General features: G+C 73.2%; 38 protein-coding genes. 23 read left to right on the top strand and 15 right to left on the bottom strand.

The window, feature by feature from the left end; genetic code table 11:
• The first annotated feature begins 480 nt into the window (after positions 1-480).
• Entirely contained in the window at positions 481-3777 is a 3297-nt protein-coding gene (locus ACFC1T_RS15660) for a sacsin N-terminal ATP-binding-like domain-containing protein (RefSeq protein ID WP_375888582.1), read from the top strand.
• Between the two features lie 2 nt (positions 3778-3779).
• Here the strand turns inward: ACFC1T_RS15660 and ACFC1T_RS15655 are convergent, their stop codons facing one another.
• Genes ACFC1T_RS15655 through ACFC1T_RS15645 form a run of 3 tightly spaced genes read right to left on the bottom strand, consistent with a single transcriptional unit; the run spans position 3780 to position 6881 of the window.
• The gene (locus ACFC1T_RS15655) at positions 3780-3989 is read right to left on the bottom strand and encodes a hypothetical protein (RefSeq protein WP_375888579.1); all 210 of its coding nucleotides are present in this window, start codon (positions 3987-3989) and stop codon (positions 3780-3782) included.
• 56 nt (positions 3990-4045) lie between these two features.
• On the bottom strand, positions 4046-6505 hold the full coding sequence (locus ACFC1T_RS15650; RefSeq protein ID WP_375888576.1) for an HAD-IC family P-type ATPase: 2460 nt from the start codon (positions 6503-6505) through the stop codon (positions 4046-4048).
• A 52-nt stretch (positions 6506-6557) separates the two neighbouring features.
• On the bottom strand, positions 6558-6881 hold the full coding sequence (locus tag ACFC1T_RS15645; protein ID WP_375888574.1) for a DUF2530 domain-containing protein: 324 nt from the start codon (positions 6879-6881) through the stop codon (positions 6558-6560).
• A 203-nt stretch (positions 6882-7084) separates the two neighbouring features.
• Between ACFC1T_RS15645 and ACFC1T_RS15640 the strand changes: the two genes are divergently transcribed.
• Positions 7085-8539: an NCS2 family permease gene (locus tag ACFC1T_RS15640; RefSeq protein WP_375888571.1), complete on the top strand. Its 1455-nt coding sequence runs from the start codon at positions 7085-7087 to the stop codon at positions 8537-8539.
• A 58-nt stretch (positions 8540-8597) separates the two neighbouring features.
• Here the strand turns inward: ACFC1T_RS15640 and ACFC1T_RS15635 are convergent, their stop codons facing one another.
• Positions 8598-9047, bottom strand: a complete 450-nt coding sequence (locus ACFC1T_RS15635; protein WP_375888569.1) for a VOC family protein — start codon at positions 9045-9047, stop codon at positions 8598-8600.
• Between the two features lie 131 nt (positions 9048-9178).
• On the opposite strand from ACFC1T_RS15635, the gene ACFC1T_RS15630 reads away from it, so the two are divergent.
• Together ACFC1T_RS15630 and ACFC1T_RS15625 are read left to right on the top strand one after the other, a co-directional pair.
• On the top strand, positions 9179-10102 hold the full coding sequence (locus ACFC1T_RS15630; RefSeq protein ID WP_375888566.1) for a DUF4231 domain-containing protein: 924 nt from the start codon (positions 9179-9181) through the stop codon (positions 10100-10102).
• 194 nt (positions 10103-10296) lie between these two features.
• Positions 10297-12006 carry a hydrogenase maturation protein gene (locus ACFC1T_RS15625; protein ID WP_375888564.1) on the top strand — a complete coding sequence of 570 codons (1710 nt, stop codon included), beginning with the start codon at positions 10297-10299 and terminating at the stop codon, positions 12004-12006.
• 153 nt (positions 12007-12159) lie between these two features.
• On the opposite strand, the gene ACFC1T_RS15620 is transcribed toward ACFC1T_RS15625, so the two are convergent.
• Together ACFC1T_RS15620 and ACFC1T_RS15615 are read right to left on the bottom strand one after the other, a co-directional pair.
• The gene (locus tag ACFC1T_RS15620; protein ID WP_375888562.1) at positions 12160-12990 is read right to left on the bottom strand and encodes an MHYT domain-containing protein; all 831 of its coding nucleotides are present in this window, start codon (positions 12988-12990) and stop codon (positions 12160-12162) included.
• A gap of 293 nt (positions 12991-13283) precedes the next feature.
• Positions 13284-13751: a VOC family protein gene (locus ACFC1T_RS15615; protein ID WP_375888559.1), complete on the bottom strand. Its 468-nt coding sequence runs from the start codon at positions 13749-13751 to the stop codon at positions 13284-13286.
• Between the two features lie 122 nt (positions 13752-13873).
• Here ACFC1T_RS15615 and ACFC1T_RS15610 point away from each other — a divergent pair, with 122 nt between their 5' ends.
• Together ACFC1T_RS15610 and ACFC1T_RS15605 are read left to right on the top strand one after the other, a co-directional pair.
• Positions 13874-14308: a MarR family winged helix-turn-helix transcriptional regulator gene (locus tag ACFC1T_RS15610; protein WP_375888556.1), complete on the top strand. Its 435-nt coding sequence runs from the start codon at positions 13874-13876 to the stop codon at positions 14306-14308.
• A gap of 136 nt (positions 14309-14444) precedes the next feature.
• Positions 14445-15962: an MFS transporter gene (locus tag ACFC1T_RS15605; RefSeq protein ID WP_375888553.1), complete on the top strand. Its 1518-nt coding sequence runs from the start codon at positions 14445-14447 to the stop codon at positions 15960-15962.
• 63 nt (positions 15963-16025) lie between these two features.
• On the opposite strand, the gene ACFC1T_RS15600 is transcribed toward ACFC1T_RS15605, so the two are convergent.
• Positions 16026-16544, bottom strand: a complete 519-nt coding sequence (locus tag ACFC1T_RS15600) for a GNAT family N-acetyltransferase (protein ID WP_375888550.1) — start codon at positions 16542-16544, stop codon at positions 16026-16028.
• A 46-nt stretch (positions 16545-16590) separates the two neighbouring features.
• Here ACFC1T_RS15600 and thpR point away from each other — a divergent pair, with 46 nt between their 5' ends.
• Entirely contained in the window at positions 16591-17178 is a 588-nt protein-coding gene (gene thpR / locus ACFC1T_RS15595) for an RNA 2',3'-cyclic phosphodiesterase (protein ID WP_375888548.1), read from the top strand.
• A 325-nt stretch (positions 17179-17503) separates the two neighbouring features.
• On the opposite strand, the gene serC is transcribed toward thpR, so the two are convergent.
• Both serC and ACFC1T_RS15585 read right to left on the bottom strand, forming a co-directional pair.
• Entirely contained in the window at positions 17504-18628 is a 1125-nt protein-coding gene (serC, locus tag ACFC1T_RS15590; protein WP_375888545.1) for a phosphoserine transaminase, read from the bottom strand.
• Positions 18629-18779: 151 nt separating this feature from the next.
• Positions 18780-19880: a citrate synthase 2 gene (locus tag ACFC1T_RS15585; protein ID WP_375888543.1), complete on the bottom strand. Its 1101-nt coding sequence runs from the start codon at positions 19878-19880 to the stop codon at positions 18780-18782.
• 417 nt (positions 19881-20297) lie between these two features.
• Here ACFC1T_RS15585 and pdxH point away from each other — a divergent pair, with 417 nt between their 5' ends.
• The 11 genes from pdxH (at position 20298) to ACFC1T_RS15530 (ending at position 35437) form a co-directional block, all read left to right on the top strand.
• On the top strand, positions 20298-20930 hold the full coding sequence (gene pdxH / locus ACFC1T_RS15580; RefSeq protein ID WP_375888851.1) for a pyridoxamine 5'-phosphate oxidase: 633 nt from the start codon (positions 20298-20300) through the stop codon (positions 20928-20930).
• A 106-nt stretch (positions 20931-21036) separates the two neighbouring features.
• A complete protein-coding gene (locus ACFC1T_RS15575) occupies positions 21037-22395 on the top strand; it encodes a TIR-like protein FxsC (protein ID WP_375888541.1) in 1359 nt (452 codons plus the stop codon).
• Entirely contained in the window at positions 22392-26276 is a 3885-nt protein-coding gene (gene fxsT / locus ACFC1T_RS15570; protein WP_375888538.1) for an FxSxx-COOH system tetratricopeptide repeat protein, read from the top strand. The genes ACFC1T_RS15575 and fxsT overlap by 4 nt, the downstream gene beginning before the upstream one ends.
• 226 nt (positions 26277-26502) lie before the next feature.
• Positions 26503-26691, top strand: coding sequence for a hypothetical protein (locus tag ACFC1T_RS15565; RefSeq protein WP_375888535.1), 189 nt, complete (start codon positions 26503-26505; stop codon positions 26689-26691).
• Between the two features lie 56 nt (positions 26692-26747).
• Positions 26748-29147: an FxsB family cyclophane-forming radical SAM/SPASM peptide maturase gene (locus ACFC1T_RS15560; protein WP_375888848.1), complete on the top strand. Its 2400-nt coding sequence runs from the start codon at positions 26748-26750 to the stop codon at positions 29145-29147.
• Positions 29148-29235: 88 nt separating this feature from the next.
• Positions 29236-30012 carry an aminoglycoside N(3)-acetyltransferase gene (locus ACFC1T_RS15555; protein WP_375888533.1) on the top strand — a complete coding sequence of 259 codons (777 nt, stop codon included), beginning with the start codon at positions 29236-29238 and terminating at the stop codon, positions 30010-30012.
• A gap of 209 nt (positions 30013-30221) precedes the next feature.
• Positions 30222-31436 carry an FG-GAP repeat domain-containing protein gene (locus ACFC1T_RS15550; protein WP_375888530.1) on the top strand — a complete coding sequence of 405 codons (1215 nt, stop codon included), beginning with the start codon at positions 30222-30224 and terminating at the stop codon, positions 31434-31436.
• 260 nt (positions 31437-31696) lie between these two features.
• Positions 31697-32365 carry a DUF4097 family beta strand repeat-containing protein gene (locus ACFC1T_RS15545; RefSeq protein ID WP_375888528.1) on the top strand — a complete coding sequence of 223 codons (669 nt, stop codon included), beginning with the start codon at positions 31697-31699 and terminating at the stop codon, positions 32363-32365.
• A gap of 71 nt (positions 32366-32436) precedes the next feature.
• On the top strand, positions 32437-33525 hold the full coding sequence (locus ACFC1T_RS15540; RefSeq protein ID WP_375888526.1) for a serine hydrolase domain-containing protein: 1089 nt from the start codon (positions 32437-32439) through the stop codon (positions 33523-33525).
• Between the two features lie 240 nt (positions 33526-33765).
• Complete coding sequence (locus ACFC1T_RS15535; RefSeq protein ID WP_375888524.1) at positions 33766-34530, top strand: hypothetical protein; 765 nt, start codon at positions 33766-33768, stop codon at positions 34528-34530.
• A gap of 181 nt (positions 34531-34711) precedes the next feature.
• Positions 34712-35437, top strand: a complete 726-nt coding sequence (locus tag ACFC1T_RS15530) for a hypothetical protein (RefSeq protein WP_375888523.1) — start codon at positions 34712-34714, stop codon at positions 35435-35437.
• Positions 35438-35743: 306 nt separating this feature from the next.
• Here ACFC1T_RS15530 and ACFC1T_RS15525 read toward each other — a convergent pair whose 3' ends face one another.
• Positions 35744-36157: an SRPBCC family protein gene (locus tag ACFC1T_RS15525; RefSeq protein ID WP_375888520.1), complete on the bottom strand. Its 414-nt coding sequence runs from the start codon at positions 36155-36157 to the stop codon at positions 35744-35746.
• A 25-nt stretch (positions 36158-36182) separates the two neighbouring features.
• A complete protein-coding gene (locus ACFC1T_RS15520) occupies positions 36183-36572 on the bottom strand; it encodes a VOC family protein (protein WP_375888518.1) in 390 nt (129 codons plus the stop codon).
• Between the two features lie 128 nt (positions 36573-36700).
• On the opposite strand from ACFC1T_RS15520, the gene ACFC1T_RS15515 reads away from it, so the two are divergent.
• The gene (locus tag ACFC1T_RS15515) at positions 36701-37525 is read left to right on the top strand and encodes a helix-turn-helix domain-containing protein (protein ID WP_375888516.1); all 825 of its coding nucleotides are present in this window, start codon (positions 36701-36703) and stop codon (positions 37523-37525) included.
• On the opposite strand, the gene ACFC1T_RS15510 is transcribed toward ACFC1T_RS15515, so the two are convergent.
• Both ACFC1T_RS15510 and ACFC1T_RS15505 read right to left on the bottom strand, forming a co-directional pair.
• Positions 37522-37716, bottom strand: coding sequence for a DUF397 domain-containing protein (locus ACFC1T_RS15510; RefSeq protein ID WP_375888515.1), 195 nt, complete (start codon positions 37714-37716; stop codon positions 37522-37524). The two genes, ACFC1T_RS15515 and ACFC1T_RS15510, sit on opposite strands and share 4 nt — an antisense overlap.
• 2 nt (positions 37717-37718) lie before the next feature.
• On the bottom strand, positions 37719-38588 hold the full coding sequence (locus ACFC1T_RS15505) for a helix-turn-helix domain-containing protein (protein WP_375888513.1): 870 nt from the start codon (positions 38586-38588) through the stop codon (positions 37719-37721).
• A gap of 165 nt (positions 38589-38753) precedes the next feature.
• Between ACFC1T_RS15505 and ACFC1T_RS15500 the strand changes: the two genes are divergently transcribed.
• From ACFC1T_RS15500 to ACFC1T_RS15485, 4 genes are all read left to right on the top strand, one after another.
• Positions 38754-39131: an ATP-binding protein gene (locus ACFC1T_RS15500; RefSeq protein ID WP_375888510.1), complete on the top strand. Its 378-nt coding sequence runs from the start codon at positions 38754-38756 to the stop codon at positions 39129-39131.
• On the top strand, positions 39128-39373 hold the full coding sequence (locus tag ACFC1T_RS15495; protein WP_375888509.1) for a hypothetical protein: 246 nt from the start codon (positions 39128-39130) through the stop codon (positions 39371-39373). The genes ACFC1T_RS15500 and ACFC1T_RS15495 overlap by 4 nt, the downstream gene beginning before the upstream one ends.
• 103 nt (positions 39374-39476) lie before the next feature.
• Positions 39477-39935, top strand: coding sequence for a MarR family winged helix-turn-helix transcriptional regulator (locus ACFC1T_RS15490; protein WP_375888508.1), 459 nt, complete (start codon positions 39477-39479; stop codon positions 39933-39935).
• A 45-nt stretch (positions 39936-39980) separates the two neighbouring features.
• Complete coding sequence (locus ACFC1T_RS15485; RefSeq protein ID WP_375888505.1) at positions 39981-40508, top strand: hypothetical protein; 528 nt, start codon at positions 39981-39983, stop codon at positions 40506-40508.
• A 56-nt stretch (positions 40509-40564) separates the two neighbouring features.
• Here the strand turns inward: ACFC1T_RS15485 and ACFC1T_RS15480 are convergent, their stop codons facing one another.
• The gene (locus ACFC1T_RS15480) at positions 40565-41179 is read right to left on the bottom strand and encodes a hypothetical protein (protein WP_375888503.1); all 615 of its coding nucleotides are present in this window, start codon (positions 41177-41179) and stop codon (positions 40565-40567) included.
• A 72-nt stretch (positions 41180-41251) separates the two neighbouring features.
• A complete protein-coding gene (locus tag ACFC1T_RS15475; RefSeq protein WP_375888500.1) occupies positions 41252-41812 on the bottom strand; it encodes a GNAT family N-acetyltransferase in 561 nt (186 codons plus the stop codon).
• Positions 41813-41981 lie beyond the last annotated feature (169 nt).

Raw genomic sequence — 41981 nt, 5'->3', positions numbered from 1 at the left:
CCGCGTCCTTTGTGTATCCGCCCCCGCTCCTGCGGGCCCCGGGCGGCGGCCCGCCCCACTCCCCGGGGGGGGCGGGCCGCGACGTTGTTGCCGGTAGGGGCGCCCGCCGGTGGCGGGGCCCCGCCCGCCTGCCGTCCGTGGGGACTCCCCCCAGCCCACGGGCGGCAGCAGGGCGGGCCGTCGGGCCCCGGCAGTGGGGTGCCGGCCCGGCGGTTCCGCCCCCTCCGACCCCCTCGGCCTTTCTCCGCTTCCGCCGGCCCGCTCCGCCCTCCGTCGGTTCCCGTGGTGCTCCTGGTCCCCCTGGGACGGGAGTGGCGGACCGTGCGGCCGGACGGTCCGCCGCCGACCGGCCCCCGCCTGCGGATTCCCGCGCCCGGCCGGGCCCCGCGCCGCCGCCGGACCGGGCGGTGGTCGGGAGCAGTCGGTGGGGCAGGGAAGAATGCCCTACGACGTACAGGGCGGCGGAAGGTGGCAGGTCCCGTGGAACCTCGGATCATCGGCAGCGGCACGGACGAGCACCTCGCGGACCCGTTCGGGAGCGCCGCGCTGCGCCGGCGGGTGCTGGACGCCTGGGTCGCCTCCCCGGCCCGGTTCCGGGAGGACGCCAACGCCGAGGAGGAGCTGGCGCTCGGCGGCTACCGCGACCGCCTGGTGGTCGAGTTGGCGCAGAACGCGGCCGACGCCGCGGTCCGGGCCGGGCGCGGCCCCGGGCGGCTGCGGCTGACCCTGGCCGACGGCGTGCTCGCCGCCGCCAACACCGGCGCCCCGCTGGACGCGGCGGCCGTCGAGTCGCTGTCCACCCTGCGCGCCTCCTCCAAGCGCGGCGAGGAGCCCGCCGTCGGCCGGTTCGGGGTCGGCTTCGCCGCCGTCCTCGCCGTCACCGACGAGCCCGCCGTGCTCGGCGCCGCCGGCGGGGTGCGCTGGTCACTGGGCGAGGCCCGCTCGCTCGCCGAGGCGCAGCCCGCGCTGGCCGACGAACTGCGCCGCCGGGACGGCCACGTGCCGCTGCTGCGGCTGCCCTTCGCCGCCGAGGGCCCGGCCCCGGACGGTTACGACACCGTGGTGGTGCTGCCGCTGCGCGACGCCGCCGCCGAGGACCTGACCCGCCGTCTGCTGACCGCCGTCGACGACGCCCTGCTGCTCACCCTGCCCGGCCTGTCCGAGGTCGTGGTGGAGACCCCGGAGGGCACCCGCACGCTCACCCGCAGCGCCGCCGAGCCCCGCCCGGACGGCGTCACCGAGGTGACCGTCACCGACGACGGGGGCGGCCGGCTGCGGCGCACCCTCTGGCAGACCGCCGGCGCCACCGGCCGGCTGGCCGCCGAACTGCTCACCGACCGGCCCACCGAGGAGCGCGCCCGCCCGTACTGGACGGTGACCTGGGCCGTCCCGGTCGAGGAGGACGGCACCCCGCAGCGGCCCGCCATCGCGCCGGTGCTGCACGCGCCCACCCCCAGCGACGAGCCGATCGGCCTGCCCGCGCTGCTGATCGCCTCCTACCCGCTGGACTCCACCCGCCGGCACATCGCCCCCGGCGCGCTCACCGACTTCCTCACCGAGCGCGCCGCCGACAGCTACACCGACCTGCTGCGCGCCCGCGGCGCCGACCTCGGCTCGCTCGGCCTCGTCCCCGGGCCGCTCGGGCAGGGCGCGCTGGACAACGCGCTGCGTGCGGCGGTGCTCTCCCGGCTGCCCGGCACGCCGTTCCTGCCGCACCCCGGCGGCGTCGAGGAGGGCACGCCCGCGCTGCGGCCGCGCGACGCCACGCTGCTGGAGGGCGCGGACGGCTCGGTGGTGGAGGCGCTCGCGCCGATCTTCCCCGGCCTGCTGCCGGCCGGACTGGAGCGCCGCACCGAGCTGCGGGTGCTGAACGTGCGCCGGGTGCCGCTGGCCGACGTGGTCGACCAGCTCGGCGGGCTGGACCGCGACCCGGCCTGGTGGCGCAACCTGTACGCGGCGCTCGGCGCGGCCGACCCGGAGGCGCTCGGCGCGCTGCCCGTGCCGCTCGCCGACGGACGGACCGTCACCGGGCCCCGGCGGGTCCTGCTGCCCTCCGAGGACGCCGACTGGGCGGCCTTCCCCGGCTACCCCGAGTCGCTGGCCGGGGCACTCGCCGCGCTCGACCTGCGGCTGGCCCACCCCGAGGCCGCCCACCCGCTGCTGGCCAAGCTGGGCGCCGGCACCGCCACCCCGGCCGGGGTGCTGGACACCCCCGAGGTGCGGGCCGCCGTCGCCCGCTCCTACGAGCTGGCCGACGACGACCTGGACGCCGCGCTGGAGCTGGCCGACGCCGTCCTGGCCCTGGTGAAGGCCGCCGCCCCGGCCGTCGGCGAGCACCCCTGGCTGGCCCGGCTGGCGCTGCTGGACGACGAGGGCGAGCCCGCCCGGGCGGGCGAACTGGTGCTGCCCGACAGCCCGTTCGCGGCGCTCGCCCGCGAGGAGGACGCCGGCTGGGTGGACGACGAGCTGCTGGAGCGCTGGGGCCCCGAGGTGCTGGCCGCCGTCGGCGTGCTGGCCGACTTCGTGCTGGTGCGCGCCGAGGACGTGGTGCTCGACCCGGACGACCTGGAGCGGCTCGACCCGACCGCGCCCGCCGACCGGGCGGCCGGCGGGCACCCCACCGGGCTGCTGGACGAGGCCCCCGACGGGCTCGCCGAGTGGGCCGAGGACGCCCTGGAGGCGCTGAACGCCGACGAGGTGCTCGGGGTCCCGCCGGTGGCCGCCGAACTGCTGGCCGTGCGCGACCTCGACCTGGTGGACGACGACGCCTGGCCCGAGGCGCTCGCCGCGCTCGCCCGCCCACCGTACCGGGAGGCCGTGGTCAACCCGGTGCGCACCCTGCTGCCCGACGGCAGCTACGCCGACCTCCCGCCGTACACCGCGTGGTGGCTGCGCGACCACCCGGTGCTGGGCGGCCGCGAGCCCGCCGGGCTGCGCGCCGCCGGGGCCGACCCGCTGCTGCGCGGCCTGTACGACGAGGCCCGCACCACCCTGGACGACCAGTTCCTGCACGCGCTCGGGGTGCGCACCACGCTGGCCGCGCTGCTCGCCGAGCCGCACGGCCCGGACGAGGCGCTGGACCGGCTCACCGACCCGGCCGCCGAGGTCGGCCACCGCCAACTGCACGGCATCCACAGCGCGTTGGCCCGGGTCGACCGGGACCGGATCGAACCGCTCGACGTGGTACGGGCGTTGCCGCCGCTGGACCCGGCCACCGGGCGCCGCCCGGACCACACGGTGGTGGTGGACGCCACCGAGGCGGTCGTCGCGGACGCCCCCGACCTGGTCCAACTCCTGCACCCGTACCCGCTGCTGCCGGTCGCCCCGGCGCTCGCCGCGGACCTCGCCGAGCGGCTGAACGTGTCGCTGGCCAGCGAGGTGGCCGGCGGGCGGGTGCTCTCCGAGGGCGTGCTGCACCGGGTCCCCGCCGTGGTGCGGGAACTGCTGCCCGGCTGCCCGGTCGCCTACGAGGAGCACGAGGAGCTGCTGGTGGTCGGCCCGGACGGCGGCGAGGCCTCCGTCGACTGGCGCTGGGACCACGCGGCGGACGCCCCGGAGCCGCCGTACGACCCGGAGCTGGCCGAAGCCGGCGACGAGGACGACGAGTTCGAGGTCCCGCCGGTGCCCGGGCTGCTGCACGCCGCCACCCCGGAGGGCCTGGCGGCCGGGCTCGCCTGGTCGGTCGGCCAGTGGCACCGGCGCTTCGAGGTGCTGGCCGCGCTCAGCGAGCCGGACCGGGCGTACGAGCTGTCCGCGGCCCGGGACTTCGAGGGCTGAGTTCAGCGGTCGCGCGGCTTGAGCCGCAGGTAGACGGTGGTGGTGACGGTCAGCCAGACCGCGCCGAGCGTCACCACCGCCGCCGTCTTCACCGCGGGCGTCGGACGGACCGTCAGGCCGACGCCCGCCATCGCCAGCGCCGCCAGCCCGGCGGCCAGCAGCCCGCCCAGGAAGGCGATGAACGCCTCCAGATCCCCGCCCCTGCGTGCCATCGGGCACCCCCTCTCGGGGAAATGCTAAGGGTGCCGACGGGGGCGGGGCGGGCCGGTCACTCCATGCCGCGGCGCTTCATCCAGGCCCAGGCGCACTCCAGGACGATGCCGCAGACCACCGCGATGGCCACGCCCGTCCACGGGTCGCGCTGCCCGACCAGGGAGAGCTCGAAGAAGTTCGACAGGAACGGCACCAGCAGCACCAGCGCGAAGGCGAGGCCCATGGTGCCGATCAGCAGCAGGCGCCACCAGTTGTACGGGCGGGCGACGATGGCGAGCACCCAGATGGCGATCAGGAAGAGCGTCAGGGTGGCCACGCTGGTGTCGGCCCTGAGGTCGGTGGCGTGGTCGGAGCGGGCCAGCGCGTAGGCGACGAAGGTGCCGGTGCCGGCGATCGCGCCGCCCGGGATCGCCAGCCGCAGCACCCGCTTCACGAAGCCGGTGCGGGCCCGCTCGTTGTTGGGGGCGAGGGCGAGGAAGAAGGCCGGCACGCCGATGGTGAGGGTGGACAGCACGGTGGAGTGCCGGGGCAGGAACGGGTACGGCGAGTGGGTGAAGATCACCAGCAGCGCCAGCAGCACCGAGTAGACCGTCTTCACCAGGAACAGGCCCGCGACCCGCTCGATGTTGCCGATCACCCGGCGGCCCTCGGCGACCACCGAGGGCAGGGTCGCGAAGGAGTCGTTCAGCAGCACGATCTGGGCGACCGCCTTGGTGGCGTCCGAGCCGGTGCCCATCGCCACGCCGATGTCGGCGTCCTTGAGCGCCAGCACGTCGTTGACGCCGTCGCCGGTCATCGCCACGGTGTGGCCGCGGGACTGCAGCGCCCCGACCAGCTCGCGCTTCTGCTGCGGGGTGACCCGGCCGAAGACGCTGGTCCGGTCGGCGGTCTCGGCGAGCTGCTCCGGGTCCTTCGGCAGGGTGCGGGCGTCCACCGGGCGGTCCGCGCCGGGCAGCCCGAGGTGGCCGGCCACCGCGCCGACCGAGACCGCCGCGTCGCCGGAGATCACCTTGGCCCGGACGTTCTGGCCCTCGAAGTAGCGCAGGGTCTCGGCGGCGTCCGCGCGCAGCCGCTGCTGGAGCACCACCAGGGCCAGCGGGGTGAGCCCGGCGGCCGGGTCGGGGGAGTCCAGCGGGACGGGCGTGCGGCCCAGCAGCAGCACCCGCAGGCCCTTGGCGCCCAGCTCGTCCACCTCGGCGAGCGCCGGGTGCCCGGCGGGCAGCAGCACGTCCGGGGCGCCGAGCAGCCAGCTGGCCTCGCCGCCCTGGGGCTCCAGCAGCTGCACGCCGCTCCACTTGCGGGCCGAGGAGAAGGGCATCGCCTCGATCACCCGCCAGCCGTGGCCGCCCGGGCCGGCGCCGTCGCCGCGCCCGTACGCGTCGATCACGGCCTGCATGGACGGGTTGGGGCGCGCGTCGGCCCCGGCCATCACGGCGAGTGCGTGCTGGACGGTGTCCCGCTCGGGCGGGGCGGAGCCGCCGTCGGCGATCAGCCGCAGGTCGACGACGTCCATGCCGCCCTCGGTGAGGGTGCCGGTCTTGTCCAGGCAGACGGTGTCCACCCGGGCCAGGCCCTCGATCGCCGGGAGCTCCTGGACCAGGCACTGCTGGCGGCCCAGCCGGATCACGCCGATCGCGAAGGCCACCGAGGTCAGCAGCACCAAACCCTCGGGGACCATCGGCACGATGCCCGCCACCATCCGGCGCACCGCCTCGCGCCAGTCGCGGCCCTCCACGGCCAGCTGGCTGATGATCAGACCGATCGCGGTGGGGATCAGCAGGTAGGTGATGAACCGCAGGATGCTGTTGATGCCGCTGCGCAGCTCCGACTTCACCAGGGTGAACTTGCTGGCCTCCTCGGCCAGCTGGGCCGCGTAGGCCTCCCGGCCGACCCTGGTGGCGGTGAACGCGCCCGCGCCGGCCACCACGAAGCTGCCGGACATCACCTGGTCGCCGGGCTGCTTGAGGACGGGGTCGGGCTCGCCGGTGAGCAGTGACTCGTCGATCTCCAGGCCGTCCGCCTCGGTCACCTCGCCGTCGACGATCACCTTGTCGCCGATGCCGAGCAGCACGGTGTCGTCCAGGACGATCCCGGAGACGGTGATCTGCTGGACGGCGCCGTCCCGGCGGACCTGCGGTCTGGCCTCGCCGATCAGGGCCAGGCTGTCCAGGGTCTTCTTGGCGCGCAGCTCCTGGAAGATGCCGATCGCCGTGTTGGCGACGATGACCAGCCCGAACAGGCCGTCCTGGATCGGTCCGACGACCAGGATGATCCCGAACATGATGCCGATGATGGCGTTGAAGCGGGTGAAGACATTGGCCCGGACGATCTCCTCGGTCGACCGGCTGGACCGTACCGGGACGTCGTTGACCTGCCCGTTCGCCACCCGTTCGGCCACCTCGGCGGCCGTCAGGCCGCCGCGCCGGCCGGGCAGCAGCCCGAGCGGGTGCGCTCCGTCGGGATGGTCTCCGCCGGTCGGCTGCTGCTCTTCCGCGGGCTGGGCAGGCTGCGTCATGGCACCGACTCTACGGGCGCCTTATGTCCGGTGCGTGCTACTAAAGGACTATTCAGTCCGACTGGGTGGCAGGGCCGGTGCCGTCCCCGGTGCTGCCACCGGCGCCGCCGTCCGCCTGCGGTGCGGCGGCCTCGGCGGCGCGGCTGCGGGCGATCGCGTCCCGGCGGGCGCGGCAGTACCAGAGGCCGATCAGACCGAGCAGGCCGCCGGAGAGGCAGATCCACGGCCAGGTGCCGTGGCCGTGGTCGGAGAGGGTGCCCTGGAAGGGGAGCAGGGCGACGAAGGCGACGAACCACAGCACCGTGCCCGCGCCGACGATGGCGACGTCATTGGCCTCCAGCGGAGGGGGCGAGGGGTGCAGCGGCGTCTTGGGCATGGGGCCTAGCGTACGGTGCGCGGGGGCTCCCGGGGCGGTGGGGGCTCCCGAGGGGTGCGGCGGGGCGCCAGGTCGGCCAGGGGCGGGCTCTACGCGCGAAGATAGCGCGTGTGCGACCGGGAAACCATACTTGAGGGTCCACGCCCGGCCGCCGTCGCCACGGGCGTTCCCCCCTCCTCAGCTCCCCCACAGAGGACGCACGCATGCCTGTGGTCCAGCCGACCACCGAGTCGCCCGAACCCGCGGAACCCGCGCCCCCCACCAGCGCCCTGGACCGCTACTTCAAGATCAGCGAGCGCGGCTCCAGCCTGCCGCGCGAGATCCGCGGCGGTGTCGCCACCTTCTTCACCATGGCGTACATCCTGGTGCTGAACCCGATCATCCTGGCCAGCGCCACGGACATGGCCGGGGCCCACCTGGACAGCGCCCAGCTGGTCACCGCCACCGCCCTCACCGCGGGTCTCACCACCCTGCTGATGGGCGTGATCGGCAACGTGCCGATCGGCCTGGCCGCCGGACTCGGCGTCAACACCATCGTGGCGCTCCAGCTCGCGCCCAGGATGACCTGGCCGGACGCCATGGGCATGGTGGTGCTGGCCGGCTTCGCGATCATGCTGCTGGTCGCCACCGGCCTGCGCGAGCGGGTCATGAACGCCGTGCCGCTCGGCCTGCGCAAGGCCATCGCGATCGGCATCGGCCTGTTCATCAGCCTGGTCGGCCTGGTCGACTCCGGCTTCGTCAGCCGCATCCCGGACGCCGCCCACACCACCGTCCCGCTGCAGCTCGGCGGCAACGGCCACCTGCTCGGCTTCCCCGTGCTGGTCTTCGTCTTCGGCCTGCTGCTGACCCTGGTCCTGGTCATCCGCAAGGTGCCCGGCGCCATCCTGATCAGCATCGCGGCCTCCACCGTGCTCGCCCTGGTGCTCGACAAGGTCGCCGACGTGCCGGCGCTCAAGTGGGGCCTCACCGTCCCCACCTGGCCCGGCAACCCGGTGGCCGCCCCCGACTTCGGGCTGGTGGGCAAGGTCAGCCTGTTCGGCGGGTTCGAGAAGGTCGGCGTGCTCACCGGCGTGCTGTTCGTCTTCACCGTGCTGATGTCCTGCTTCTTCGACGCGATGGGCACCATCCTCGGCGTCGCCGACGAGGCCCACCTGCTGGACGAGAAGGGCGACCTGCCGGGCATCAACAAGATCCTGATGGTCGACGGCATCGCCACCGCGGCCGGCGGCGCCACCTCCGCCTCCGCCAACACCTGCTTCGTCGAGTCCACGGCCGGCGTCGGCGAGGGCGCCCGCACCGGCTTCGCCTCGATCGTCACCGGCCTGCTCTTCGTGGTGGCGCTGTTCCTCACCCCGCTCGCCACCATGGTCCCCGCCCAGGCCGCCACCCCGGCCCTGGTCACGGTCGGCTTCCTGATCCTGGCCAACTCGATCAAGGAGATCGACTGGGCGGACTACACCATCGCGATCCCGGCCTTCCTGACCATCGTGATGATGCCGTTCACCTACTCCATCACCAACGGCATCGGCTTCGGCTTCATCGCCTTCTGCGTGCTGCGCCTGGCCGCCGGCCGCGGCCGCAGCGTCCCGGTGCCGCTCTACGCGGTGGCGGCGGTCTTCGCCTTCTACTACCTGATGCCGGCCTTCGGCCTGCTCTGACGGCCGCCCGGCCCGTAGGGCCCTCCCCGCCACGTGCGGGGAGGGCCCTACGGCTTTCTCAGTGCACGCAGAACTCGTTGCCCTCCGGATCGTGCATGACCGTCCAGGTACCGCCGGGCTCGGCGACCTCGTGCAGGACGGCGGCGCCGAGGGCTTCGAGGCGGGTGACGGTGGCCGCGCGTTCGCCCGGGCCGGGGTGGACGTCGAGGTGGAGGCGGTTCTTGCCCTCCTTGGGCTCCGGGACGGCCTGGAACAGGATCCGGCGGCCGAGGCCGGTGTCCGAAGCGGGGTCGTACGGGTCGTCCGGGTGGCGGACGGCGGCGAGGGTGCGCCAGGCGGGGCGGCCGTCGGCCTCGGTGAGGGCGTCCGGGGTGATCGCGCCGGCCTCCAGCAGGCGGGCGATCAGGGCGGCGTGGTCCTCGACGGTGTAGTCGAGGGCGGCGCCCCAGAAGGCGGCCTGGCGGTGCGGGTCGGTGCAGTCGATGACGAGCTTCCAGTGCAGCGGCATGTAACCGGTTCTACCGGTTACCGGCCGGGGGCGGCAATCACCGGCGGTCGGAAGGTGTCAAAAAGGCGACCGTGTAGGGCAGTTGGCGGCGGGAATACTGGCTGGACGGAGACGGGGAGGGGACTCGACCGATGGTGCAACAGGATCCGCCCGGGGGCGTCGAGGCGCGACTGCTGCCGGAACTGTTCTGGCGGGCGGACAAGGCCTCGCTGGACGGACAGCGCGAGACGCTCCGCTGGCACCGTGGACTGATCGCCATGCTGGTGGTCGCCGCGCTGATCGGCTCGCTCCCGGGCCCGGACCACAAGGGCGACGGCGATATCAAGCCACTGTTCTCGGTGGCCGCCTTCCTGATCGCCGGCTACTTCTGGTCCCGGCTGCGCCGCGGCAACCCGCAGGGCCGGTGGTACGAGGCGCGGGCGGCGGCCGAGTCGGTCAAGACGCTCGCCTGGAAGTACAGCGTGCGGGCCCGGCCGTTCGGCGGCGAGGCCGACTCGCCGGACGCCGACCGCGGCTACCTGCTCCAGGTCGAGGACGTGCTGCGGGCCTTCGAGGACCCGGAGATCGTGCCGCCCGGCAGCGTCCCGGAGATCACCGAGGAGATGCGCCGCTCCCGGGCCGGCAGCCTCACCGCCCGGCGCACTCTCTACCTGCGCACCCGGGTCGAGAGCCAGCGGACCTGGTACCGCTCCCGGGCCGAGTCCTGCGAGTCCCAGGCGGTCTCCTGGGGGCTCGGCATCGCGACGCTGATCATCATCGGTGCCGCCGCGGCGATCGCCCAGGCCACCGGCGCCCTGGAGGTGCACATCTTCGGGGCCAGCTCGGCCGCGGCCGCCGCGATCATCGCCTGGACCCAGCTCAAGCAGCTGCGCCCGCTGGCCGCCGCCTACCAACTGGCCGCGCGCGAGCTGGAGAACGTCGGCAACCAGCTCTCCGACCTCGACCTCAAGACGCCGGACGCCGAGGAGCGCTGGGCCCGGCTGGCCGCCGAGGCCGAGGACGCCGTCTCCCGCGAGCACACCACCTGGCGGGCCCGCCGGGCCTTCCCCCGGTAGCTCCGGCCGGACGGCGCGCCAGTCCAACTCCGGGGAGGGGCTGGGGAGATCCGGCGAAGCGGGGCCACGCCGGGGGCACAGGTGTGCGGGGAGGGTGAGAGTGGGGCGCCGAGGCACGGAACGTGACCATTACGTGTCCATGCCGTGGTTTCATCGCCTCCGCGCGACCCGCAGTCCCTGCCCGGAGGCCCCCTGTGCGCATTCTCCTGATCGCCACCGCGTTCAACAGCCTGACCCAGCGCGTCCACACCGAGCTGCGCGAGCGCGGCCACCAGGTCGCCGTCCAACTCGCCCTCGGCGACGAGCAGATGCGAGAGGCGGTGGCCCGGGTCGACCCGGAGCTGATCGTCTGCCCGATGCTCACCAAGGCCGTCCCGGCGGACATCTGGTCCACCCGGACGGTCCTGATCGTGCACCCGGGCCCGAAGGGCGACCGCGGCCCCTCCTCGCTCGACTGGGCGATCACCGAGTCCGCCCGGCACTGGGGCGTCACCGTGCTGCAGGCCGTCGAGGAGATGGACGCCGGCGACATCTGGGCCTCCGTCGAGTTCCCCGTCCCCGACCGCGGCAAGAGCGAGCTGTACCGGGGCGAGGTCGCGGACGCCGCCGTCGAGGCCGTCCTGCTGGCCGTCCAGCGGTACGAGGGCGGGCTGTTCACCCCCGAACCGCTCGACTACGCCCGCCCCGACGTACGCGGCGAACTGCGGCCCCTGCTGCGCCAGGAGACGCGCCGGATCGACTGGCAGCAGGACGACACCGCCACCGTGCTGCGCAAGCTGCGCGCCGCCGACTCCCAGCCCGGCGTGCTGGACGAGCTGTACGGGCGGGAGTTCTTCCTGCACGGCGGCCACCCCGAGGACGAACTGCGCGGCCCCGAGCCCGGCGCCGTGCTCGCCACCCGGGACGGCGCGATCTGCCGGGCCACCGTGGACGGCGCGGTCTGGATCCCCCAGCTGCGCCCGCGCCGCACCCCGGGCGGGCCGGTCACCTTCAAGCTGCCCGCCGCCACGGTGCTCGCCGACGAGCTGCACCGGGTCCGCGAGGTGCCGGTGGCCCCGGAGCAGGCCGCCCGCCGGGACACCTGGTCGGAGCTGCGCTACCACGAGGACGGCGAGGTCGGCTTCCTCGAATTCGCCTACGCCGGCGGGGCGATGGGCACCGAACAGTGCCGCCGGCTGCTGGCCGCCTACCGCGCGGCCGCCGACCGGCCCACCTCGGTGCTGGTGCTGGGCGCGCCCCGGGACTTCTACTCCAACGGGATCCACCTCAACGTCATCGAGGGCTCGGCCTTCCCGGCGCTGGAGTCCTGGGAGAACATCAACGCGATGGACGACCTGGTCGAGGCGGTCCTGACCACCGACGACAAGCTGACCGTCGCCGCGCTGGCCGGGAACGCGGCGGCCGGCGGACTGATGCTGGCCCTGGCCGCCGACGAGGTGTGGTGCCGGGAGTCGGCGGTGCTCAACCCGCACTACCGGCTGATGGGCCTGTACGGCTCCGAGTACTGGACGTACACCCTGCCCGCCCGGGTCGGCGCCGAGCAGGCCGAGCGGCTCACCACCGAGGCGCTGCCGGTCGGGGCCGCGCACGCCCGCCGGATCGGCCTGGTGGACCGCACGGCCGGCGGGGACGCGGCGGAGTTCCGCCGCTGGACGGCCCGGGAGGCCGCCCGGCTGGCCGGTTCGCCGGAGCTCACCGGGCGGCTGGTGGACAAGAAGCGCCGCCGCGCCGAGGACGAGGAGGCGAAGCCGCTGGCCGCGTACCGGGCGGAGGAACTGCGCCGGATGCACGGCAACTTCTACCGGGCGGGCGAGCCGTACCACGCGCTGCGGCGGGACTTCGTGCGCAAGGCCTGCCCGGCGGCCACGCCGGAGCACCTGACGGGGCTGCTCGGCCGGCCCTGAACCCCGGTGCGGCGGTGGGGCGGTGGCCTCCGGCGCGGCGGTGAAGCGGTGACGCCCGGCCGGGGTGGGGGACCCGGCCGGACGTCCGTCGTGGGGCCGCCCGCGACTCGGTGCGGGGCGGCGGCCCGGCTCGGCGCCGGGCGGCGGTGCCGCTCAGCGGCGGCCGCTGGCCGTGCGGCTCAGCGGCTGCCGCTGCGGCGGGACGCGGGGCGTCCGCGGGGGCAGCGGGGCGGCCGGGCCGACCAGCAGCGGCTGGGTGCTGGGCTTGCTCGGGGAGACGGCGAAGGCCAGCGAGCCGAAGAACACGTAGCAGCCGAGCCCGACCCCGAGCGGGAAGATGAACTGCAGTGCCATCACCCCGCCCTGGGTCGAGTGCGAGGCGTCGAGGCGGACCGAGAGCGCCGCCATGCCGGTGTAGTGCATCGCGCAGACCGCCACGCCCATCACCGGCGCCGCCGCCAGCACCGCGAGGGTGCCGCGGATGTTCAGCGCGGCCCAGAGCGCGGCCGTGGCGGCGAACACCGCGATGCCGATCGAGAGCCCGACGGTGACGTGGTCGTAGCCGAGCCGGCCGGGCAGCACCATCGCGGCCATGCCCAGGTAGTGCATCGCGGCGACCCCGAGCCCGGTGGTCAGTCCGCCGACCAGCAGGGACAGCACGGGGTGGCCCCGCCAGTACCCGACGGTGAACAGCCCGATGCCGACCACCGCGACGGCGACCAGCAGGCTGAGCACGGTGAGGCCCGGCTGGTAGGTGATCTCGGCGCCGGTGACGGAGAAGCCGAGCATCGCGATGAAGTGCATGGACCAGATGCCGGCGCCGAGCGAGGTCGAGGCGAAGAGCAGCCAGACGGCACGGCTGCGGCCCGTCGAGACCAGTGCCCAGCGGGCGCTGCGCAGGGCGACGAAGGCACCGAGGCAGGCGACGAAGTACGAGACCGCCGGTGTCACCCAGCCGTGGTCGGCATGATGGATCTCACCCAATTGAGCTCCCTGGACGAGGGGTTGAGGGCGCCAGGGTTCGGGCGGAGGTGGCCGACGGGGGACCGGGAACGGGTGGGACGCGCGCGCAGACGGGCACGGAGGGGGCTCCGCCGAGGGGAGACCTGGCGTGGTGATGCCCCTGACAACCCGGGACAGTAACCACTGCCCGGTGGTCGCACAAGGTTCGCGCTTTTCGTGAAGTCCCAGGTCAGGAAGGACCTTTACGCGGTCTGCAAGATCTCGGCACCAAGCCCTGACACCGCCTGCGCACGGCCTCCGGGCGGCTTGGTGCGTTACTCCAGCGGGGCCAGTCCGAACGGGTGCCCGGCCGGGTCGATCAGCACCTTGAGCGTGCGGCCGTGCTGGTAGCTCGGCTCGGTCGCGCCGAGCGCGAGGGCCTTCGCGGTGGACTCCTCCAGGTCGTCCACGTAGAAGTCGAGGTGGAAGTGCTTGCTGCCGTCCGGCTCGGTCCACGGCTCCGGGCGGTAGCCCGTCACCCGGCCGAAGCCCAGCGGGCTGCCGCCCTCCGGGTTGTCCAGGATCGCGAAGCGCTCGTCCACGTGACGGGTCTCCCAGCCCAGCAGCTCGCCGTAGAACGAGGCCAGCGCGACCGGGTCGGCGCAGTCGATGGTGACCATGGCGAGCCGGGCGAAGCCGGAGTCGTCCGGCGCGGACTGCACGGACTGCGCCGATCGCTCGGACTGCGCCGGCCGCACGGACTGTGCGGATTGCGCGGGTTGCTCGGAGGCGAGGTCGGACATGTCTGGTCGGCCCTTCCGGGAGGCGGGAACGATCACCCCTCACCAATATGGCACCGGGCCGATCCTCCGGCGCGGTGGGAACCCGTTTTTCTTTAGCGAGAGTAATGACGTAAGCTAAAGAGATGCCCGAGATGTCCGAGCCGGACCTCGCAGCGATCTCACAGCTGCGGTCGTCCACGATGCGCCTCTCCCGACGACTCAAACACCAACGGGTGGAGGAGTCGCTGAGTCCCACCGAGATGGGAGTGCTGGGCACCCTCGCCCGGTGCGGGAAGGCGACGCCGGGTGAGCTCGCCCGGAAGGAGCACGTGCAGCCTCCTTCGATGACCAGGATCGTCGCGATGCTGGAGGAGAAGGGGCTGGTGCGGCGCGAGCCGCACCCCGAGGACCGCCGCCAGGTGGTCGTCAGCAGCACCGAGCAGGCCGAGACGATCCTCGCGGAGAGTCGTCGGCGCCGAAACGTCTGGCTCGCCGAGCTCGCCCAAGGGCTCGACGACGAGGAATGGGCCGTCCTCAGGGAGGCTGCGCCCGTGCTCTACAAGCTCGCCCACCTGTAACTCGTACAGATCGAGGCACACCGACCCCGGCCGGCCGCCGGGAGGAGAAGGAGCCCGCATCACCGCAGGACCGACCACCGTTACCAGGAGCGCGACGGCCCCCGCCAGGGCCGTCGCGCCGCGAGGGGAGACCACCGTGACACCGCCGGCCGCAGCCAGCGCCGCCGCCCGTACCGACGACCCGACCAACGACCCCGCCGCGGACCGCACCGCGGCCGCCGACGCCCAGGCCCCCGCCCCCAGCGGGCTGCCCGGCAGCGGCGACGACGACCCCGACGAACGCACCGCGGCGCACCCCGCCGCTCAGCGCCGGACCCACCCGGCCGCATCTCCCACAGGAGCCCGCTTCACCAGGCCCGGGGGGATGTTCTCCTCCCTGCGCGTTCGCAACTACCGCTACTACTTCGCCGGCCAGGTGGTGTCCAACACCGGCACCTGGATGCAGCGGATCGCCCAGGACTGGCTGGTCCTGAGCCTCACCGGCAGCCCGCTCGCGGTCGGCATCACCACCGCCATGCAGTTCCTGCCGATGCTGCTGCTCGGCCTGTTCGGCGGCGTGCTCGCCGACCGGATGCCCAAGCGCCGGCTGCTGATCTGCACCCAGGGCGCGATGGGCCTGCTCGCCGCCGGCCTGGCCGTGCTGACCGTCGGCGGTGTGGTGACGCCGTACTACGTGTACGCCTTCGCCCTGCTGCTCGGCCTGGTCACCGTGGTCGACAACCCGACCCGGCAGGCCTTCGTGTCCGAGATGGTCGGCCCCAAGGACCTGGCCAACGCCGTCAGCCTGAACGCCGCCAACTTCCAGACCGCCCGGCTGGTCGGCCCCGCCGTCGCGGGCCTGCTGATCGCCGCGGTCGGCAGCGGCTGGGCGTTCGCCGTCAACGCGCTGTCCTTCGCCGCCGTGATCGGCGGACTGCTCGCGATGCGCGAGTCCGAACTGCGCCCGACCGAGCCGATCGCCCGCGAGAAGGGCCAGCTGCGCGAGGGCCTGCGCTACGTGAAGGAGCGGCCCGAGCTGCTCTGGCCGATGGTGCTGGCCGGCTTCATCGGCACCTTCGGGTTCAACTTCCCGACGCTGCTCGCCGGATTCGCCCACGACACCTTCAAGGTCGGCGCCGGGCAGTACGGCCTGCTGAACACCATGATGGCCGTCGGCTCGCTGGCCGGCGCGCTGCTCGCCGCCCGCCGCGGCGCGCCCCGGCTGCGCCGGCTGGTCGGCGCGGCCCTGGCCTTCGGCGTCCTGGAGGTGGTCGCGGCCTTCGCGCCCGACTACTGGACCTTCGCGCTGCTGCTGACGCTGATCGGGGTGTTCGGGCTGAGCTTCAACACCTCGGTCAACTCCATGCTGCAGCTGTCCACCGACCCCGAGATGCGCGGTCGGGTGATGGGCCTGCTGGTGCTGGTCTTCACCGGCGGCACGCCGATCGGCGCCCCGGTCGTCGGCTGGGTCACCGCCTCGTACGGGCCCCGGCTGGGCCTGCTGGCCTGCGGCGTGGTGTCCGCGCTGGCGGCCGGCGCGGTCGGCCTGGTACTGGCCCGCAGCGCGGACCTGCGGGTGCGGTTCGACCTGCACCCCGGTCGCGGCGGGCGCGTGGTGGCCGTCGTGCCGCGGCACGTCCCGGCCCGCACGTCGGAGCTGGCCGCAGCCTGCTGACGGCTCGTCAGGACGCCTCGGGGCTCGACCCCCGGGCGTCCTGACGCTGTGTCAGGATCGGATTCAGAGCCGGATCTCCAGCACCTGGCCGAGCCAGGTGCCGGTCGGCTGCTCGACCTCGAAGCCCGCGGTCTCGGTGAAGCCGAGCGCCCGGTACTGGCCGACCAGCTTGCGGTCGTCGCCCGCGTAGCAGTCCACCCGCAGCAGGTCGAGGCCGCGCCGGCGGGTCTCCTCGACCGCGTCGGCGATCAGCGCCGCGCCGATGCCGGAACCCTTGAGGCTGCGGTCGGTGACCAGCAGGCGGACGAACAGCTCGGGCTCCTCCGAGACCGGGACGAACTTGCCCCGCTGCTCGGCCAGCACGCAGCAGCCGATCGTGCGGCCCTCGTCGTCCACCGCGATGCGGACCAGGAACGACTCCCCGGTGTACGAGGCGACCTGGTCGACCCGGGCCTGGTCGGTGCTGAACGGCCGGTCGCCCCACTGGCCGGTGCGTTCCCCGGCGGCCAGCCAGGAGACGGCGCCGTCGAGCAGGGACAGGATGTCGGGGACGTCCGCGGGCCCCCCGTTGCGGATCTTCATGGAAAACCGTTCTACACCGAACGGCCGGGCGAGGGAAGCTTGGATCATGAGACTGTTCGTCGCGGTCCTGCCGCCCGCCGAGGCACTCCAGGGGCTCTCCGACGCGGTCGCGCCGCTGCACGGGCTGCCCGGGGCGGACCGGCTGCGCTGGACCGCCGTCGAGGGCTGGCACCTGACCCTGGCCTTCCTCGGCCAGGTACCGGCCGAGCGGCTGCCGGAGCTGGGGACCGTCCTGGCGGCCGTCGCCGGGGCGCACCCGGCCCACCCGCTGCGGATCGCCGGCGCCGGCCGGTTCGGCGACCGGGTGCTCTGGGCCGGGGTCGAGGGGCGGACCCGGGCGCTGCGCGGGCTCGCGGAGGCCGTGGCCGGGGCCACCGCCGAGTTCACCGGGGAGGCCGACGCCCTCGCCTTCCACCCCCACCTCACCCTGGCCCGGGCCGGCTCCTCGCGCGGCCACCGGCGGGCCGCCCAGCGGGTCGCGGCGGCCGAGCTGGAGGGGCCGGCGGCGGCGCTGGCGGGCTACCGGGGGCCGGAGTGGGAGGCCGCCGGGCTGCACCTGATGAGGAGCGACCTGGCCGGGGGGTTCGCCCACTACGAGTCGCTGCGCTCCTGGGCGCTGGCCGACTCGGGCTGAGGGGAGCCAGGGGGCGAGGGGGTCGAGGGGGCGAGGGGTCGAGGGTGGGCTGAACAGGGCCTCGGATTCGCGCGGGTGCGAGCCGGAGGTACGCTCGTTGACCGTGGATCCCAAGACTCGAATGCGCATCGTCTCCGGCACCCTGGTGCTGCTGCTGGTCGTCGTGCTGATCAGCTCGCTGTCCGGCAAGTAGCCCGGGCCCGAACGGCCCGACAGCCCGAACGGCCCGACAGCCCGAACGGCCCGGAGCAGCCCGAACGGCCCCGGAAAGGCTGAGGGCCACCGCCCGTAGGCGGTGGCCCTCAGCCGTGTCCCTCGGGGCGGCTCAGCCGGCCAGCTGCTCGACCACGTGGTCGATGCAGTGGGTGAGCGCCTCGACGTCCGCCGGGTCGATCGCCGGGAACATCGCGACGCGCAGCTGGTTGCGGCCCAGCTTGCGGTACGGCTCGGTGTCCACGATGCCGTTGGCACGCAGTGCCTTCGCGACCGCGGCGGCGTCCACCGACTCGTCGAAGTCGATGGTGCCGACCACCTGGGAGCGCTCGGCCGGGTTCGCCACGAACGGGTTCGCGAAGGAGGACTTCTCGGCCCAGGCGTACAGCCGGGACGAGGAATCAGCCGTACGGGCGACGGCCCAGTCCAGCCCGCCGTTGCCGTTGATCCACTCCAGCTGGTCGGCCAGCAGGAACAGGGTGGCGAGCGACGGGGTGTTGTACGTCTGGTCCTTCGACGAGTTGTCGATGGCCGTCGGCAGCGAGAAGAACGGCGGGATGTAACGGCCGGAGCCGGCGATCTCGGCGGCGCGCTCCAGGGCGGCCGGGGAGAAGGTGGCCAGCCACAGGCCGCCCTCGGAGGCGAAGGACTTCTGCGGGGCGAAGTAGTAGACGTCGGTCTCGGTGATGTCCACCGGCAGGCCGCCGGCGCCCGAGGTGGCGTCCACCAGCACCAGCGAGCCCTCGTCCGCGCCTGCCGGACGCCGGATCGGCATCGCGACGCCGGTCGAGGTCTCGTTGTGGGTGAGGCCGTAGACGTCCACGCCGGCCTCGGCGACCGGCAGCGGGTGGGTGCCCGGGGCGGTCTTGATCACCGTCGGCTCGGCCAGCCACGGGGCGGCCTTGACCGAGGAGGCGAACTTCGAGGAGAACTCGCCGAAGTCCAGGTGCTGGGACTTCTCCCGCACCAGGCCGAAGGCGGCGATGTCCCAGAAGGCGGTGGAGCCGCCGTTGCCGAGGACGACTTCGTAGCCCTCCGGCAGCGAGAACAGGCTGCTCACGCCCTCGCGCACGCGCTTGACCAGGTTCTTCACCGGGGCCTGGCGGTGCGAGGTGCCGAGCAGGGAGGCCTGGGTGGCGGCGAGGGCACTCAGGGCCTCGGGGCGCACCTTGGACGGTCCGCAGCCGAAACGGCCGTCTGCGGGCTTGATGTCAGCGGGGATCTGGATCTGAGCCACGCGCGCAGCCTACCGGCGCGGGACTCGCCCGGGATACGGTCGTCCGCCCGCTGAGACTGTGATCTCCGTTGCTCGGGGGACGCCGACAGCGGGCCCGGACGGAGCCGGACCCGCTGGTCAGAGGCGTTTGTTCGGGTGTGCCGGCGCGGGGTCAGTGCGCGATGGCGTCCCAGCCCTCGATCTCCTCGGGGCGGCGCGGGCCGGGGCCGATGTAGCGCGCGGAGGGGCGCACGAGGCGACCGGTGCGCTTCTGCTCCAGGATGTGCGCCGACCAGCCGGCGGTGCGCGCACAGGTGAACATCGAGGTGAACATGTGCGCGGGGACCTCGGCGAAGTCCAGCATGATCGCGGCCCAGAACTCGACGTTGGTGGCCAGCACGCGGTCGGGGCGGCGGTTGTGCAGCTCCTCCAGCGCGGCCTTCTCCAGCGCCTCGGCGACCTCGAAGCGCGGCGCGCCGAGCTCCTTGGCGGTGCGGCGCAGCACGCGGGCGCGCGGGTCCTCGGCGCGGTAGACGCGGTGGCCGAAGCCCATCAGGCGCTCGCCCTTGTCCAGCGCGTTCTTGACCCAGGCGGTCGCGTCGCCGGTGCGCTCGATCTCCTCGATCATGCCGAGCACGCGGGACGGGGCGCCGCCGTGCAGCGGGCCGGACATCGCGCCGACCGCGCCGGAGAGCGCGGCCGCGACGTCGGCGCCGGTGGAGGCGATGACCCGGGCGGTGAAGGTGGAGGCGTTCATGCCGTGCTCGGCGGCCGAGGTCCAGTAGGCGTCGACGGCCTTGACGTGCTTCGGGTCCGGCTCGCCCCGCCAGCGGATCATGAAGCGCTCGACGACCGTCTCGGCCTTGTCGATCTCGCTCTGCGGGACCATCGGCAGGCCCTGGCCGCGGGCGGACTGGGCGACGTAGGACAGCGCCATCACGGCGGCCCGGGCCAGGTCGTCGCGGGCCCGCTCGGCGGAGATGTCGAGGAGCGGCTTGAGGCCCCAGACCGGGGCGAGCATGGCGAGCGCGGACTGGACGTCGACCCGGATGTCACCGGAGTGCACGGGGATCGGGAAGGGCTCGGCGGCGGGCAGGCCGGGGTTGAACTTGCCGTCCACCAGCAGGCCCCAGACGTGGCCGAAGGAGACGTGGCCGACCAGGTCGTCGATGTCGACACCGCGGTACCGCAGGGCGCCGCCCTCGCGGTCGGGTTCGGCGATCTCGCTCTCGAACGCGACGACTCCCTCAAGCCCGGGTACGAAATCGGACATGCGACGGCTCCTTCAGTTCTGCGATCGGTGCTCCGCCGTGGTGGGGCGGCGCTCCAGTGACCGAATCGTGGTTGGCACTCGGTGCCAGAGTGACAGGCACGGGGTGCATTGCGCCATACACCACCGCGGTGATGTTTCCCGTGGGACCACTTGACTTCCCCGTCGAGGGTCGGTCGTGCCCGGGGGACTCCCGGAACCAAACGTCAAGTTCCGGACAATTCCCCGTACGGCGGGCAGTCAAGCGGTGGCGAGTCACCATATCTCCGACCGGGGTTTGTCCGGAGGTAGCGGTGCCGGTTGCTTGTCGTACGGGATGATGTTGGCGTGCAGACCCCGGAACGCGCCCAGTCGACGCCCCTGAGCCCCGCCACCCGGACCCCGGCCGACGAGCCCCGCCCCGGTCCGGACCCCACCGTGATGCGCAAGCACTACGTCCACGAGGGCCTGGCCGAGGACCAGCTCGCGCCCGAGCCGGTCGGGCAGTTCGCCCGCTGGTTCCACGAGGCGGACGACGCCGGGGTGGCGGAACCCAACGCCATGGTGCTCTCCACCGCCGACGAGCGGGGCCGGCCCAGCTCGCGCACCGTCCTGCTCAAGGGCTTCGACGTCCGCGGCTTCGTGTTCTTCACCAACTACGGCTCCCGCAAGGGCTCCGAGCTCGCCGCCAACCCGTACGCCGCGCTGCTGTTCCCGTGGATCGTGCTGGGCCGCCAGGTGATCGTCCAAGGCCCGGTGGAGAAGGTCGGCCGGGACGAGACCGCCGCCTACTTCCGCACCCGCCCGCACGGCTCCCAACTCGGCGCCTGGGCCAGCGAACAGTCCAGCCCGGTCGAGAGCCGCGCCGTCCTCGAACAGCGCTACGCCGACCTGGAGCGCCGCTACCCCGAGGGCGAGGGCGTCCCCGTCCCGCCGTTCTGGGGCGGCTACCGGGTCGTCCCGGAGGCGGTCGAGTTCTGGCAGGGCCGCGAGAACCGGCTGCACGACCGCCTCCGCTACCTCGCCGACCCGACGGCCCCCGGCGGCTGGCGGGTGGAGCGCCTCTGCCCGTGACCGCCGCGGGGCGGGGCGGGTTCCTCGGCCGGCTCCCTGCACAATCCGTCAACTCGCCGGTACTGTAGGCGAGATCGACGTATCAGGGGTTGTGGCCGGGGGTGCAGTGAGGCCGTTCTTCTTCTTCAGCTACGCGCACCGGGACCAGCTCGCCGGCGGTAGTTTCGTGGACCAGTTCTTCAGTGATCTCAGGGATGAACTGGCCCTCCTGGAGCCGACGGCCGGTCCGGACGTGCTCGGCTACCGGGACACCGAACGGCTGCGCCTCGGCGACGACTGGGAGCAGCAGCTCTCCGGAACGGTCGCCACCTGCCGCACCCTGGTCGCGTTGTACAGCCCCGCGTACTTCGCCAGCGCGTACTGCGGCAAGGAATGGGCGGCGTTCAACGAACGGATGATCAGGCACCGCGACTTGACCGGCAGATCGGTGCCCGCTCTGATCCCGGTGATCTGGGAGCCGCCGTCCGCCGAACTGCCGGCCGAGGTGCTGCGGATCCAGTACCTCCAGCACGACCTCGGCGAGGCCTACGCCGCGGACGGGCTGCGGGCCCTGCTGCGCGCCGATCCGCGCGGGCCGGACTACCTCCGGGTGGTCCGGGTGATCGCCGAGCGGGTGCGGGAGTCGGCCGCCCAGTGCCTCGCCGAGTTGCCGTCGCTGGACCTCGGCAGGGTGGACGGCTGGTCCCGGGCGCCCGTCGAGGAGCAGCTGTCGGCCAGGCCCGGGCTGGTCCGGCTGTTCGTCGCGGCCGGGCGAGCGACGAGGGGTGACGGTCCGTCCGCGGAGCCCGCGGGCGGCGGATGGTACGGCCCGGAGCCCTGGGACTGGGCGCCGTACCACCCGCCGACCCTGCCCTCGCTGGTGGCCCGGGCCCAGCAGGTGATCACCCGGGCCGGGCACATCACGACCATGGACGAGATCGGCCCTGGCCTGGCCGGGGAGCTCGACCGGGCCCGGGAGGGCAATCAGGTCAGCGTGCTGCTGGTGGATCCGTGGTCGGCGGGGCAGGAACCGTACCGGCAGGCCCTGCGTGAGTTCGACGACCAGAACCACCCGGTGACCGGGGTCCTGCTGCCGGTCGGGACCGACGACCCGCCGGACGGGCCGGCCCGCGCACGGCTCTGGGAGGGGGTGCGCACGGTGTTCCCGCGCAACTGGTTGCACCGGTCCGGGCCGGAACCACTCTTCCGGGTGAAGGTGACCCGGGAACGTTTCGAAAGCGAACTCCTGCGGGCGGTGACGGTCGCCCAGAACCGCCTGTTGGACGAGGAGGACAACGGCGGTGACCCGCACACCGTCCGGGCTTCGTTCGGGCTGGAACCGGATGCGCCGAAACTGCCCGGCCTGGCCATTCCGGCCGGGCCGGTGCCCGCGGCCCGGCGACTGCCGGCGATCGAGACGCGGACGCCCGCCCTCCATCCGTTGCCCGTGGCCGACCGGCCGAGCCGAGGAGAGCTGCAATCGTGAACGCCGAACAGGCCTGGCCGACGACCGTCGAGCTCGCCGCCCCGCCCGTGACCGGGTCGATCGTGACCTTCTACTCCTTCAAGGGCGGCACCGGCCGGACCATGGCCCTGGCCAACCTCGGCTGGATCCTGGCCAGTCAGGGCCTGCGCGTCCTCGTGGTGGACTGGGACCTCGAAGCCCCCGGCCTGCACCGCTACTACCACCCGCTGCTGATCGACCCCGAACTGCGCGGGACACCCGGTCTGATCGACCTGCTCCGCGCCTACGTCGACCAGGCCCTCCCGCGTGTCACCGAGGCACCGGGCCTCGGGCCGCGCGAGTGGCTCTCCGCGCCCGGCCGGCTCGACGCCCACCTGTGCGGCCTGGCCCTCGACCTGCCGGCCGGCGGCCGACTCGACCTGATGCCCGCGGGGCGGCAGGACGGCGCCTACTCGGCAGCCGTCACCAGCTTCAACTGGCGCAGCTTCTACACCCGGAGCGACATCCGGGGGGCCGAGTTCCTGGCCGCACTGCGCGAACAGTGGACCACCACGTACGACTACGTACTGATCGACAGCAGGACCGGTGTCAGCGACACCTCCGGGATCTGCACCGTCGTGCTGCCCGACACCGTGGTCGACTGCTTCACCCTGAGCGCCCAGAGCATCCGCGGCGGAGTCGACGCCGCACACGCCATCGTCGACGCCGACGTGCGGGACATCCGGGTGTTCCCGGTGCCGATGCGGGTCGAGGAGACCGAACGGTCCGGGCTCGCGGCCGGGCGCGACTTCGTCCGGGACGCGTTCGCGCCCTACCTGGGCCGCTGGCTCGGCAGTGAACGCGCGGACGCGTACTGGCGCGACGTGGAGGTGCCGTACAAGCCCTTCTACGCCTACGAGGAGGTGCCCGCCACCGTCGCCGACCGGCCCCGGCAGCACCGGAGTCTGCTCGGCGCGTACGAGCGGCTGGCGAGGTGGCTCACCGACGACCGGGTGCGGGAGCTGCGGCCCGTCCCGGACCGGGTCCGTCGCCGGCTCTACGCGGCCTACCTGCGGCCGGGGAGGACCAGGTCCCGTCAGCTGTACGTGAGTTACGCCCCGGGGGACCGGATGTGGGCGGAGTGGGCCGCCGCGGTGCTGACCGGGTGCGGCTATCTGGTCACGCTGCACGGTGCGGCCGTCCCGGCGGACGCCTCCGGTGCGCTTCCGGAGGCCGACGGGCCGCTGGAGGGGGACGGCCGGATGCTGGCGCTGCTGTCGCCCGAGTACCTGGCGCTGCCGCGGGCGGCGGAGCTGTGGCGCCGGTTCGGGGAGGGGGAGGACGGCGCGCTCGCGGTGGCGTCGGTGGCCGCCGAACCGCTGCCGGAGCCCTTCGGCGGGCGGGCCGTCCTCGAACTGGCCGGCCTCCGGGCCGGAGCCGCGGAGTCCGCGCTGTTCGAACTGCTCGGGCCGCCGCCCGGAGCGGGCCGCTGGGTGGAGGCCGAGGAGGCGCCCGCGCCGCCCGCCCGCTTCCCCGACGTCCGTCCGGTGGTGCAGGCGCTGCCACCGCGCGATCCCGCGTTCACCGGCCGCAGCGCACTGCTCGACCGGCTGCGCGACCGCTTCACCGGGCTGACCGGGCCGGCCCCGGTCCAGGTGCTCTACGGCATGGGCGGGGTCGGCAAGTCGCAGACGGCCACCGAGTACGCGCACCGCTTCGCCGCCGGCTACGACGTGACCTGGTGGATCCGGGCCGAGGAGCCGGCCGACGTTCCGCAGCAGCTCGCCGACCTCGCCGCCGCCCTCGGGGTGCCCGTCGGGGAGGACCTGGGCCGGGCGGCCCGCGCGGTGCTGGCGGCACTCGACGAGGGACGGCCGTACGAGCGCTGGCTGCTGGTCTACGACAACGCCGAGGACCCGGACCGCCTCGCGCCCTGGCTGCCCGCCGGAACGGCCACCGGACACGTGCTGGTGACCTCGCGCAACCGGCGCTGGGCGCGGCACCCCGGCCGCACCGAGGTCGACGTGTTCGACCGGACGGAGAGCGTGCGGCTGCTACGACGGTTCAACCCCGCGATCCGGCCGGACGAGGCGGAGCCGATCGCCGAACGGCTGGGGGACCTGCCGCTCGCCGTCGACCAGGCGGCGCGTTGGCTCCAGGAGACCCCGATGCCGGCAGCCACCTACCTGCACCTGCTGGACGGGGCGCTCGCCGAGGTGCTGGACCGGCCCGTCCCGGGAGGCGGCCCGGCGGCGATCGCCGCCACCGCCCGGATCGCCGGCGCCGACCTGCGCCGGATCAACGCGCCGGCGATGCGGCTGCTGGAACTCTGCGGTTTCCTCGGGCCGGACGCCATCCCGATCGAGCTGTTCTACACCGAACCGGCCGTCCGGGCGATCCGGCCGGCGCCCGGCGGGGACGGACAGTTGGTGATCGGGGAGATCCTGCGCGCCGTCACCCAGTACGGCCTCGTCCGCCACGACGCGGAGGGCGGCGGAACGCTCGCCGTGCACCGGATCGTCCAGGCGCTGCTGCGCGACCAGGTGGCCGAGGCCGACCGGCCCGCCGTCCGGGCCGTCGTGCACGCGGCGCTGGCGACCGTCGGCCGCGGCGACGTGGACCGGGCGGAGGACTGGCCCCGGTTCGCCGCGGTGCTACCGCACCTGGGACCGTCCGGAGCGGTGGAGAGTACGGACCCGCAGGTGCGGCGGTGGGTCACCGCCTCGGTCCGCTACCAGCGCCACCGGGGCCTGCTGGACGATGCCCGCGAGCTCGCCGAGCGGGCACTGGCGGTCTGGGGCGCCGAGGACCTGACGGGACTGATGCTGCGCGTCGAGCTCGCCAACGTGCTGCGGATCGCGGGCGCCGGAGCGGAGGCCTACCGGACCGACCGGGAGGCGTGGGAACGGCTGACCGAACTGCTCGGGCCCGACCACGCCCACACCCTCGCCGCGGCCGGCGGCCTCGGCGGCGACCTGCGCCAACTCGGCCGCTACGACGAGGCGCAGGCGCTCGACCGCGCGACGGAGGAGACCGCGGAGCGGGTCCTCGGGCCGAACCATCCGCGCACCATGATGAGCCTCAACAACCTGGGTGTCTCCGACTTCCTGTCCGGGGACCTCGAAGGTGCCCTGGAGCACCACTCGACCGCGATGGCCCGACAACGGGCGGCCTTCGGCGAGGACGACCTGTACCCCCTCCAGTCCGAGATCAACCGGGCCCGCGTCCTGCGCGAGGCGGGCCGGTACGAGGAGGCGAGGGCGGCGCTCTCGAGCGTCGTCGAGCGCTCCCGGGCGCGCTACGGCGACGACCACGACGACACCCTCAAGGCCCTGCGCCTCCTCGGCGGCGCCCTGCTGCGGCTCGGCCGGCACGAGGAGGCCCTGGCCGCCGACGAGGAGGCCCACCGGAGGCTGACGGCCCGGCACGGTGCGGATCACCCGGAGACCGCGGCCGCCGCCGGGAACCTCGCCGCCGACCTCGCCGCGTCGGGCCGGACCGAGCGGGCGGTGGAGCTGGCCCGGTCCGTGTTCGAACACCACCGCGCCCGCCTCGGCGAGGACCACCCGACCACCCTGGTCGCCGCCGGGAACCTCGCGGCCCTGCTGCTGCGGGACGGCAGCGCCGACGAGGCGGCGGCGCTGTCCGGGCAGGTGCTGGACGGACTGCGGGCACGGCTGGGAGAACGGCACCGCTACGTGGGGGCGGCCCTGCTGAACCGGGCCAACGCGCTGCTGGCCACCGGCGACCAGGTGGGCGCCCGGGAACTGGACGAGCTCGCGGTGGAGGCGCTCACGGAGTCGTTGGGGCCGGACCACCCCGACACCCGGGCGGCCAGGGGCAACCTGACCCTGAGTCGGGCGGGCGCCGGGGCACCGGGCGGCGGGCGGGCGGACGTTTTCACGGAGGCGCCGCCGGCGTGATCGGCGTCCGACCTGGTGAACGGGCTGTGCGCCGGTCAGGTGTCTGCGCGCGACCGCCGAACGGATGAACTTTTGGCGAGACGCCGCAGCGTGATGCGGGTATGGGGCAGTTAGAGCGGTGTAAGGACGCATCGGGACTTGCAAGCGAGCAGTACCCTTGCGACCAAGCCGAGGTATATACCCGGCGGTGCTTCTCTCTAACCCCCATCGTGGAAGAGAATCGAACATGACACCCGCACTGGACACCATGCCCCACGCCGAACTGACGGACCTTCAGGAGACGTGGGAGGACGGGCGGCCCTCATTGGCCGATCTTGCCGAACTCGGCGCCGAGGAGATCTCTGCCAGGATCCGACGAGCCCTTCCCGACGCCGGGGCGGGTGTGCCGGTCGCGGCCTTCAACTCCTCGATCTGACCCGCTCCGGAACCTCGAAACGGACCCCAGGCCGAGCTGAACCCGCCACACCCATGATGACGCGAATTCCGGTGCCACTGACGCAATTCGTGGTCAAGATGCACAGCCGGTGCGATCTCGCCTGCGACCACTGCTACGTCTACGAGCACGCGGACAGCAGCTGGCGCTCCCGCCCCAAGGTGATCGGGGAGGGGATCCTGGCCAAGGCCGCCGAGCGGATCGGTGAGCATGCGGTCGCCCACCGGTTGTCCGCCGTCCGGGTCGTCCTGCACGGGGGAGAACCCCTGCTCGCCGGCCCGGACCGGTTGCGCCGCGCGGCCGAAGCGCTGCGGGCGGCGCTCCCGCCCGGCTGTGCCCTCGACCTGCGCATCCACACCAACGGCGTGCTGCTCAGCCGTGCGTTCTGCGAGCTGTTCGCGGAGCTGGACCTCAGGGTCGGCATCTCGCTGGACGGGGACCGGGCCGCCAACGACCGGCACCGGCGCTTCGCCGACGGGCGGAGCAGCCATCCACAGGTGCTGCGGGCGGTCGGGCTGCTGAACGAGCCCGAGTTCCGGCACCTGTTCGCCGGGCTGCTGTGCACCATCGACATCGAGAACGACCCGGTGGCCGTGTACCGGGCGCTGGTCGAACTGCGGCCCCCCGCCGTCGACTTCCTGCTTCCGCACGCGACCTGGGAGGACCCGCCGAAGCGGCTCGCGGGCGGCCCGGAGGACCCGTACGCGGACTGGCTGCTGGTTGTCCACAGGCTGTGGGAAACCGACGCGCGGCCGTTCGCCGTGCGCACCTTCGAATCCGTGCACCGGACGGTGCGCGGACTGTCCAGCCTCACCGAGTCGCTCGGGCTGGAGCCCTCGGACCTCGCCGTGCTGGAGACGGACGGGACCTTCGAGCAGGCGGACAGCCTCAAGACCGCGTACGACGGGGCGCCCGTCACCGGCATGAACGTTTTCGCGCACAGCCTCGACGACCTCGCCCGCCACCCCGGCATCGCCGCCCGCCAGTCCGGCCTGGACGGGCTGAGCGCGACCTGCCGGGCCTGCCCGGTGGTCCGCGCCTGCGGCGGCGGACTGTACGCCCACCGCTACCGGGCGGACAATGGCTTCGACAATCCCTCCGTCTACTGCGGTGACCTCATGACGCTCATCAACGGCATTGCGGGCAAGGGAGGTTCGGCCTCCGCGCCGGCGCCCGTTCCCGCCCAGGGCGGCCGTCCGCTGCTGCCGGCCGCACTCACCCCGGCCCAACTCGACGAGCTGGCACGGGGATACGGCGGCACCGACACCGTTGCCGCCCTCGGCGCCGCCCAACTCTCCCTCACCCGGGCGATGCTGGCCGCCGCCTGGGACGCCTCCGGGCAGGGCCGGGCGGCCGCCTGGGAGCTGCTGTCGGAGCTCGACGGGGCGGCGGCCGGGGCCGTGGACATGGTGCTGGCCCACCCGTACGCCCGGGCCTGGGCCGCGCGGCGGCTCGCCGGGGACCTCACGGTCGGCCTCGGGCCGATGGCGGCACTGGCCGCCGCGGCCGCGGTGCGGGCCGGGCGCGGGGACGCCGTCACGGTGCCCGCCCGGGGCGGCCGGCTGCACCTGCCGACGCTGGGGCGGATCGCGGTGCCGGACGGCGAGGCGGTGGTCACCGGGCACGCCGACGGCTTCGAGGTGCGGGCCGCCGACGGGACGGTGTTCACGGAGCTGGACGACCCGCTGCGACGGATCCGGCTGGCCGGCGGCTGGACGGTCGCCCTGGAGGACCTCGACCCGCTGCGCGACAGCCACGACCACCCGGTGGCCGACCGGCTGCCCGAAGCCGAACTCCTGGGCTGGACGGGCGCGTTGCGCGAGGCCTGGGAGCTGCTCGGGCGCGACCTGCCCGACTACGCGGAGGGCATCCGGGCCGGGCTGACGACGATCACCCCGCTGCGGCCCGGCCCCACCGGACGCGACGTCAGCTCGGCGGCGCGGCAGGCGTACGGCGCGGTCGGCATCGCCCGGCCCGCCACCGCGCCCACGCTGGCGCTGCTGCTCGCCCACGAGTTCCAGCACGTGAAGCTCGGCGCGGTGCTCGACCTGTACGACCTGTACGACCGGTCCGACGACCGGCTGTACTTCGCCCCCTGGCGGCCCGACCCGCGCCCGCTGGAGGGGCTGCTCCAGGGCACGTACGCCCACCTGGCGGTCACCGAGTACTGGGGCACCCGCACCGCCGCGTACGACGGCCTGGCGGGGGAGGCCGCCGACCGGGCGCGGGCGCAGTTCGCGCTCTGGCGGCAGTACACCGCCGAGGCCGTCGAGCGGCTGGCCGGATCCGGGGCGCTGACCGGGCTGGGGGCCCGGTTCGCCGCGGGGATGGGGGAGAGCGTCGCGCCGTGGCTCGCCGTACCGCTGCCGGCGGCGGCGGAACGGGACGCGGAGAAGGCACGGGAGGAGCGGAGTCGGCTCCGGTACGTCGAGGCTTGATGGGGAGTCGAGACTTGAGTCGAGGCCGAGGCTTGATGGGGAGTCGAGGCTTGAAGCGAGGTCGGGGCTTGAAACGAAGGGGTGTCGGATGATCTCCACCGCTGAACTGGCCGACGGCTTCGCCCGGTTGGGCGTGCGGCCGGGCACGGTGCTGCACGTCCAGGCGTCGCTGCGGACGCTCGGGCCGGTCGAGGGCGGGGCGGCCGGGGTGGTCGACGCCCTGCTCGAAGTCCTGGGGGAGGAGGGGACGTTGGTGGCGTTCACCAGCACCCCCGAGAACTCCTCGACCTCACGGATCCACCAGGCCGCGATCGCCGGGCTGACCCCGGCCGAGATCGCGGAGCACCGGGCGCGGATGCCGCGCTTCGACCCGGCCACCACCCCGGCCTCCCCGACCCTGGGCGCGCTCTCCGAAGCCGTCCGCACCCGGCCCGGCGCCCTGCGCAGCAGCCACCCGCAGACCTCCTGGGCGGCCCTGGGCCCCCGGGCGGAGGAGATCACCTCCCGGCACCCGCTCACCTCCCACCTCGGCCCCGACTCCCCGCTCGGGCGGCTGTACGAGCTGGACGCCCGGGTGCTGATGCTCGGCGTCGACATGGCCCGCTTCACCGCCTTCCACCTCGCCGACCTGCGCCAGGCCGACGTACGGCACCGCGAGTACGGCTGCGTCACGACGGACGGCTGGACGTCCTTCCAGGCGCCCGACCTGGACGACCTGCACTTCGCCGAGCTCGGCGCGGAGGTGCTCGCCGCGGCCGAGGGCGTCACCACCGGGCGGATCGGCGACGCGGACTGCCGGCTCGTGCCCGTCCGGGAGGCGGTCGACCTCGCCGACGGGCTGCTCCGGGCGCGGGCTTCGGGCTGAGGGCGCCGGGCTGGGTCCACGGCCGTCGGGTCCAGGGCCGTCGGGTCCTGGGTCGAGGCCGTCGGGTCGGGCTCCTGGATCGCCGGTTCGGGCGGTCCGGGGGCCTCCCAGGGTGTCGGGGCCGGCACCGCGCTCCCGTTCGGGCGACCATCGCGCCGAGAGCGGTGCCGAGCGGCGCCGAGCGGGCGTCCGGACGGGAGAGGTGCGGAATGCGTGGACTGAGGCGTGGTCAGGCCGTTGCGGCGGCGGTCGTGGTGGCGGCAGGGGCGGTGCCGGCGCTGCCCGGCGGCGCGTCGGCCGTCGAGCCGGCGGCCCCGAGGGCCGGGGTGTTCGCCCCGAAGACCGACTACCCGGTGGGACACAACCCGCGCGCGGTGGCCGCCGGGGACTTCACCGGCAGCGGCCGGGCCGACCTGGCGGTGGCGAACGCCGCCGACGGGACGGTGTCGATCCTGCTGAACGACGGCCACGGCCGGTTCGGCCCGCAGCGGACCTTCCCGGCCGGCCCCGGGCCGACCTCCGTCGCGGTCGGGGACCTCCGGGGCATCGGCGTGCAGGACCTGGTGGTCGCCGACCAGGACGACAGCGGGGTCTCGGTGCTGCTCGGCAACGGGGACGGCACCTTCCGGGCGCCCACCCGCTTCGCCACCGGCTCGCACCCGGACGCCGTCGCGATCGGCGACTTCCGGGGCACCGGCACGCTCGACCTGGCCGTCGCCAACCTGGGCGACTTCGGCGACGGCAGCGTCTCGCTGCTGCTGGGCAACGGGGACGGCACGTTCCAGGCGCCGCGCACGTACTCCACCGGCACCGACTCCAACCCTGCCTCGATCGCGCTCGCCGACCTCGGCGGCAGCGGGCACCTGGACCTGGCGGTCGCCCTCGACGGCGTCGGCGAGGTGGCCGTCTTCCCCGGCAACGGGGACGGCACGCTCGGCGCCCTGACGGACTACCGGGTCGGGGGTGTCCCGTACTCGCTGGCCGCCGGAGACCTGCGCGGTGACGGCCGGTTCGACCTGGTGGTCGCGGACGGGGAGCACTCCGCCGTGGTCCTGCTGGGCAACGGGGACGGCACGTTCCAGCCGGCGCGGGCGTACCCGGCGGGCGGCGGGCCGGTCTCGGTCGTGGTGGGCGACTTCACCGGCCACGGCATCCCCGACCTGGCGCTGGCGACCGACGACAGCTCGGTGGCCCTGCTGCGCGGGAACGGCGACGGGACCTTCCGGGCACCGGAGTCCTACCCCACCGGGTCCGGCGACGGCTCCATCCCGGACACCGTGGTGGCCGGCCGGTTCCGGCAGCGCGGGCGCCTCGACCTGGCGGTCACCAACGCCCAGGACAACAGCGTCTCGGTGCTGCTGAACTCCCACGGCCACCGCACGACGCGGGCGGCGGCTCCGTCCGGTGCGGACCGGCTCCGGTAGCGCCTGCTGCCTGCTGTCCGGTGCCTGCTGCCCGCCGCAACGCCTGTGTATAGCGTTCACCCTCAGTCCATTGCAATGAATGGGCTGGGGGTCGTTGCATTCCCGGCAGAGTTGTTGCAATGATTTATGGCTGCTCACCTGCGATTATTGGTTAGCGGTGCGGGCTGATGATTGCCTGAACTGCGAACGCAACGTAGCGTTTCCCTCGTCAGAAAGCGGCGGGTCGCCGGGCCCGCGCCGCAGAAGCGAAGGAGAGCACGATGCAGAAGTTCGCCACCCCCGCCCCGGTCTCGGCCGTCCTGGACATCCCCGCCGGCCGCATCCGGCTCATCGCCGCCGACCGTGCCGACACCGTGGTCGAGGTCCGGCCCGCCGACGCCGGGAAGAGCCGCGACGTGAAGGCCGCCGAGCGGGTCGAGGTCGCCTACGTCGACGGCGTGCTGCGGGTCGAGGCCCCGGAGGCCGGGAACCGCCTCCTCGGCAACTCCGGCTCCGTCGAGGTCACCGTCCAACTGCCCACCGGCTCCCGGGTCGACGCGACGGCCGCGCTGGCCGAGTTCCGGGGTGTCGGCCGCCTCGGCGACGTCACCATCGAGGCCGCGCAGGGCACCGTCAAGCTCGACGAGACCGCCGGCGCCCGCTTCGACCTCCAGGCCGGCGACATCGCCGTCGGCCGACTCGGCGGCCCCGCCGAGATCCGCACCCAGAAGGGCGACCTGCGGATCACCGAGGCCGTCCAGGGCGCCGTCACCCTGCGCACCGAGTACGGGCAGATCGAGGTCGGCGCCGCCCGCGGGGTCTCCGCCGCCCTCGACGCCGGAACGGCGCACGGCCGGATCCACAACGCGCTGCGGAACGCCGACAGCACCCCCGGCCTGACCATCCACGCCACCACCGCCTACGGCGACATCACCGCCCGCAGCCTCTGATCCGCCCGCAGCCTCTGAACCGTCCGCGGCCTCTGAGCCGCACTCCACGACCCGCGAGAGAAGGAACGACGATGAACGCCACCACCACCCAGGACCGTCCCGAACTCCACAAGGCCGCCCAGGACTTCGTCGACGCAGGCTTCGCGGGCGTCCAGCTGCGGGTCCACGACGAGAAGGGCGCGTGGACCGGCAGCGCCGGGGTGCACGAGCTCGGCGGGAGCGCGAAGCCCGCCACCGACGGGCAGTTCTGGATCGGCAGCACCACCAAGACCTTCGTCGCCGCCCTCGTGCTGCACCTGGTCGCCGACGGCCTGATCGACCTGGACGCCCCCGTCGCCGAACACCTGCCCCGGTTCGGCGGCCTGGACGGGCGGATCACCGTACGGATGCTGCTCCAGCACACCAGCGGCGTCCACAACTGCACCGGCGAGCTCGACGAGAAGGGCGAGTTCGTGCCCGGGCTGCCCTCGATCGGCAAGGCGTGGGTGGACAACCGCTTCCACGACTACCGGCCCGACGAGCTGGTCGAGTTCGCGCTGACGAAGCCGGCCCGGTTCGAGCCGGGCGCGGACCAGGGCTACTCCAACACCAACTACACGCTGGCCGTGCTGCTGGTCGAGGCGCTCACCGGGCACACCTACGCCGAGGAGATGCAGCGCCGGATCCTGCGGCCGCTCGGCCTGACCGGCACCCTCGTGCCGGGCAGCCTCTCGGAGATACCCGGCCCGCACGCCCACGGCTACTACCGCTACCAGGACGGCGAGGAGTGGAAGGTCGTCGACGTCTCCCGGCAGAACCTCTCGCTGCTGTGCGGCTCCGGGGACATGATCTCCACCACCCGCGACCTCCAGGTGTTCTTCGCGGCCCTGCTCGGCGGCCGGTTGCTGCCCGGCGAGCTGCTGGAGCAGATGCGGACCCCGCACGGGATGCTCGGCTACGGACTCGGTCTGTTCGTCCAGGAGTTGGGCCCGGACAGCGGCGATGTCACCATCGTCCACCACAACGGCGGCGCCCCCGGCGGCTACGGCGCCCTGATGATCGCCACCCCGGACGGCGCCAGGGTCCTCACCGCGGGCCTCACCACCGGCGACTCCGACCAGGACCCGGCCCAGACCTTCCCGCCCGCCCTGGAGCGACTGATCAAGGCGGTCTTCTGCTGATCCGCCCTGTTACCCGGTGCTTCGAGTCCCTCAAGCGCAGGAAGTCGGCCACGCCGACTTCCTGCGCAGCTGCGCTGCCTCGGAGGTGGAGGATGAGGGCACGCAGGGCGAGCGGAGGAGGCGGCGATGGCGAGTGAGCCGGCGGCGGCCGTACGGGTTCTCACCGGGCGGTACCGGGCGGTGCGGCCACGGGTGGGCAACGGGCCTGGGCATCCTCCGGCGGAAGACGTCGAGACGGTCATGGGGTTCGCCTTCCGGGCGCCGTCGCTGTGGCGGCACGAGTACGGTGGCCGCGTCGCCGTGGCCGAGACCAATTTCCCCCCGTGGGTGGAGCCGGGCCTCTCCTTCCCCGGCGACGGCTGGCCGTGGAGGTTCGGCCCGGACCCTGCCCGGCTGGTCGTTCCCGCGCTGCCGGAGCTTCCGGCCGGTCGCCCGACGGAGCATGACGGCCGGGCGGCGGTGCGGACCGAGATGGCCGGCCCCGAGGGGGTGACGCTGGACCTGGTGGTCGACAGCGGGACCGGCATGGTGCTGCGGGCCTCCGCGCCGGGAACGGCCTATGTCGAGGAGCTGTCCGAGCTCGCGTTTCCTGAGGCCCTGCCGGACGCGCGGTTCGTCCGGCCTGAGGACGACGGCAGTGCCGACCGGGCCGAGCAGCTGCGGTGGGAGCGGATCCGGGAGCACTACCGGACGCGGCCGCTGCCGGTGCCCGCGTCCTGGCCCGGCCCGCTCGGGCGCCCGAGCCCGATCGACGGCGATCCCGACACCGGGTACGTGGTCGTGGACCTCGACAATGAGCCCTCGCCGGGCACCCCGACGGCGGCCCAACTGGTGCGCCAGCCCCTGGAGGAGCCGCCGTACTTTGCCGGATGGGCCAGGGACCCTGGGCACCACCTCCAGCGGTGGCGGGACGCCCGGTGGCAGTGGACGCTGGTGCTGTCCGACCACCCGCTCACGGTCGAGCAGTTGGAGCGGGTCCGCCGGGAACTGGCCGGCGCCGAGTAGGAGTCATCGTCCCCACGGCGCGGACCCCTGTGCGCAGGAAGTCGGATGGGCCGACTTCCTGGGCACAGGGGTGGCCTACTGATCGTTCCAGAATGAGTTGGGCCGCGAGGCGCGGACGTGGGGGGATGCCGCAGGTGGTCGGGACTTGCCTGCGGATACTGATGTTGGGGAGGGTGCCTCGGTGACTTCCTTCACGCAGCGATACATCAGCGGTGACCATGACGGTGTCTGGGCGGACCTGCGCCGTCTGGGCCCAGTTCCGGACGCGCTCGACGAGGACTGCCGAGGCGTGGCGTTCGCGACGATGCAGCGGGTGGCACCCCATGTGGACCGTCTCGCGGAGCAACTGACCGACCTCGGACTCGTGCCTGTCATGGCCGTCCGGGAACCGGTCACGGCCGAGGATCTGCATGATCTCGATCTTCTTCGTGCCGAGATCGGCTCCGTGCCCCCGGCCCTCGATGCGTGCTTCCGCCAGGTCGGCGGCGCGTGGTTCGCCGGCGACTGCGCGGCGCTGAGCGAGTGCTATTCCGCAGGAAGCCAGTACAGCGCCGCCCCGATCCTTCCTGACCCGCTGGTCCTTCCGACTGTGCAGCACCTGCGGGAGAGCTGGGACGACTACCAGGACGCCGTTGAGGATGACCCCGAGGTTGGCGAGGACGGGTTCATCTTCGACTTCGCGCCAGATGAGTTGCACAAGGCCAACATCAGCGGTGCCACCCACGAGATCGAGATGGTCCAGTACGTGGCCGACCCGGTCATTCACGGCGTGACCGGCCGATCCGGTATCACCCTGGTCGAGTACTTGCGGGTGTCGATCTCCTGGGGCGGCATGCCCGGCTGGTCGTTCAAGCCAGACCAGGCGCCAGCCGCCCTGGCGGCTCTACGCGTCCGCCCCGACTTCTGACCAGCGAGGCCCGGATCGCACCAGCTACCGGCCAATCCAGAACTCACGAGCCCCTCTTCCAGAGGCCGCTGTTGCGTCAGCACGTCGTTCGTAGCGGTGACGTCACGAGGGAGCAGGAGGCAGCAGCGGTGACACACGCTCCCAGAGGCCGTCAGGAACAAGATCGGAAGGCACGCGGACACCTTGCCCAGCAAGATCATGAAGCGCAAGGCCCGCGGCCCAACTCATTCTGAAACGATCAGTCACTCCGTTCTTCGGCGTGTACCTCAGAGCCGTCGAGGGTATGTCGCGGGCATGCCGCGGGCGTCAGGAAGCGAGGGCGGCGGCCTCCAGGGTCCGGCGGATCACCCGGATTCCCTGGTCGACCATCGCGCTGATGGGCTCCGCCAGGCCGTGCGGCTGCACGTCGGTGACCCAGACGAAGCGGCTGCGACCGCCGGGTTCGGCAAACACCTGCATGGAGGCGTGGTGGTGGGCGACGTCCATGGAGCCGCCGACCACCGAGTAGGCGATGCGCCGGAGGTCGTCGTCGAGCGAGACGATCAGCTCGTGCACCACCGTGCCGTCCGCGAAGGTCACCACCCGGACATCCCCCTCGACCCGGGTGTCGACCACGAACGCGGGGGCGAGCCGGTGATGGACCTCGCCCCAGTCGCGGATCGCCGCCCAGATCCCCTCGGGGTCGGCCTCGATCAGGACCTCTCGGTGCACGGTTGCCATGGGAGTACTCCTTGCCTGGGGGCGGTCAGTTGGCGGTGGGCGCGGTGGCCGTCACGGCCGGGACCAGGCAGAAGGGGTGGCCCTGGGGGTCGGTGAGGACGACCCACCGGCCCTCGCCCGGCTGGAACTCCGGCCGGGACGCGCCGAGGGCGAGCAGCGCCTCGACCGCGCCCTCCAGGTCGGCGACGGCGAAGTCGAGGTGCAAGTGCTTGCTCCCCTCGGGCCACTGCGGCGCCTGGTAGCCCTCGACGCGGACGAAGGCCAGGCCGGACCCTGTGCTGCCCGCGCTGAGGGAGGCGAAGTCCTGGTCGCTGTAGGTGAGTTCCCAGTCGGTGGCGTGCCGGTAGAAGGCGGCGAGCGCCACCGGGTCGGCGCAGTCGACGACCACGGTGGTGAGCTGTGCGAGAACGGGCATGTGCGGACTCCAGAATCGTGAACGACCGGAAGCCTTACGGGCTTCGATGAGGAGCCTCGCCCAGCAGCCCCGCCCCGGTCTTGAACATCCTTGCGCGGCTGTCAGACCCGGTGCGTAGCGTTCGAAGGGTGCTCACCGCCGACCCTGTCGCCACCCGCCCCGGCTTCGCCATCAGCGCGGTGTCCTGCCGGTCCGACCACACCCGCTGGTCCGCGCCGGAGGTACGGGCCGACTACCGGGTGGTGCTGGTACGCCGTGGAAGGTTCCGCAGAACGGCCGGCGGCGCGCCCGCCGACATCGACACGGCCCTCGGCTACGTGGGCGTCCCGGGCGAGGAGGAGAGCTTCGCCCACCCCGCCGGGGGCGACACCTGCACGTCGATCAGCGTGGCGCCACACCTGTGGCGCTCCCTGGCCGGGGACGGGGCAGAACCGACTGCACAGACGCTCTATACGGACCCGAAGCTCGACCTGGCGCACCGGCGCCTGCTCGCTGCCGGTCGGTCGGAGGACATCGACTACGCGCTCGCCGAGGAGCTGGTGGGGCTGCTGTCGACGGCCATCGGCCGCACCGTCGCCGGGCGGACCTTGGTGGGCGACGCGGCAGCCGAGCGCGACCGGAGCCTCGTCGCGGCCGCCCGCGAGGCGATCGCCGAAGCGGACCCGGCCGCGGGGACGCTGTTCGGACTGGCCGAGTCGCTCGGAGTGTCCCCGTACCGCCTGAGCCGGGCCTTCCCACGCTACCTCGGGGTCTCGGTGACCCACTACCGCCACCGCGTCCGCATCGGCCACGCCCTCGACCGCCTGGAGGCCGGCGAGACCAGCATCAGCACCCTCGCCGCCGAGCTTGGTTATGCCGACCAGGCCCACCTCACCCGCACCGTGCGCCAGCACCTCGGCCACACGCCGACCGCCCTGCGGCGGCTGCTGAGCCCCGAGACTGGGCTTAGTTAGACGGTGAAGTGGTCGAACTCGCCGGCCTTGGCGCCCTGGATCCAGGCGTTGAGCTTGGCGCGGGTGGTGGTGACGACGATGCTGGGGTCGTCGGACTCGCGGAGGAGGACGAGGTCGCCGTCGGAAGCGATTTCGACGCAGTTGGCCTGGTCGCCGCTAAAGCTCGACTTCTGCCAGTTGAGCTGGCGCATGGTTACCGTCCTTGGACCTTGTATCGGATGTGCTGGAGCAAGCCCAGCGAGTCACGATATGTGTCGGACGGCGTCGGTGTGGAAACGGACAGTGGAGGGAGAGCCAGGCCCCTGATCCGGTCGAACTTCTGATCAAACTTGCTGACTGACTCGGGATCTCCGATGAACATTCCGCCGTGAGGATGCTCAAGCAGAACCGCGTGCAGTCGGCTGTGAGACGCGCGGATGAGCATGAACGGCGTGTCGTTCGAGGCGTAGGTCGTGCAGTCGAACGGGAGGATCTGGACGGTCACGTTCGGGAGTCGACTCATCTCGATCAGATGGTTCAGCTGGTCCCGCATGACGGTCGGACCTCCGTACATCATGTGCAGGGCCGCTTCATGGATGACCGCGCGGAGAGGGGGAGCATCCTCGCCGGTCAGGAGCGCTTGGCGCTGGTGGCGGAACTCGACCTTCCTCTCGTTGTATCCGTGCATGACTTCGCTGTAGGCCTTGGTTTGGAGAAGACCAGGAATCAGCAGGGTCTCGTAGCAGTCCAGAGCTGTTGCGCTCGCTTCCGCCTCCGCCAGATCGAGCGCATTGGAGATCACGTCGTGCTTGAAGTCGACCCACCAGCCTTTGCCGGAACTTCCACACATGGTGCTGAGGGCGGCTCGGTAGCCGGAGTCCGTAACCTCACACAGGTTGAGCCAGATGTTCAGCCGGTCAATATTTAGCCCCATCCTGCCCGACTCGATATGGCTGATGGCCGGTCCCTTCACACCGATCGCCTGCCCGACCTCCACCGCTGAGCGTCCAGCGGCATCACGTACCCGACGAAGCTCTTCGCCAAGGCGGCGCTGGCGTTCGCTGATCCCAGGCCTGAGTCCCATGGATGTGCCTTCCTAGCGGATCTTCACCTACGGAAAGTGTAGAGGCATGTGCGGAGCGTGTTGCGTGTTTCACGGAGAATCCCCTAAAGTCTTAGTGCAGTGCTCGCCAGGCATGGCGTCAAGCCTGTCTGGGCGTAGCTCATTTGAGCTGATGGGAGACTCCCCATGTGTGACCCCAACCTCAACTCCCCCTCCCTCCTCGTGTCCCGCGAGCTGTTGCGCGAGGCCATGGCGCGCGCCGGGTACGACCTCTCGGCGATCGCGGACGCCGAAGTCGCCCTCGCCGAACTGATCGTGAACGCCTGGAGGCACGGCCGGACCCCCTCGCCGGCCGTCGTCATCTCCGTCGAGTCCCGCACCCTCCGGGTCGACGTGGCCGACCTCAGCCCCCTCCTCCCCGCCCGCCGCAAGCCCACCGAACTCTCCGAGTCCGGCCGTGGATTGCAGCTGGTGGAAGGCCTCACTCACCGATGGGGCGCCGAGCCGCAGAAGACGGGCAAGCGGGTCTGGTTCGAGCTGTCGCAGGACGGTGGCGCCGCGTGAACGCCCTCCACCCCATCCATCCGGCCGATCCGGCGATCCACCACCTCACCGGCCCGCAGCTCACCGAACTCATCGTGGAACTCCGGACCGAGGGGCGCGAGTTTGGCATCCTCTGGCCGTCCGCCAAGCCGGGCGAGACCGTCCTGAACGGCCGGGTGCTCGTCGACCTGGGCAACGTTCCCGCCAGTACGGTGATCAACCTCCTGGCGCTGCTGCGCGAGTTCAAGCGACACCGGAGCTGAGTGCCAAGTTTGCTACCGCCGGAAAGGAGCTTGACCTCAAGTCGGCTTCACCTCCTAGCGTCGGTCCTGCCGAAGTGATCGACGCGAAGGGGAGGGATCGGCCGTGGAGTACTCGCACAGCGATGCCGAATTGATCAAGCAGCCCATCGGCTACTGGAGTTGGGCCGCGTACAAGGCCGTCGTCAACCGCACCCGTGGGGCGCTGGCCGAGTTCGGCACCACGCAGCCGCAGTGGTGGGTGCTCGCCCAGCTCGCCCGGGCCGAGGAGCCGAGGACCCGCGACGAGGTCTCCGCCGTGCTGCGCGACTACCTCGACACCGGGCAGGACGCTCTCGGTGCCGAGATCGACGCGACCGTCGAGCGCGGCTGGGTCACCGAGTCCCCCGGGGGCGTGATCGCGCTGACCACCGAGGGCCGGACGTTCTTCGACCGGCTCGCCGCTCTCCAGGACGAGCTGTGGGCCGAGCGCCACGCGGACATCTCCGACGAGGAGTACCTGACCACGCTGAAAGTCCTGCAGCGGTTCGTCCACAACACGGGCGGGCAGGCCTGGCACCACTGAGCGCAGGGGGCCGGACTGTCCGACCCCGTTCCTAGGATCGGCGCCATGCCCGATGCCTTCACCGTCCTGTGGACCCACGACACCTGCCGTTCCCTCCGCAAGGGGGGCCGGGTGGGTGAGCGTCCGCCCGTCGCCTACAGCGGGGTGCACCAGTCGCTGCCCGCCTGGTCGACGGCCAAGGCCGGGGACGAGGTGTACGCGCTGCACGTCAACCGGTGCGAGGTGTTCGTCGTCAGCCGGATGCGGATCGTCGACCGGGAGCGCGGCGAGTGCTGCGGCGCCGCCCGAGCGACCTGGCAGGACCCGGCCTTCCCGGGGCACGACGCCTGGTGGATGCTCGGTGCGGGCGGCTGCGGGGCCGAGGCCGTCCACGTGGACGGGACGCCCGTGCGCTTCGACCAGCGGATACCGGGGGAACTCCTCGGGCAGCTCACCTGGCGCAACCAGCGGGGAAAGGTGCGGGGGTTGAAGTACTTGGTGGACGGGCGTCTCGAACGCTCCGTCAGCCTCCAGGGCTTCTACCGGCTGACCCCCGAGTCGGCCGACGAGCTCGCGGAGCTCGTCGGCCCGTGAGCCGGACCGCTGTGCACGGGAAGTCGGACCGGCCGACTTCCCGCGCACAGCGGCGATCAGGGGCCGACCCGCCCGGCGAGGTTCATGGCCACCGCGATGTGGCTGTACCCGGGGAGGGACGATCCGACGGCCTTCTCGAAGCGGACGACGTCCGCGATCCCGAGCTTCTCCCCGCCGGGGAGGGTCCGGTTCGAGGTCCACAGGAGCAGCCGCAGTTGCTCGTTCTCCGTGCCGAGCATCGCCGCCGAGGGCTCCAGCGGCTTGCCGTTGGCGGCCCGCCACTCGGCGACCTCGGCCCAGAAGGCGGCCACGGTGTCCCAGCAGACCGCGGCCCGGGGGCCGAGCAGGAGCCGGGTCTCCGCAGGAGAGCGGAACGCGTCCAGGCCGTGGGAGGCGAGGTTCTGGAGATCCTCCAGGAAGGTGACGGCGAACGCGTACTCGGCCTCGTCCGCCAGCAGCTCCTCGATCAGCGCCAGGACCTCGGCCGTCCCGCCGTGATCCCGCCGGGCGACCCGGAAGGCGACCTGCCGGCAGACGTCCAGGTCCTCGTCGTCGTCCACCGAACGCGGGTCGACACCCGCGAGGTCGAGCAGTCGTGCCGACCGTCCGACCGGCCGTCGGCGCCAGGGGAAACGCATGGTGTTCCTCTCCGCCGAGGCGGTGGTGGGCATGATCGTCAGTGCCGGGGAAGCATGGCACGGTGTTCCACGCGGGCTGCGGGCGGGCGGGCCCAGGGGGAGTCGTCAGCGGCGCTGCTGCCACTCGGCGCGAGTGAGCTCGTACTCGACCTCGCCGTGCTCGGAGCCGGGGATCGCGTCCGGCCAGTCGCCGGTGAAGTTCCGCAGGAACGTCAGGCCGGACTTCTCCATCACGCGCCGGGAGCGGGAGTTGACCGTCATGGTGTTCGCGGTGACCCGCTCCACGCCGAGCTCGGTGAAGCCCTTGTCGATCAGCGCCCGTGAGCCCTCGGTGGCGTAACCCTTGCCCCAGGAGGCCTGGTTGAGCCGGTAGCCGAGCTCGACGACGGCGGGGTCGCGGTCGGTCAGCGGGCGGAACTCGAACCAGCCGAGGAAGGTGCCGGTGGCCTTCTCCTCGGCGGCCCAGAAGCCGCGGGTGCCGGTGCACGGGTGGTCGTGGAGGAGCCGGGGGAGGACCTTCGCCTCGACCGTCTCCCGGCGGGTCGGCTCGCCGCCGTTGATGAAGCGCATGACCTCGGGGTCGTTGTCCAGCGCGAGGAGGTGGTCGGCGTCGGCTCCGGTGAACGGGCGCAGGACGAGCCGTTCGGTCTCAAGGAAGACATGCATGGCGCGATCCTGTCCGCCCGCGAACGGGTGTGCCACCGGATATCCGGCGGCACACCGGCCCGGGGGGGGGGGGGGGGGGGGGCGCGCAACGCGGGGGGGGCGGGGGCGCGCCACGGGGGGGGGGGGCCCCCCGGGGGGAGAGCCCACACCCCCCCCCCCACCAAAGCGG

This window comes from Kitasatospora sp. NPDC056076 (assembly GCF_042266305.1).
Lineage (GTDB): Bacteria > Actinomycetota > Actinomycetes > Streptomycetales > Streptomycetaceae > Kitasatospora.
This window is presented reverse-complemented; position numbering and strand designations above follow the sequence as displayed.

Coding starts and splice junctions, on each gene's coding strand:
- ACFC1T_RS15655 (WP_375888579.1), bottom strand. CDS start 3,989: ATGGCACGCAGGGGCGGGGATCTGGAGGCGTTCATCGCCTTCCTGGGC.
- ACFC1T_RS15650 (WP_375888576.1), bottom strand. CDS start 6,505: ATGACGCAGCCTGCCCAGCCCGCGGAAGAGCAGCAGCCGACCGGCGGA.
- ACFC1T_RS15645 (WP_375888574.1), bottom strand. CDS start 6,881: ATGCCCAAGACGCCGCTGCACCCCTCGCCCCCTCCGCTGGAGGCCAAT.
- ACFC1T_RS15640 (WP_375888571.1), top strand. CDS start 7,085: ATGCCTGTGGTCCAGCCGACCACCGAGTCGCCCGAACCCGCGGAACCC.
- ACFC1T_RS15635 (WP_375888569.1), bottom strand. CDS start 9,047: ATGCCGCTGCACTGGAAGCTCGTCATCGACTGCACCGACCCGCACCGC.
- ACFC1T_RS15630 (WP_375888566.1), top strand. CDS start 9,179: ATGGTGCAACAGGATCCGCCCGGGGGCGTCGAGGCGCGACTGCTGCCG.
- ACFC1T_RS15615 (WP_375888559.1), bottom strand. CDS start 13,751: ATGTCCGACCTCGCCTCCGAGCAACCCGCGCAATCCGCACAGTCCGTG.
- ACFC1T_RS15610 (WP_375888556.1), top strand. CDS start 13,874: ATGCCCGAGATGTCCGAGCCGGACCTCGCAGCGATCTCACAGCTGCGG.
- ACFC1T_RS15600 (WP_375888550.1), bottom strand. CDS start 16,544: ATGAAGATCCGCAACGGGGGGCCCGCGGACGTCCCCGACATCCTGTCC.
- thpR (WP_375888548.1), top strand. CDS start 16,591: ATGAGACTGTTCGTCGCGGTCCTGCCGCCCGCCGAGGCACTCCAGGGG.
- ACFC1T_RS15585 (WP_375888543.1), bottom strand. CDS start 19,880: ATGTCCGATTTCGTACCCGGGCTTGAGGGAGTCGTCGCGTTCGAGAGC.
- pdxH (WP_375888851.1), top strand. CDS start 20,298: ATGCGCAAGCACTACGTCCACGAGGGCCTGGCCGAGGACCAGCTCGCG.
- ACFC1T_RS15565 (WP_375888535.1), top strand. CDS start 26,503: ATGACACCCGCACTGGACACCATGCCCCACGCCGAACTGACGGACCTT.
- ACFC1T_RS15560 (WP_375888848.1), top strand. CDS start 26,748: ATGACGCGAATTCCGGTGCCACTGACGCAATTCGTGGTCAAGATGCAC.
- ACFC1T_RS15555 (WP_375888533.1), top strand. CDS start 29,236: ATGATCTCCACCGCTGAACTGGCCGACGGCTTCGCCCGGTTGGGCGTG.
- ACFC1T_RS15550 (WP_375888530.1), top strand. CDS start 30,222: ATGCGTGGACTGAGGCGTGGTCAGGCCGTTGCGGCGGCGGTCGTGGTG.
- ACFC1T_RS15545 (WP_375888528.1), top strand. CDS start 31,697: ATGCAGAAGTTCGCCACCCCCGCCCCGGTCTCGGCCGTCCTGGACATC.
- ACFC1T_RS15540 (WP_375888526.1), top strand. CDS start 32,437: ATGAACGCCACCACCACCCAGGACCGTCCCGAACTCCACAAGGCCGCC.
- ACFC1T_RS15535 (WP_375888524.1), top strand. CDS start 33,766: ATGGGGTTCGCCTTCCGGGCGCCGTCGCTGTGGCGGCACGAGTACGGT.
- ACFC1T_RS15525 (WP_375888520.1), bottom strand. CDS start 36,157: ATGGCAACCGTGCACCGAGAGGTCCTGATCGAGGCCGACCCCGAGGGG.
- ACFC1T_RS15520 (WP_375888518.1), bottom strand. CDS start 36,572: ATGCCCGTTCTCGCACAGCTCACCACCGTGGTCGTCGACTGCGCCGAC.
- ACFC1T_RS15510 (WP_375888515.1), bottom strand. CDS start 37,716: ATGCGCCAGCTCAACTGGCAGAAGTCGAGCTTTAGCGGCGACCAGGCC.
- ACFC1T_RS15505 (WP_375888513.1), bottom strand. CDS start 38,588: ATGGGACTCAGGCCTGGGATCAGCGAACGCCAGCGCCGCCTTGGCGAA.
- ACFC1T_RS15500 (WP_375888510.1), top strand. CDS start 38,754: ATGTGTGACCCCAACCTCAACTCCCCCTCCCTCCTCGTGTCCCGCGAG.
- ACFC1T_RS15485 (WP_375888505.1), top strand. CDS start 39,981: ATGCCCGATGCCTTCACCGTCCTGTGGACCCACGACACCTGCCGTTCC.
- ACFC1T_RS15480 (WP_375888503.1), bottom strand. CDS start 41,179: ATGCCCACCACCGCCTCGGCGGAGAGGAACACCATGCGTTTCCCCTGG.
- ACFC1T_RS15475 (WP_375888500.1), bottom strand. CDS start 41,812: ATGCATGTCTTCCTTGAGACCGAACGGCTCGTCCTGCGCCCGTTCACC.